The 57,435-nt window shown below is 68.7% G+C and carries 41 protein-coding genes (1 of these 41 only partly in view); 14 read left to right on the top strand and 27 right to left on the bottom strand.

Features of this window, described 5'->3' with window-relative positions; translation table 11 throughout:
• Positions 1 to 281: 281 nt before the first annotated feature.
• From AB8M46_RS18150 to AB8M46_RS18140, 3 genes are all read right to left on the bottom strand, one after another.
• Positions 282 to 1,844 (bottom strand): amidase, encoded by a 1,563-nt coding sequence (locus AB8M46_RS18150; RefSeq protein ID WP_394360822.1) that lies wholly within the window; start codon positions 1,842 to 1,844, stop codon positions 282 to 284.
• Between the two features lie 14 nt (positions 1,845 to 1,858).
• Complete coding sequence (glnA, locus tag AB8M46_RS18145) at positions 1,859 to 3,202, bottom strand: type I glutamate--ammonia ligase (RefSeq protein WP_016331613.1); 1,344 nt, start codon at positions 3,200 to 3,202, stop codon at positions 1,859 to 1,861.
• Positions 3,203 to 3,270: 68 nt separating this feature from the next.
• Positions 3,271 to 4,536 (bottom strand): MFS transporter, encoded by a 1,266-nt coding sequence (locus AB8M46_RS18140; RefSeq protein ID WP_394360821.1) that lies wholly within the window; start codon positions 4,534 to 4,536, stop codon positions 3,271 to 3,273.
• An 89-nt stretch (positions 4,537 to 4,625) separates the two neighbouring features.
• Between AB8M46_RS18140 and AB8M46_RS18135 the strand changes: the two genes are divergently transcribed.
• Positions 4,626 to 5,294: an LppX_LprAFG lipoprotein gene (locus AB8M46_RS18135; protein WP_394360820.1), complete on the top strand. Its 669-nt coding sequence runs from the start codon at positions 4,626 to 4,628 to the stop codon at positions 5,292 to 5,294.
• 79 nt (positions 5,295 to 5,373) lie between these two features.
• Here the strand turns inward: AB8M46_RS18135 and AB8M46_RS18130 are convergent, their stop codons facing one another.
• Both AB8M46_RS18130 and AB8M46_RS18125 read right to left on the bottom strand, forming a co-directional pair.
• Positions 5,374 to 6,924, bottom strand: coding sequence for an alpha/beta hydrolase (locus AB8M46_RS18130; protein WP_394360819.1), 1,551 nt, complete (start codon positions 6,922 to 6,924; stop codon positions 5,374 to 5,376).
• Positions 6,925 to 6,976: 52 nt separating this feature from the next.
• Positions 6,977 to 8,548, bottom strand: a complete 1,572-nt coding sequence (locus AB8M46_RS18125) for an alpha/beta hydrolase (protein ID WP_199754926.1) — start codon at positions 8,546 to 8,548, stop codon at positions 6,977 to 6,979.
• Between the two features lie 149 nt (positions 8,549 to 8,697).
• On the opposite strand from AB8M46_RS18125, the gene secA2 reads away from it, so the two are divergent.
• Both secA2 and AB8M46_RS18115 read left to right on the top strand, forming a co-directional pair.
• A complete protein-coding gene (secA2, locus tag AB8M46_RS18120; protein WP_037331922.1) occupies positions 8,698 to 11,025 on the top strand; it encodes an accessory Sec system translocase SecA2 in 2,328 nt (775 codons plus the stop codon).
• Positions 11,026 to 11,174: 149 nt separating this feature from the next.
• Positions 11,175 to 12,932, top strand: coding sequence for an NAD+ synthase (locus AB8M46_RS18115; protein WP_125732740.1), 1,758 nt, complete (start codon positions 11,175 to 11,177; stop codon positions 12,930 to 12,932).
• On the opposite strand, the gene AB8M46_RS18110 is transcribed toward AB8M46_RS18115, so the two are convergent.
• Positions 12,903 to 13,529: a VOC family protein gene (locus tag AB8M46_RS18110; RefSeq protein WP_394360818.1), complete on the bottom strand. Its 627-nt coding sequence runs from the start codon at positions 13,527 to 13,529 to the stop codon at positions 12,903 to 12,905. The two genes, AB8M46_RS18115 and AB8M46_RS18110, sit on opposite strands and share 30 nt — an antisense overlap.
• Positions 13,530 to 13,619: 90 nt before the next feature.
• Here AB8M46_RS18110 and AB8M46_RS18105 point away from each other — a divergent pair, with 90 nt between their 5' ends.
• Positions 13,620 to 14,156 carry a methylated-DNA--[protein]-cysteine S-methyltransferase gene (locus tag AB8M46_RS18105; RefSeq protein ID WP_125732738.1) on the top strand — a complete coding sequence of 179 codons (537 nt, stop codon included), beginning with the start codon at positions 13,620 to 13,622 and terminating at the stop codon, positions 14,154 to 14,156.
• Between the two features lie 3 nt (positions 14,157 to 14,159).
• On the opposite strand, the gene AB8M46_RS18100 is transcribed toward AB8M46_RS18105, so the two are convergent.
• From AB8M46_RS18100 to AB8M46_RS18065, 8 genes are all read right to left on the bottom strand, one after another.
• On the bottom strand, positions 14,160 to 14,747 hold the full coding sequence (locus AB8M46_RS18100; protein WP_394360817.1) for a DinB family protein: 588 nt from the start codon (positions 14,745 to 14,747) through the stop codon (positions 14,160 to 14,162).
• A 471-nt stretch (positions 14,748 to 15,218) separates the two neighbouring features.
• Positions 15,219 to 16,220 carry an aldo/keto reductase gene (locus AB8M46_RS18095; RefSeq protein WP_125732734.1) on the bottom strand — a complete coding sequence of 334 codons (1,002 nt, stop codon included), beginning with the start codon at positions 16,218 to 16,220 and terminating at the stop codon, positions 15,219 to 15,221.
• Between the two features lie 46 nt (positions 16,221 to 16,266).
• Positions 16,267 to 16,956, bottom strand: a complete 690-nt coding sequence (locus AB8M46_RS18090; protein ID WP_394360816.1) for a thioesterase II family protein — start codon at positions 16,954 to 16,956, stop codon at positions 16,267 to 16,269.
• Complete coding sequence (locus AB8M46_RS18085) at positions 16,953 to 18,209, bottom strand: cytochrome P450 (protein ID WP_378424257.1); 1,257 nt, start codon at positions 18,207 to 18,209, stop codon at positions 16,953 to 16,955. The genes AB8M46_RS18090 and AB8M46_RS18085 overlap by 4 nt, the downstream gene beginning before the upstream one ends.
• Positions 18,206 to 19,516 carry an MFS transporter gene (locus AB8M46_RS18080; RefSeq protein WP_394360815.1) on the bottom strand — a complete coding sequence of 437 codons (1,311 nt, stop codon included), beginning with the start codon at positions 19,514 to 19,516 and terminating at the stop codon, positions 18,206 to 18,208. Before AB8M46_RS18080 ends, AB8M46_RS18085 begins: the two co-directional genes overlap by 4 nt.
• On the bottom strand, positions 19,506 to 23,090 hold the full coding sequence (locus AB8M46_RS18075) for a type I polyketide synthase (protein WP_394360814.1): 3,585 nt from the start codon (positions 23,088 to 23,090) through the stop codon (positions 19,506 to 19,508). The genes AB8M46_RS18080 and AB8M46_RS18075 overlap by 11 nt, the downstream gene beginning before the upstream one ends.
• Entirely contained in the window at positions 23,087 to 26,437 is a 3,351-nt protein-coding gene (locus AB8M46_RS18070) for an amino acid adenylation domain-containing protein (RefSeq protein WP_394360813.1), read from the bottom strand. The genes AB8M46_RS18075 and AB8M46_RS18070 overlap by 4 nt, the downstream gene beginning before the upstream one ends.
• A 42-nt stretch (positions 26,438 to 26,479) precedes the next feature.
• Positions 26,480 to 28,126, bottom strand: a complete 1,647-nt coding sequence (locus AB8M46_RS18065) for a condensation domain-containing protein (RefSeq protein WP_394360812.1) — start codon at positions 28,124 to 28,126, stop codon at positions 26,480 to 26,482.
• Positions 28,127 to 28,580: 454 nt separating this feature from the next.
• On the opposite strand from AB8M46_RS18065, the gene AB8M46_RS18060 reads away from it, so the two are divergent.
• Complete coding sequence (locus AB8M46_RS18060; RefSeq protein ID WP_037335719.1) at positions 28,581 to 29,816, top strand: cytochrome P450; 1,236 nt, start codon at positions 28,581 to 28,583, stop codon at positions 29,814 to 29,816.
• Between the two features lie 60 nt (positions 29,817 to 29,876).
• On the opposite strand, the gene lysX is transcribed toward AB8M46_RS18060, so the two are convergent.
• Complete coding sequence (gene lysX, locus AB8M46_RS18055) at positions 29,877 to 33,194, bottom strand: bifunctional lysylphosphatidylglycerol synthetase/lysine--tRNA ligase LysX (protein WP_394360811.1); 3,318 nt, start codon at positions 33,192 to 33,194, stop codon at positions 29,877 to 29,879.
• A 243-nt stretch (positions 33,195 to 33,437) separates the two neighbouring features.
• Between lysX and panB the strand changes: the two genes are divergently transcribed.
• The 3 genes from panB to pip all read left to right on the top strand — a co-directional run bounded on the left by panB (position 33,438) and on the right by pip (position 36,676).
• Positions 33,438 to 34,313, top strand: coding sequence for a 3-methyl-2-oxobutanoate hydroxymethyltransferase (gene panB, locus AB8M46_RS18050; RefSeq protein ID WP_016331602.1), 876 nt, complete (start codon positions 33,438 to 33,440; stop codon positions 34,311 to 34,313).
• Positions 34,314 to 34,652: 339 nt separating this feature from the next.
• Positions 34,653 to 35,627, top strand: a complete 975-nt coding sequence (locus AB8M46_RS18045) for a hypothetical protein (protein ID WP_394360810.1) — start codon at positions 34,653 to 34,655, stop codon at positions 35,625 to 35,627.
• An 89-nt stretch (positions 35,628 to 35,716) separates the two neighbouring features.
• On the top strand, positions 35,717 to 36,676 hold the full coding sequence (gene pip, locus AB8M46_RS18040; protein ID WP_394360809.1) for a prolyl aminopeptidase: 960 nt from the start codon (positions 35,717 to 35,719) through the stop codon (positions 36,674 to 36,676).
• Between the two features lie 52 nt (positions 36,677 to 36,728).
• Here pip and AB8M46_RS18035 read toward each other — a convergent pair whose 3' ends face one another.
• Positions 36,729 to 37,016, bottom strand: coding sequence for a hypothetical protein (locus AB8M46_RS18035; RefSeq protein ID WP_394360808.1), 288 nt, complete (start codon positions 37,014 to 37,016; stop codon positions 36,729 to 36,731).
• Positions 37,017 to 37,432: 416 nt separating this feature from the next.
• Between AB8M46_RS18035 and AB8M46_RS18030 the strand changes: the two genes are divergently transcribed.
• Positions 37,433 to 40,390, top strand: a complete 2,958-nt coding sequence (locus AB8M46_RS18030) for a PQQ-dependent sugar dehydrogenase (protein WP_394360807.1) — start codon at positions 37,433 to 37,435, stop codon at positions 40,388 to 40,390.
• 42 nt (positions 40,391 to 40,432) lie between these two features.
• Here the strand turns inward: AB8M46_RS18030 and AB8M46_RS18025 are convergent, their stop codons facing one another.
• The 5 genes from AB8M46_RS18025 to AB8M46_RS18005 form a co-directional block, all read right to left on the bottom strand.
• Positions 40,433 to 41,239 carry an ABC transporter permease gene (locus tag AB8M46_RS18025; RefSeq protein ID WP_037331945.1) on the bottom strand — a complete coding sequence of 269 codons (807 nt, stop codon included), beginning with the start codon at positions 41,237 to 41,239 and terminating at the stop codon, positions 40,433 to 40,435.
• Between the two features lie 9 nt (positions 41,240 to 41,248).
• Complete coding sequence (locus AB8M46_RS18020) at positions 41,249 to 42,133, bottom strand: ABC transporter permease (RefSeq protein WP_394360806.1); 885 nt, start codon at positions 42,131 to 42,133, stop codon at positions 41,249 to 41,251.
• Positions 42,134 to 42,206: 73 nt separating this feature from the next.
• Positions 42,207 to 43,412 carry an ABC transporter substrate-binding protein gene (locus tag AB8M46_RS18015; protein ID WP_073847580.1) on the bottom strand — a complete coding sequence of 402 codons (1,206 nt, stop codon included), beginning with the start codon at positions 43,410 to 43,412 and terminating at the stop codon, positions 42,207 to 42,209.
• Between the two features lie 28 nt (positions 43,413 to 43,440).
• Positions 43,441 to 44,535 carry an ABC transporter ATP-binding protein gene (locus AB8M46_RS18010; protein ID WP_394360907.1) on the bottom strand — a complete coding sequence of 365 codons (1,095 nt, stop codon included), beginning with the start codon at positions 44,533 to 44,535 and terminating at the stop codon, positions 43,441 to 43,443.
• A gap of 20 nt (positions 44,536 to 44,555) precedes the next feature.
• A complete protein-coding gene (locus AB8M46_RS18005) occupies positions 44,556 to 45,977 on the bottom strand; it encodes a gamma-aminobutyraldehyde dehydrogenase (RefSeq protein WP_394360805.1) in 1,422 nt (473 codons plus the stop codon).
• Positions 45,978 to 46,135: 158 nt separating this feature from the next.
• On the opposite strand from AB8M46_RS18005, the gene AB8M46_RS18000 reads away from it, so the two are divergent.
• Together AB8M46_RS18000 and AB8M46_RS17995 are read left to right on the top strand one after the other, a co-directional pair.
• A complete protein-coding gene (locus AB8M46_RS18000) occupies positions 46,136 to 46,879 on the top strand; it encodes a FadR/GntR family transcriptional regulator (protein WP_037331950.1) in 744 nt (247 codons plus the stop codon).
• A 32-nt stretch (positions 46,880 to 46,911) separates the two neighbouring features.
• On the top strand, positions 46,912 to 47,646 hold the full coding sequence (locus AB8M46_RS17995; protein WP_394360804.1) for a cache domain-containing protein: 735 nt from the start codon (positions 46,912 to 46,914) through the stop codon (positions 47,644 to 47,646).
• Here the strand turns inward: AB8M46_RS17995 and AB8M46_RS17990 are convergent.
• On the bottom strand, positions 47,630 to 49,117 hold the full coding sequence (locus tag AB8M46_RS17990) for a PucR family transcriptional regulator (protein ID WP_394360803.1): 1,488 nt from the start codon (positions 49,115 to 49,117) through the stop codon (positions 47,630 to 47,632). The genes AB8M46_RS17995 and AB8M46_RS17990 overlap by 17 nt on opposite strands.
• A gap of 110 nt (positions 49,118 to 49,227) precedes the next feature.
• On the opposite strand from AB8M46_RS17990, the gene gabT reads away from it, so the two are divergent.
• Together gabT and AB8M46_RS17980 are read left to right on the top strand one after the other, a co-directional pair.
• A complete protein-coding gene (gabT, locus tag AB8M46_RS17985; RefSeq protein ID WP_394360802.1) occupies positions 49,228 to 50,559 on the top strand; it encodes a 4-aminobutyrate--2-oxoglutarate transaminase in 1,332 nt (443 codons plus the stop codon).
• Entirely contained in the window at positions 50,556 to 51,986 is a 1,431-nt protein-coding gene (locus AB8M46_RS17980; protein ID WP_394360801.1) for an aldehyde dehydrogenase family protein, read from the top strand. The genes gabT and AB8M46_RS17980 overlap by 4 nt, the downstream gene beginning before the upstream one ends.
• 39 nt (positions 51,987 to 52,025) lie before the next feature.
• Here AB8M46_RS17980 and AB8M46_RS17975 read toward each other — a convergent pair whose 3' ends face one another.
• Positions 52,026 to 52,787 carry a helical backbone metal receptor gene (locus AB8M46_RS17975; protein WP_394360800.1) on the bottom strand — a complete coding sequence of 254 codons (762 nt, stop codon included), beginning with the start codon at positions 52,785 to 52,787 and terminating at the stop codon, positions 52,026 to 52,028.
• The gene (locus tag AB8M46_RS17970) at positions 52,784 to 54,193 is read right to left on the bottom strand and encodes an RNB domain-containing ribonuclease (protein WP_350594568.1); all 1,410 of its coding nucleotides are present in this window, start codon (positions 54,191 to 54,193) and stop codon (positions 52,784 to 52,786) included. Before AB8M46_RS17970 ends, AB8M46_RS17975 begins: the two co-directional genes overlap by 4 nt.
• Before the next feature lie 134 nt (positions 54,194 to 54,327).
• Between AB8M46_RS17970 and AB8M46_RS17965 the strand changes: the two genes are divergently transcribed.
• Positions 54,328 to 55,293, top strand: coding sequence for an AAA family ATPase (locus AB8M46_RS17965; RefSeq protein WP_125695573.1), 966 nt, complete (start codon positions 54,328 to 54,330; stop codon positions 55,291 to 55,293).
• Between the two features lie 85 nt (positions 55,294 to 55,378).
• On the opposite strand, the gene AB8M46_RS17960 is transcribed toward AB8M46_RS17965, so the two are convergent.
• The 3 genes from AB8M46_RS17960 to AB8M46_RS17950 all read right to left on the bottom strand — a co-directional run.
• Positions 55,379 to 55,576 carry a hypothetical protein gene (locus tag AB8M46_RS17960; RefSeq protein ID WP_007035345.1) on the bottom strand — a complete coding sequence of 66 codons (198 nt, stop codon included), beginning with the start codon at positions 55,574 to 55,576 and terminating at the stop codon, positions 55,379 to 55,381.
• A gap of 34 nt (positions 55,577 to 55,610) precedes the next feature.
• Positions 55,611 to 56,774, bottom strand: coding sequence for a hypothetical protein (locus AB8M46_RS17955; RefSeq protein WP_394360799.1), 1,164 nt, complete (start codon positions 56,772 to 56,774; stop codon positions 55,611 to 55,613).
• A 93-nt stretch (positions 56,775 to 56,867) separates the two neighbouring features.
• Positions 56,868 to 57,435, bottom strand: partial view of a C40 family peptidase gene (locus AB8M46_RS17950; protein ID WP_037331962.1) — the 3' portion only. It continues 431 nt past the right edge of the window; only the last 568 of its 999 coding nucleotides appear in the window; its start codon lies beyond the right edge, outside the window; its stop codon occupies positions 56,868 to 56,870.

The raw sequence follows: 57,435 nt of genomic DNA, 5'->3' as shown, positions 1-57,435 counted from the left end.
GCTTTGTTTCAAAGCGATATTCACAAGCTTTTTGGTCGAGCATGCCGAATCCTACGGTCTTAGTCGTAGGGGGTCGGCGGCCGCTCGTGGGCCGACGCTGAACGTTACCTGGTCCGGTTCGCGGTGTCAACCCGCTCGGCCCTGGTTCCTGACCTCGGGGCTTTCGGCCCCGGCGGCCCGGTGTTCCTGGCGACGAAGAGAAGATTACATGCCCCGGAACCCCCCGAAAACAGGGGGGTCACTTAACGACATCGCCGCAGGTCAGCCGGTACAAACCCCCGTCATCCGACGGTCTTCAGGTAACGAGGCGGTTTGCGGGCGGGGACGACGCGTTCGAAGTCGGCCGCGTAGGCGAGCACTCGGGCGTCCGTCCACTGCCCCGCCATGAACGAAACCCCGACCGGGAGCTCGCCGACGAAACCGGCGGGCACGGTCACCGCGGGATAGCCGGAGACCGCGGCCGGCGTCGACGACGGGATCACGTCGTTGTCGCCGGTCTTGCAGTCGGTCTTCCAGGCGGGCGGGTTCGTGGGCGCGGCGATGACGTCGAGGCGGTACTTCGCGAGGGTCTCGTCGATGGAGCGTTTCGCCAGATCGGTCAGTTCGCGGCGGTTCGCCTGGTAGGTGGGGTCGGACGGGCCGGGCGCGGCGAGTGCCTGTTCGAAGAGTTCCTGTCCGGCGAAGCAGGTCTGCTCCAGCGGGTCGGACCGGTTGTAGGCGATCAGCGCGGCGAGGTCGCGCGGGCCTTCGGGCCGCGTGGCCAGGTAGCGATCGATGTCGCGGTGGAACTCGGTGAGCAGGGCCGGGAACTCCAGTTCGCCAAGCCTGGCCTGGTACGGCGGCGTCACCTCGACGACCTCGGCGCCCGCTTTGACCAGCGAGTTCTTGGTCCTCGTCATCACCGCTTCGACGTCCGGGCCGAGGACCGGCAGGCGCCAGAGCCCGATCCGGGAGCCCTTCAGCACGCCGGGCCGCAGGTGCGCGGCGTAGTCGGTCGGCTGGTTCGGCGGGTACGTGCCGGTGGCGGGGTCGCTCGGGTCGCGGCCTTGGAGCGCGGACAGGGTCAGCGCGACGTCGACGACGTGCCTGGCCATCGGGCCGGCGGTGTCCTGTTCGGCCGAGATCGGCACCACGCCGGTGCGGCTGACCAGGCCGAGGCTCGGTTTGTGGCCCACGGTCGAGGTCATCCCGGCCGGGCAGACGATCGAGCCGTCGGTCTCACTGCCGATCGCCACCTGGGCGAGTGACGCGGCCACACCCGCGGCGGATCCGGCGGACGACCCACACGGGTTGCGGTCGAGCACGTACGGGTTGTTCGTCTGCCCACCGACGCCCGACCACCCGGAAGTGGGTTTGGCGGCGCGGAAGTTCGCCCACTCGGACAGGTTCGCCTTGCCGAGGACGACCGCGCCCGCGTCGCGCAGGCGGCGGATCAGTGTCGCGTCCTTCGCGGGTTTGCTGCGCAGGGCGCGCGACCCCGCCGTCGTCTGCTGGGAGCGGGTGTCGACGTTGTCCTTCACCAGGACCGGGATGCCGTCCAGCGGTCCGCGTGTCTTGCCGGCGCGGCGCCGGACGTCGCTCTCCGCGGCTTGCGCGATCGCGGCCGGATTGACCGCGATGACCGCGTTCACCTTCCGGTCGACCTTGTGGATGCGGTCGAGATAGGCCGAGGTCAGGCCGACCGCGGTCAGCCGACCGGAGGACATCCGGGCCTGGAGCGCGGGGATGTCGGCGGCGTCGAGATCGAGTGCCGTTCCGGCGGCCGATGCCGCTGGTGCGGCACTCGCCGCGATGGTCGCGGCGACCAACGCCGTCAGAACTCCGAACACCGGCCGCCGCACCATCAGGTCTCCTTCGTCTAGAGAACCGGAAGCAGAGTCCGCAGCTCGTACGGGGTCACCGCGCTGCGGTAGTTATCCCATTCAACACGTTTGTTGCGAAGGAAGAAGTCGTAAACGTGCTCTCCGAGCGCTTCGGGCAGAAGTTCCGATTTTTCCATCTCCGCCAGTGCCTCCCCGAGGTTCTGGGGGAGCTGGGCGTATCCGGCCGCACGGCGCTCGGCGTCCGACAGCTGCCAGATGTTGTCCTCGGCGGGCGGCGGGAGCTCGTAGCCCTTCTCGATGCCCTTGAGACCGGCGGCCAGGATGACCGAGTACGCCAGATAGGGGTTGCACGCGGAGTCGAGCGTGCGGATCTCCACGCGGCGTGACGACGCCTTACCCGGCGAGTACATCGGCACCCTGACCAGCGCGGAACGGTTGGCGCGGCCCCACGAAACGGTGGTCGGGGCCTCGCTGCCGCTGATCAGCCGCTTGTAGGAGTTCACCCACTGGTTGGTGACCGCCGAGATCTCCTTCGCGTGGTGCAGCAGCCCCGCCACGAAGGCCTTGCCCGTCGCGGACAACTCGTACGGGTCTTCCGCGTCGTAGAAGGCGTTGCGATCGCCCTCGAACAGGCTCACGTGGGTGTGCATGCCGGAGCCCGGCTGGTCGGTGAAGGGTTTCGGCATGAAGGTCGCGCGGACCCCCTGGGTGAGCGCGACCTCCTTGACCACGTAACGGAAGGTCATCACGTTGTCGGCCATGGTCAGCGCGTCGGCGTACCGGAGGTCGATCTCCTGTTGGCCGGGCGCGCCCTCGTGGTGGCTGAACTCGACCGAGATCCCCATCGCTTCGAGTGTCTCGATGGCGTGGCGGCGGAAGTGTGTCGCGGTCGCGTGGCTGGCCTGGTCGAAGTAGCCGCCGTTGTCCGCGGGCTCGGGCTCGCTGCCGTCGTCCGGCAGGTTCGAGAGCAGGAAGAACTCGATTTCAGGGTGGACGTAGCAGGTGAAGCCTGCTTCGCCCGCCTTCGAGAGCTGCCTGCGCAGGACGTGCCGCGGGTCCGCCCAGGACGGGGAGCCGTCCGGCATCGCGATGTCGCAGAACATGCGCGCCGAGTACGGACCGCCGTCCGGGGTCTCCCAGGGAAGGACCTGGAACGTGGCGGGGTCGGGCTTCGCGACCATGTCCGACTCGTAGACGCGTGCGAATCCTTCGATGGCTGATCCGTCGAAGCCGATGCCTTCGCTGAAGGCGCCTTCGAGCTCGGCCGGCGCCACCGCGACGGACTTGAGAAACCCCAGCACATCCGTGAACCAGAGCCTGACGAAACGGATGTCGCGCTCTTCCAAGGTACGGAGCACGAACTCCTGCTGGCGATCCATGGCCGCACCCTAACGAGAACGTGTTAACGACATGTTTCGCGACGCGCCGATCGACCGGAAGTGGTGGATCACCCCACGAGGACCGGCTCGGGCTTGGCCGCCTTGGTGATCGACAGCGAAGCGACCGAAGCGAGCACGGCGAGGCTCGCGGCGATGTACCAAGCGAGCGCGTAGCTGCCCGACGCGTCGCGGATCGCGCCGGCGCCGAAGGCCGCGAGACCGGCTCCCAGCTGGTGGCTGGCGAAGACCCAGCCGAAGACGATCGGCCCGGCGGCGCCGTATTGCCGGACACAGAGCGCGACAGTGGGCGGAACCGTCGCCACCCAGTCGAGGCCGTAGAAGACGATGAACGCCCACATGCTCGGTTCCACCGTTCCGCTGAGCAGTTGCGGGAGCAGAGCGAGCGAAACGCCGCGAAGGGCGTAGTAGACGCCGAGCAGGATCCGGGGATCGACGCGGTCGGTGAGCCAGCCCGAGGCGATCGTGCCGACGACGTCGAAGATGCCGACGAGGGCGAGCAGACCGGCGGCGGTCGTCTGCGGCATGCCGTGGTCGTGCGCCGCGGGCACGAAGTGCGTGCTGACCAGGCCGTTCGTCGTGGCGCCGCAGATCGCGAAGCCGACGGCGAGCAGCCAGAACGTCCTCGTGCGTGCCGCCGAACCGAGGACCGACAGCGCGCGGCGGGCGGAACCACCCGTGCGGGCGACGGGAGCGACTTCGCCTGGCTCCGCTCCGTAGGCGGTCGTTCCGACGTCGGACGGGTGATCGCGGACCACCAGGAGAACGACGGGAACGACGGCCAGCGCGGCGATGGCGATGACGAGCGACGCCGTCCGCCAGCCCTCGTCGACGGCGAGGTTCGCCACGATCGGCAGGAAGATCAGCTGGCCGGTGGCGCCCGCCGCGGTGAGGACGCCGGTGACGACGCCGCGGCTGCGGACGAACCAGCGGGCGGCGACCGTGGCGGCGAAACTCATCGCCATCGAGCCGGTGCCGACGCCGACCAGGACGCCCCAGCAGAGGATGAGCTGCCAGCTCGCGTTCATGAACACCGTGCCGCCCGCTCCGATCGCGACGACGAACAACGCCGTCGAGGCGACGCGTCGCATGCCGAAGCGCTCCATGAGAGCCGCGGCGAAGGGCGAGAAGAGTCCGTAGAGGACGAGGTTCACGGAGACGGCTGACGCGATCGTCGCGCGTGACCAGCCGAATTCGCTGTGAAGCGGGTCGATGAGCACGCCGGGGGCCGCGCGGAAGCCGGCGGCGGCGAGCAGGGCGATGAACGCGGCGGCGGCGACGAACCACGCGCGGTGGAGACGGGTCTCGGTTTGCACGGATACAGCGTCATCGGCGGCGGCGTTCGGCGAAAGCGGCCGGAAGGACACTGTGCGCAAGATTCGGGCCATGGCCATAGGCTCTGGCCATGCGCTGCCGTCACCTCGTGCCGGCGCTGCTGCTCACGGTCGGGCTCATCGGCGGCTGCGCGGGGTCTCCCCCGCTGCCGCCTGCCCAGGACTACGTGAGCGCGGCGGCCGACTCCCTCGTCTCGTTGCGCAGCGTGCGGTTCACGCTCGGGGTGAACGGTGTCGTCACCGGGTTGCCGGTGCGCGGGCTCGACGGCGAAGTCAGTCTCGAGGGTGGTGCGGTCGGCAAGGCTGATCTGCAGGACGACTTCGAACGGGTGAAGGTCGACTACCGGTTGTCCGGCTCGGAGATCACGCTCAGCGGGCCCGGCGGGGAGCGGGTGATTGCCGCTTCGCCGCCGTACACGCCTGAAGCGATGCTCGGGCCTGAAGGTGGGCTTCGGCGGCTGCTGACCGGGGCGACCGAGTTGCGGGGCGAGCGGTGGGAGCGGGTGCAGGACACCGATTCGTTCCGGATCGCCGCGAAGGTGCCGTCCGCGGTGATCGGCGGGATCGTGCCGGAGATCAAGTCCGACGTGTTCGTGAAGCTGTGGATTTCGCGGGACGAGCCGCGGCGGCTGGTGCGGGTGTGGTTGCAGGTGCCGCCGACGAAGCCGGAGGAGTTCGCGGTGATGCTGGAGCTGGCGTTGACCAGGCATAACGCGGTGGTGGTCGGGGCCGGGCGGTAGCAAAGGTCCCCTGCTCCCTTTTGGGCGGGAAATGCCTGGTCAGCGGGGTCGGTGGTAGCAAAGGTCCCTTGCTCCCCCGCTAGGGGCACCGGGTGTCGGGGGCGGGCAGTTCGCCATCGATCAGGTAGGCGAGACCGGCGCTGTCGACGCACTCGTTGCCGTCGAGGAAGACGGTGTGCTGCGCGCCCTCGAACGTGAGCAAAGCTCCCTTGAGGTCCCTCGCCAGGTTCACCCCGGACGCATACGGGGTCGCCGGGTCGTCGGTGGTCGAGATGATCAGCGGCCTCGGCAGGCCGTCGACATCCGGCTTGTGCACCTCCGATGTCGCGGGCACCGGCCACACCGAGCAGATGTCCAGCTCGCTCATGTCCGGGGTGCCGCCGGTCAGGAACGGCGCGCCCTGAAGCATCCGCTGGTGAGCGTCGTCGATGACGCGTCTGTCGGCGATCCGCGCACTGTCGACGCAACGGACCGCGAAGTACACGTCGAGGATGCCGGTGTACCGGCCGTCCGGTTCGCGGCCGTAGTAGTTGTCGGCGAGCGCGACCAGTGTCTTGCCACTTCCCCGCTTGAGCTCGGTGAACCCGTCATTGAGGAATTTCCACGCGTCCTGCGAGTACAGCGCGGCACTGGTCCCGGTGATGGCGTCCTCGAACGAGAGCTTGCGGTTCCCCGCGGGCACCGGGTCGGCGATCAGCGGCTGGACCAGGTCCTGGAACGCCTTCGTCACCGCGTCCGCGTCACGGCCGAGCGCGCAATCCGGGCGAGCCGCGCACCATTTGCCGAATTCGGCGAACGTGTTCTGGAACCCCGCCATTTGCGTGACCAGCGATTCGGCGGTGTCGAGTTCGGGATCGACCGCGCCGTCGAGGAGCAGCGCCCGCACCTTGTCCGGATATGCCTCGGCATAGGCGGTCCCGATCTGCGTTCCGTACGAAAAGCCCAGGTAGGTGAGTTTTTCGTCGCCGAGGGCCGAGCGCAGGACGTCGAGATCGCGGACGACATCCCTGGTCCCGATGTTGGCGAGAAGCTCTGTGCCGTGCTTCGTGCGCTCGGCGCACTTCGCGGCGTACGCCCTGGCATCGGCGAGCTGCTTCGCGATCCCGGCGGGCGTCGAGTCGCTTTCCGAATCTTCCGCGCGGTCCGCGTCGCGTTCGGCATCGGTGAGGCAGACGAGCTTCGGCTCGCTGGTCCCGACCCCACGCGGATCGAATCCGACGATGTCGAAACGCTCGGCCAGCGCCGCCGCGGGCCGGGACTTCGCGATCCGCGCCGCGGCCGAGACGCCCGAGCCACCGGGGCCACCCGGATTGAGCACGAGGGAGCCGATCCGCTTGCCAGGACTCTTCGTCTTGTGCCGGAGGACGCCGATCGAGATCGTGTCGCCGTCCGGCTTCAGGTAGTCGAGCGGCACGGTGAGCTTCGAGCAGTCGAACGCCTTGTCCTTGAACGACGCGCACGCGCCCCACGCCAGCTCCTGCTTGCTGAACTTCTCGAGTGCCTTCGGGTCCGGAGTCGGCGACGCAGTGGTGGTCGGCGATGCCGACGGCGCGGGCTGTGGCTGCTGCGTCGTGCAGGAGGCGACCAGCACGGCGACGACGAGCACGGCCGGAACGCGGCGAAGGCTCATCTCGCGATCTTCGCAGCGTCCCGGCCGCTCAAGGCCCTTCGCGCCGAACTCGTTACTTGGCGGCGCAGCGCGTGCCCTCGTCCGGCAGGGTGCCGTTCACCAGGTAGTCGATGCCGATCCGGTCGACGCACGACACGCCCTGGAGGAACACCGTGTGCTGGTTCCCCTCGAACGTGAGCAAAGCTCCCTTGATCGCTTTCGCGAGGTTGACGCCCGCCTGATACGGGGTCGCCGGGTCGTTCGTGGTCGAGATGACCAGCGTCTTCGGCAAGCCCTCGACGTTCGGCTGATGCGGTTCCGAGGTGTTCGGAACGGGCCAGAAGGCGCAGGAGTCACGCGCGGCCCCGTCCGGCTTGCCGTCGTCGAGGAACGGCGCCGCCTGCGCGTACCGCTTCTGCGCGTCGAGGATCTTCGCCGGATCGGTGACCCGGGGGTCGTCGACACAGCGGATCGCGACGAAGGCGTCCTGCGTCGTCCCGTAGCGACCGTCGGCGCCGCGCTCGTTGTAGAGGTCGGCCAGTTTTTCCAGGCCGTCGCCGCGCTGGCGTTTCAGGTCGTTGAGCGCGGTGTTCAGCGGTTCCCAGAGATCTTCCTGGTAGAGGGCCTGTATCACGCCCGTCGTCGCGTCCTCGTACGACAGTTTCCGGCCGTCGCTGACCGGCACCGGGAAGTCGATCAGGGGGCGCACCAGGTCCTGGAACGCCTTCGTCGCGCCGGCGGCGTCGCGCCCCAGGGCGCAGTCCTCACGCGCGGCGCACCAGTTCGAGAACTCCCCGAACGCCTTGCCGAAACCCTGTCCCTGCGCGACCAGCGACTCCACCGCGTCCTGCTCCGGGTCGACGGCCCCGTCGAGCACCAGCGCGCGGACGTTCGCCGGGAACGCCTCGGCGTAGGCGGATCCGATCCGCGTCCCGTAGGAGTAGCCGAGGTAGTTCAGCTTCGGCTCGCCGAGGACCGATCGCAGGATGTCCATGTCCTTGACGACGTCACGCGTGCCGAGATTCGCGAGCATCGCGGGGCCGTGTTCGGTCCGCTCGGCGCACTTCGCCGCGAAGTCCTGCGACTCGGCCTCCTGCTTTTTCACCCCCTCGGGTGAGCCGTCGGTCTCGCTGTCGTCCGCGCGGTCCGCGTCGCGTTCGGCGTCGGTCAGGCAGCGGACCTGCGGCTGGCTCGCGCCGATGCCTCGCGGGTCGAAACCGACCATGTCGAAGCGCTTGCCCAGCTCGTTCGTCGCCGTCCGGGAGGCGAGACCGGCCGCGGCCTGCATCCCGGAGGCGCCGGGGCCGCCGGGGTTGACCACGAGCGCCCCAATCCTTTCGTCGGTATCCAGCGCCTTCCGGCGCAGCAGGCCGAGCGTGATCGAGTCGCCTTCGGGCTTCGCGTAGTCGAGCGGGACGGTGAGCCGGGCGCACTGTGCGTCCTTCACTCGAAACGCCGCTTTCGCGTCATCGGATGTCGCGTAGGGTGCACAGTCGGCCCAGGTCAGGCTCTGTCCGTAGAACTTCTCGAGTCCGGCGGGCACCGGTCCGGTCGGAGCGTGCGACTCGGTGGCCGGAGGCGGCGGCTGGGTTCTACCCTCTCCCGACGAGCACGCGGCGACGGTGACCGCGAGCAGGCCGGACAGCGTGATCGCGGCGAATCGGCGGGCACGGGACCTGGCGCTGACATGAGTGGACACGGTTGGATCGTGCCATCGGCCGTGGAACTCGGCCGCACCACCACTGCGTTGGTGATACGGGTGCGGACGGCAGAAGAGCAGACGGGAGCACAGGGGTGGCAGCACTGATCAGCCGGGTGGGCAAGAAGCTGCGCCGGATCATCCAGCGGCCGGGCAGCGTCGAGCTGACCCGCTACGAAGCGCTGCTGCCGGCAATCGAGAAGCTCGAGCCCGAGTTGGAGAAGCTCTCCGACGAGGAGCTGACAGAGCGGGCCGGCAAGCTTCGGGAAGCCGCTTCCTTCGGCAACGAACAGCTGATCGAGGTCTGCGCGCTCGGTCGCGAGGCCGCGCGGCGGGCGCTCGGCGAGCGCGCCTTCGATGTCCAGTTGCTGGGCACGATGGGCCTGCTCAGCGGGCATATCGTGCAGATGGAGACCGGTGAGGGCAAGACGCTGGCGGGTGCGCTGGCCGGTGCCGGGTACGCCCTGCGCGGGAAGCACGTCCACGTCGTCACGGTGAACGACTACCTCGCCCGTCGTGACGCGGAGTGGATGGGCCCGATCTACGCCCTGCTCGGCGTCTCCGTCGGCTGGGTCGAGCCCGCGCACTCCCGCGACGAGCGCCGCGAGGCGTACGCGAAGGAGGTCACGTACGGCGCCGTCAGCGAGATCGGCTTCGACGTGCTGCGCGACCGCCTGGTGACGCGCGAAGAAGACCTCGTCCAGCGCGAGCCGGAGGTGGCGATCGTCGACGAGGCGGACTCCGTGCTGGTCGACGAGGCCCGCGTGCCGCTGGTGATGGCCGGATCGATCGACCACACCGACGCCGACGAAGAGGTCGCGAACATCGTCCGGCGGCTGCGGCTCGGGCTCCACTACGAGACCGACGCCGACGGCCGCAACGCCTGGCTGACCAAGGCCGGCGCTTCGGTGGTCGAGAAGGCCCTCGGCGACGACATCAACCTCTACGACGAGACGGGCTCGGACAGGCTGCCCGCGGTGAACGTGGCGCTGCACGCGCACGCGCTGCTCACCCGCGACGTCGACTACCTCGTGCGCGACGGCAAGGTGCAGCTGATCAACGCCGCGCGCGGCCGCGTCGCCGAACTCCAGCGCTGGCCGGACGGTCTCCAGGCCGCCGTCGAAGCGAAGGAGCAGGTCAAGGCGACCGACCGGGGCGAGATCCTCGACTCGATCACCGTGCAGGCGCTGCTGGCGCGCTACCCCGAGGTCGCGGGTATGACCGGTACCGCGGTCGCGGTCGCCGAGCAGCTGCGCGAGTTCTACAAGCTCGAGGTCGCGGTCATCCCGCCGAACACGCCGAACATCCGTGAAGACCAGGAAGACCGGATCTTCGGGTCGCCGTCGCAGAAGCTGCGCGCGATCGAGGAGGAGATCCGGCGGGTGCACGAGACCGGGCGGCCGATCCTCGTCGGCACCCAGGACGTCGCCGAATCCGAAGAGCTGGCCGAGAAGCTGGCGAAGGTCGACCTCGAATGCGTCGTGCTCAACGCGCGCAACGACGCCGAGGAGGCCGCGATCATCGCCGACGCCGGCAAGAAGGGCGCGGTCACCGTCTCGACCCAGATGGCCGGTCGAGGCACCGACATCCGGCTGGGCGGCAAGGACGGCGAAGGCCGCGACGAGGTCGTGGAGCTGGGTGGCCTGCACGTGATCGGCACCGCCCGTTACCCGTCGAGCAGGCTGGACGGCCAGCTGCGCGGCCGGTCCGGGCGGCAGGGTGACCCGGGCAGCGCGGTGTTCTTCGCCAGCCTGAACGACGAGCTCGTGCTGTCGAACGCGCCGGACATCCCCGAGGGCATCAGCTCGGACGTGGGCAGCGGTGAGATCGTCGACCCGGCGGCGTTGCGGCAGATCAACCACGCGCAGCGCGTCGCCGAGGGTGTCGACCTGGAGATCCACCGGAACACCTGGCGCTACACGCGACTGATCGAGCGGCAGCGCGGTGAGCTGCTGGAGCACCGGGACAAGGTGCTGCGGACGGCGCACGCGGCGGAGATCCTGGAGAAGGCGCACCCGGAGAAGTTCAAGGAGCTTTCGGAGAAGGTCGACGACGAGGCCCGCGTCGAGCAGCTGTGCCGTGAGGTGCTGCTGTTCCACATCGACCAGCTGTGGTCGGACCACCTGGCGTTCCTGACCGACGTGCGGGAGAGCATCCACCTGCGGGCGCTGGCGCGGGAGACGCCGATCGACGAGTTCCACCGCGCGGCGATCCCCGAGTTCCACAAGATCATCCCGGAGGCGGCCGAGCGGGCGGCGAAGACGCTCGAGGAGGCCGAGATCACCGACAACGGGATCGACCTCGGCGACGCGGGGGTGCGGCGGGCGAACACGACGTGGACGTACCTGGTGCACGACAACCCGTTCGACTCCGACTTCGAGCAGACCATCAAGAAGGTTCGGAGCATGATCAAGCGCAAGTAGCGCGCGGGGAGCGGGGGACCTTTGCTGTCACTCTCTTTTGGAGAGCGGTAGCAAAGGTCCCCCGCTCTCTTTTCGCGCCGGCCGCACCCGGGTGGGCGATTCGGCACATCCGGTCGTCCCCGCGGACGCCGGTGGGTGAGAATGTCGGCATGCCGCAACTGCGCATCGCACTGGCCCAGGTCAACACCACCGTCGGCGACCTCGAAGGCAACGCCGAGCTCACCGTCGAGTGGACTCGCAAGGCCGCCGAAGCAGGCGCCCACATCGTCGTCTTCCCGGAGATGTCCCTCACCGGTTACCCCGTCGAGGATCTCTCCCTCCGCCCGACCTTCGCCTCCGCCTCGAAGCAGATGGTCGAAGCGCTCGCCCGGCGGCTCGATGAAGCCGGCTGTGGCGAGGTGCTCACCTACATCGGCTACCTCGACCTGGACGAGACCGGCCCGCGCGACGCGGCCGCCGCGCTGTACCGCGGCGAAGTGGTCGCACGCCAGTTCAAGCACCACCTGCCCAACTACGGCGTCTTCGACGAGCACCGCTGGTTCAAGCCGGGCCAGGAGCTCGAGATCGTCCGCTTCCACGGCGTCGACGTCGGCATGGTGATCTGCGAGGACGTCTGGCAGGACGGCGGCCCGATCTCCGCGCTGGGCAAGGCCGGGGTGGACCTCGTGGTCGCGCCCAACGCTTCGCCCTACGAGCGCGCGAAGGACGACATCCGGCTGCCGCTCATCGCCCGCCGCGCGGCCGAGGCCGGGGCGCCGCTGGTGTACACGAACCAGATCGGCGGTCAGGACGACCTCGTCTTCGACGGCGACTCGATCGTGGTCGGCGCGGACGGCAGGCTGCTGGCGCGCGCGCCGCAGTTCGTCGAGCACCTGCTCGTCGTCGACACGGACCTCGTCGCCGGTGGTCACACCGCCGAAGGCGAGTTCGAGGGCCTGCGGGTCAAGCGCCGCGTGCTCAGCGAAGACCCGGTCCCGGCGTACACCCCGAGCACCGAGTCCGCGATCAGCGAGCCGCTGTCGGACGAAGCCGAAGTGTGGCACGCGCTCGTCGTCGGTCTGCGCGACTACGTGCACAAGAACGGCTTCTCGTCGGTGACGTTCGGGTTCTCGGGCGGCATCGACTCGGCGGTCGTGGCGGCGCTGGCCGCCGACGCGCTGGGCGGCGACAACGTCTACGGCGTTTCGATGCCTTCGGAGTACTCCTCGGAGCACTCGAAGGGCGACGCCGAAGACCTCGCCCGCCGGATCGGCGCGCACTATCGCGTCGAACCGATCGCGGACATGGTCAAGGTCTACGTCGAGCAGCTGCAGCTGACCGGGCTCGCCGAGGAGAACATCCAGGCCCGCGTCCGCGGCATGCTGCTGATGGCGCTGTCCAATCAGGACGGTCACCTGGTGCTCGCCACCGGCAACAAGACCGAACTCGCCGTCGGCTACTCGACGATCTACGGCGACGCCGTCGGGGCCTTCGCGCCGATCAAGGACCTGTTCAAGACGCACGTCTGGCACTTGGCCAAATGGCGCAACAAGGAAGCCGAGAAGAACGGCGAAACCCCGCCGATCCCGGAGAACTCGATCACCAAACCGCCGTCCGCCGAGCTGCGCCCTGGCCAGCTGGACAGCGACTCGCTGCCCGACTACCTGATGCTCGACGACATCCTCGACGACTACATCGAGGGAGACCGCGGCTACGTCGACCTGGTCGACGCGGGCTTCGAGCCGGAGACCATCGACCGCGTGGTGCGGATGGTCGACAAGGCCGAATACAAGCGCCGCCAGTACCCGCCGGGCACCAAGATCACGTTCAAGGCGTTCGGCCGGGACCGGCGGCTGCCGATGACCAACGGCTGGCGGGAGGGCACCGTCGTGACCCGCTCAGCTCAGCGCGACCTGCTTCCCGGCTGAGTTCGTCAGCACGGCCACCAGGCCGGGCTTCTCGTCGCGCCGGACGAGCATGTCCATCCCGAGCGCGCGGACCGCGGCTTCGACCGCGGCCGGCTCGGGGTGGACGCCGGTGACCATGAGCAGCGGGATCGACGGGAGCCCCCGCGTCGTCGGATGCGGGGTGCTCCCCCAGTCGATGAGGAAGGGCGCGAGCCCGTCGAGCCCGCCCGCACCGGTGAGGCGCCAGGTCAGCAGTTCGCCGTCGTCGGTGGTCCGCGACATCTCGGACGCTTCGCCCGGGTCGTAACCGCGTTGGCGTGCCTCAGCGATCGCCTCGTCGATGCCGTCCACCCGCGCCGCCCAGGTGATCAGGGCGGGAGCGGTCAGCTCGTCGATGCCGAACGGACGCGGCCCGGTGTGCTCGGGCTGATCCGGATCTGGCCCGACCACCTCGAGGTAGGCACCGGCGCCCAGATCGGCCAGGTAGTTGGCCGTACCGAAACCGACATGCCTTCCGCCGCGTACCGGCGTGACGCCGGTCAGCTCGGCGACGCGCTCGACGGCCTCTTCGAGGTCCGGCCCGGCGTAGACGAGGTGATCAAGCACGAGGTCGCTCATGTCCATACTCCTACCGCAGCGACGGCTCCGGCGGCACCGCGGCCTGGCGATCGATCCGAAACTGTCGGACCGCTCTCGTACCCTGGGCTCATGACGGCACCGGGCTACTCCGTGTTCGGCACCGCGATCGGCGACTGCGGCATCGCGTGGAGCGAACGCGGGGTCATCGCGGTCCAGCTCCCCGAGGGCAGTGAAGAAAAGACGAGGGCGCGACTGACCGCGCGCCTTCCCCAGGCGATCGAATCCACCCCGCCGGACGAGATCCAGCGCGCGATCGACGGGATCGTCTCGTTGATGGACGGCAAGCGCACGGACCTCACCGGTGTCGAACTCGATTACGAAGGAGTACCGGACTTCCACCACCGCGTGTACGAATTCATCCGCACGATCCCCGCGGGCAAGACGCTGACCTACGGCGACATCGCGAACATCCTCGGCATGCCCGGCGGCGCGCAGGCCGTGGGGCAGGCGATGGGTCGCAACCCGGTCCCGATCATCGTGCCGTGCCATCGCGTCCTCGCCGCCGGCGGCAAGGACGGCGGCTTCTCCGCGCGCGGAGGGGTCGCCACCAAGCGCCGGATGCTGGTCATCGAAGGCGCTTTGGCGGACGAACCGACCTTGTTCTAAGTTCTAGTCGCTCTGACCCGGTGACCAGGGCTTGAGCCAAGGCGTCTCCGGCCAGCCTTCCGCGGCGGCCATCAACGGGATCGCCGTCGCGCCGTCGATGTGCTCGCGGATGATGTCGGCGTGCCCGGCGTGCCGCGCGGTCTCCTCGATGAGGTGGAGCAGCACCCAGCGGACCGACCACGCGTCAACGTCCTTCGGGTACCAAGGCACGCCCTTGGGCACCGGGACAGGCTGGCCGAGGTCGGCGATACCCGCGATGACGTCCGCGGTGCGGCGGGCGACTTCGTCGTAGCGCGCGAAAACGTCTTCGAGTGTCTCGCCGTCAGCCATCACGTAGCCGGCTTCGTACTCCTTCATCGCCTCGTCCATCGGCTTCGAGGGCTTCTGAAGGAGGATGTCGATCCAGCCGTCTTCGGTGAGCGCGGTGTGTTTGATCAGACCGCCGACGCTCAGCGAGCTTCTGGTCGGGACGGCTCTGGCCTGTTCTTCGGTGAGGCCGTGCGCGGCGATGCGCAGGACGTAGCGCTGCTGCTCGAGGTACGCGAGGAGTCCTTCGCGCTCGTCGGCGACCGGGGGAACGTTTCCAGCCATGATGGCTCCTTCCGTTGGAAGGCGATCATGGCACCCGGCAGGCGCTTGCTGGGGCGATTCGGCCCGGAAGGGAGCAAGGGACCTTTGCTACCACTTGAGTAGCCCGGGATGTCGCGAAAGCCACTTTCACGACATCTGACGTCCCGAAAGTGGCTTTCGCGACGTCCTCGGCCGAGGCCCCGAAGCCCCGGGCGACAGCAAGGGACCTTTGCTACCGCCCAGGCGGGACCGGGCGGACGGCGAGGAGGCTGTGGGGAAATAGAGACGTTGAGTGTCCCTATTTCCACACACCCCTCACTCCGCGTAGCGAAACCGGGCCCACCGTGTGGATTTCAGTGCGTTGAATGACCCGAAACCCACACGGTTATCCCAGGCCGAAGTCCGAAAAGAGAGCAGGGGACCTTTGCTACCGCTCTCTCGACGTTGAGACAAGTGGTAGCAAAGGTCCCCTGCTCCCTCAGGTGTGGAGGGTCAGGCGGCGGCGTCCAGCTTCGCCCGCTGCTCGGCGGTCAGCGTGATGTCGACGGCTTCGAGACTCTCGTTCAGCTGGGCGACCGAAGAAGCGCCGACGAGAGGGATCACCGGAACGTCGCCACCGATCAGCCACGCGAGCACGACCTGGTTCAGCGTCGCGTCGATCTCCTTCGCGACCTCGCGCAGCGCGGCGAGCCGGTTCGGGGTGCCGGGGTGGTCGTAGTCGAACTCCAGCGGTTTGTCCTCGCGGACGTACGCGCCGGCCAGCAGCGGCGAGTAGGCGACGAGCCAGAGACCGGGGTTCTCGGTCAGATAGGTGAGCAGTTCACCGGAGACGAACCCGTTGGCACCTTCCGGCGAACGCCGGGCGGGCCGGTCGGTGCGGGGACGCAGGTAGGTGTGCTGGTACTGCAGCACGTCGTACCCCGGCAGCCCCTTCGCCGCGGCGTGGGCACGGCTGCGTTCGACCTTCCACGCGAAGTGGTTGCACACCCCCAGCAGGCCCACCGAACCGTCGGCGACGACCTGCGCGAAACCCTCGACGGTCTCTTCCAGCGGAACCGACCGGTCTTCGACGTGCGCGTACAGCAGGTCGAGCTTGTCGACGCCGAGGTTCTCCCGGCTGCGGTCGACGGCTTCCTTGATCGCCTTCGGGGAAAGGCCTTCGATGTTCTCGAACTTGCCGGTGTCGGCGAAGCTCATGCCCGGCGCTTTCGCCCGCGCGCCCATTTTGGTGGCGATGGTGACCTCACCGCCGATGCCGCGGTCGGCGCGCCACCGGCCGAGCAGTGCCTCACTCTCGCCACCCTGCGTTCCGTTGTGCCAGAAGGCGTAGTTGTTCGCGGTGTCGACGAACGAACCGCCCGCCTCGACGAACCGGTCGAGGATCGCGAACGACGTCTCCTCGTCGACGCCGGTGCCGAACGGCATCGCACCCAGCGCCAGCGCGCTCACTTCGCGCCGCGAATCCGGGTTCAGGCCGATCGTGCGAAATTTCATGGGTCCCATCACTTCCTGCGGTCACGGTTGGCGAGCGATCAGGTACTCACACAACGCTATCGGAACGAATCGCGCTCTGGATCAGATTCATCACGGCTTCCCCGGAATCGACCACGTACATGTGCGCGCCGGGGAGTTCGACCGTCTCGAAGCCAGCGGTGGTGAACTCGGCCCACTCGCGGATGCCGTCGGCGGAGACCAGTTCGTCGCCGGTGCCGCGCAAGGCCGTGATCGGCACCGTGAGCGGCTCGGTGGTGCTGGGGACGTAGTTTTCGTGCATCGTCACGTCCGCGCGCAACGCCGGAAGGAGCAGTTCCCGCAGATCCGGGTGATACAGCGCCTGATCGACATGCCCGGACAGGACCTGGACCTGCGCCAGGAAAGCGTCGTCGTCCTCGTGGACGGACGCGCGGATCTCGAGCGGCCGTTCCGTGCGCGGACCGGGCGACCCGCTGACGAACAGATGACGCACGGACGGCAGCCGGTGCGCGAGTTCGTAGGCCAGCACGGCGCCGACGCTGTGCCCGAACAACACGACGTCCGACGCCTCACCCAGGTCGCCGACGAAAGCGTCGACGGCGTCGTGCACCGACCGGTACGGCTCTTCGTCGATCAGCCGTTCCCTGCCGGGCAACCGCATCGGCACGATTTCGAGACCGTCGGCGGCGAAGGCCGACCACGGGTGGAAGAAGGCGGCCCCGCTCCCACCGAAAGGCAGGCACACCAAGGAAGTCATCGCGGCAGTTTCCGGTCGTAGCGGATCGGCAGTCGTTCGAGGCCCCGGCTGGCCGAGTTGTCGAAGCGCCACGGCAGGTCCTCCGGCGCCACGGCCAGGCTCAACCCGGGCAGCCGCCGCAGCAGCGTGGTGAACGCGACGGCGCCTTCGATCCGGGACAGCGGAGCGCCGGGGCAGAAGTGCACGTTGCCCCCGAACGAAAGATGCCGGTTCGGTTTGCGGGTGATGTCCAGTTTTTCGGGGTCTTCGAACACTTCGGGGTCGTGGTTGGCCGAGTTGATCAGCAGGTGGACGACGCTCTCCTTGCCGATCCGCTGGCCGCACAGCTCCAGATCCTCGGCTGCGAACCGTTGCGGCGCACGGTAAACCGGTCCCTCGAAGCGCAGGAACTCCTCGATCGCCGTCGCCACGAGTTCCGGTTCGCTCTTGAGGAGCTCGAACTGGTCCGGATGCCGCAGCAACGCCTGCATACCGTTCCCGACGAGGTTCGCGGTCGTCTTGTGGCCCGCGATGATCAGCAGGATCAACGTGGAGACGATCTCCTCGTCGCTGTACGCCTCGTCGGCGTCGGCCGTCTCGAGAATGACGCTGACCAAGTCCTCGCGCCGATCCGCGCGCCGCTCGGCCATCAGGTTCAGCAGATATTTCTCGACGTCGTCGCTGACCTGCTTGAGCCGCCGGTTGCCCTCTTCGTCCAGGTACGGCGCGTTGCTGAGCACCATGCCCCAGTCGTGCAGCAGCGGCCAGTCCTCGATCCGGACACCGAGGAACTCGCAGATCACCCGCATCGGCAGCTGCAACGCGAAGTCGTTGTAGAGATCGGCGACGCCTTCGCCGGGCAATGCGTCGATCAGGTCGTCGGTGATCTCCTGGATCCGCGGCCGCAGTTCGTTCATACGCCGTGGGACGAAGGCGTTTCCGACCAGTTTGCGCAGGCGGGTGTGCTTCGGCGGGTCCGCGGTGAGCATGTTCTTGATCAGGATCGGGCTGCTCTGTTCGAGTGCCTCGCGGAACCAGCCGGGCGCGTTGTCGACGCTCTTCGACAGCCGGCGGTCGGCGAAACCCTTGCTCACCGTTTCGTAGTCGGCGATGACGTAGGCCTCGGAATTCGGCGGGTACTCGATCGGCCGCACCGGGCAGGTGGCCCGCACTTCGGCGTAGCCCGCGTACGGATCCGGGCCGGGGTGGGTGCAGAACTCGGCGGGAAGCGGCTCCGGGGACGCGGTGGTCTGCTCAGGGGTTTCCAGGCTCATTTTCCATCCTCCGAAGTCGTTTGCTTGGCGAGCTCTTCAGGGGCGGGCAGCGTGCGGATGCGTTTGCTGAGGGTCGGCAGCGCGAAGAGGGTCCCGGCGACGGCCATGAAGACGAAGACCCACGTCGGGCCGGCGAGGTCGAAGATCGCGCCGACGGCGAAGATGCCGATCGGCTGGGCGATCATGCCGACGAACATCACCGCGCCGATGACCCGGCCCTGCAGGTTGTCCGGCACCAGTGCGGCGATGTAGCCGTAGATCAGCGCCCCGACGACACCGGCGCGCAGGAAGATGCAGGCGACGATGATGCCGAGCGGCAGCGTGCCGGGCACGAAGGTCAGCAGCACCGCCGCGACCGGGCCGATCCAGATGGCGTAGGCCATGATCACCGGCGGCCGCACGTACTTCAGCACGATGCCCGCGAGCAGCGCGCCGGTCAGGCCGCCGCCGCCCGCGATGGCGAGTGTCGTGCCGATCAGGGCTTCCGACGCGCCACGGTCCTGCGCGGTGGCGATCAGGGCGAGGAACATCCCGGAGTGGTTGAAGGCCATGTTCGAGCCCATCGCCCACAGCACCAGGGTCAGGATGATCGGCTGCTTCACGATGAACTTGAAGCCGTCGAGCATGCTCCCCTTGGGCGCGGCCTTGGTTTCGACGGTCCGCGGCGCCTGGGTCGGCTTCTTGACCAGCAGCAGGATCACCGCGGACACCAGGAACGAGAGCGCGGCGGCGAAGAACGGCAGCGCCCTGGCGAGGGCGAACAGCGCGCCGCCGGCGGGCGGGCCGGCGACGGTGGCGCCGAAGAACCGGATCTGGTTCTGCGCGGTCGCCTGGGTCAGCTGGGAGGCGGGCACGAGCTGTTTGATCGCCGCCATCCCGGCCGGGTTGGACACGCCGAGACAGGTCGCGGACAGGATCACGATGGCGAAGGTGAACCAGACGTTGACACCGTCACTCATCACCAGCACGGCGAACAACGCCAGCAGCACCAGCCGCGCCAGATCGCAGAAGATCATGATCAGCTTGCGGTTGAAGCGGTCGGTCAGGCTGCCGCCGGGCAGGGACATCACCCCGGCCACCACCAGTTGCACCGCGCCGACGGCACCGGCGTAGGTCGCCGATCCGGTGGTCGCGAGGATCAGCAGCGGATACGCGATCTCCGCCGCTTCCTTGCCGAAGGCGGCGAAGAACTGGCTGATCCACATGGCCTGGAAATCACGGTTACGGAAGAGCGGCTTCTCCTGGACCGGGGGTTCCGGCGCCGCCGTGACGGTGGGTTGACTCGTCGCTGTGGATTCAGCCGACATGATCCATCCTCTCGGCGCCCGCGAGAGCACCGTTCAGTTCGCGGGCGAGGGCGCCCACATGGGGTTGCTTGAGCAGTGACCAGTGATCGCCGGGAGTGGTGAACACCTGGACACCGCCGCCGTACAGCGGGGCGAGACGGGCGCGGAGCCGGGCGGCCCCTCGCCGGTCCGAACCCGCCCGGAACACCAAGGCCCTGGCGGGAACGAAAGGAGGCCGGTACGGCACCAGCGCGCGTGCCTTGCCCAGCAATTGCGTGCGCAGCGCCGGATTGCGCCGCGTCTCACGGCCGATCGCGCCGAACCCGAAGGCCGCGTCGACGAGGGTTCGCCCGTGGCTCGCCAAGAAGCCGGGATCGACGGCCATCGGCAAGTCGCGGCGTCCCTGCACGAAGCCGTCGAGGCCGACCACCGTGTCCACGTCCGCGCCGCGGCGGGTCAGCTGCCGCGCGACCTCGTGCGCCAGTACGGCCCCGAACGACCAGCCGCCCAGGAGGTACGGGCCGTCGGGCCGTGTCCGCAGCACCGCGGCGACGTAGTGGGCCGCGATCGCGTCGATGCCTTTTTCCCGGCCGGAAACGATTTCGAAGCCGTGGACCGGGCGCGCACCGATCAGTTCGTCCGCCAGCGCGCGATAGCTGAGCGCGCTGCCCGCGGAATCCGCGATGAGCAGCAAGGGCGTGCCGGGGCCGTCTTCGTGGAAGGTCACGACATCGACCGTGTGCCGCGGCCCCGGTGCGGCGGACCGCTCCGCGACCAGTCGTGACAACCGGCCGAAGGTGGCTTCCTGGTCGAACTCCGCCACCGGTACGGAAGCGCCGGTTCGTTCGCGGATCTTCGACATCAGGTTCACCGCCATCAGCGATTCGCCACCGAGCGCGTAGAAATCGTCCGCCGCTTCGGCCGAGGGGACGCCGAGCGCCGCGCACCACAGTCGTTCCACTGTGGACCCAACTGGACCATCCACAGTGGACTTGACCGAAGGTGGCCGCCTGACGGCGAAATCCGGCTCCTCGTCACTGAAGGGGTAAGTCGGGAGCGAGCAGACGGCCGGCCGTTCACCGGGCTCTTCCAGCAATCCGGCGACGGCGTCCGCGCCACGTTCCCAGAGCGAGCCGAGCGCGCGGAGGACACCGCGATCGCCGTCCTCGGCCCGGCCCAGCAGCGGCACGGTCACGTTGCCTGCCTTCCAGGCCTCGTGACGGCGAAGTGTCGCGAGCATGGACGTGCCGGGCCCCAGCTCGAGGAAGGTGTCGCAGCCGGATTCGAGCAGGGTGCCCGCGCACTCCTCCAGCAGCACCGGTTCGCGGAGCTGCCCCGCCCAGTAACCGGGTCCGCGCAACGAGTCCGGTTCCGCCCATCCGCCGGAAGTGTTGGACACCAGCCGGATTCGCGGCGCCGCGTTCGGCTTGGCGGCCACCGCCTCGGCGAGTTCGTCGGCGGCGGGATTCATCAGCGTGCTGTGGAAGGCTCGCGGGATGTCGAGTACCCGGACGTCGAGACCGGCCAGGACGTCTCCGTCGAGCAGCCGGGTCATCACCGCTTCCGGCCCCGAGACGACGACTCGGCCCGGCCCGCGCACGGCGAGGGAGAGTTCACCGAAACCCTTGTCCGCCAAGCGATCCGCGAGTTCGTCCGCGGCGACGCCGACGGCGGCCATCCGGCCGGGCCGGGTGGCCAGCATTGCCGAAGCCCGCAGGTGGACCAGATCCACCGCGTCCGGCAGGGTCCAGAGCCCGGCCAGCGTGGCTGGCGCGTACTCGCCGATGCTGTTGCCGAGCATCGCGACCGGCCGGATTCCGAGCTCCAGGAGTTGCCTGCCCAGGGCGTAACCGAGCGCGAACAACCCGACCTGGTGAGGGACGAGTCGCGAGAACCACGCCGGTTCGGCGTTCTCGGTGACGATCGGTGAGAGGTCGAGCCCGTGCCGCTCGCGGACGAGGTCCCGGACTTCGTCGAACGCGGTCCGGAAGCCGGGAAGCAGCCGGTGCGCGGCCACCCCCGCGGGATGGGTCAGCAAACCGTGCCCTGGGAAGACGAACGCGACCTTGTCGAGTGTGCCCGGCACGGACGCCCCCGGCGCCGCGAGCAGCGTCGCGGCTTCGGCGGTGTCCTCCGCGACGACGGTCTGCCGGTGCTGATGCACGCGGCGGGACGCCAACGTCGCGCTGACTTCGGACAGGTGCAGGTCCGGTGTGGCGCGCAGGTGCTCGGCCAGGTTCGCGCGGAGGCGGCCGAGGGCTTCCGGCGCGGCCGCGGACAACGTCAGCACTCGGCGCCCGCCACGCACGGGCGGCGCCGTCCGGACCGGCGCCTCTTCGAGGATGACGTGCGCGTTGGTGCCGCCGACGCCGAACGAACTGACGCCGGCGAGCCTGCCGTCCCGGCCGGTCCACGGTTCGGTGCGGGTGCTCACCACGAACGGGGTGGTTTCCAGTTCCAGCAACGGATTCGGCCGGGTGAAGTGCACCGACGGCACCAGTTCCCGGTGCCGCAGCATCAGCACGGCCTTGATCAGGCCCGCCACCCCCGCCGCGGAACCGGTGTGCCCGATATTGCTCTTGACCGCGCCGAGCCGGCACCAGCCGGTGGCGCCGGTGTCCGCCTGGAAGACGTCGGTGAGTGCCTGGACCTCGATCGGATCGCCGATCCGGGTGCCCGTGCCATGCGCCTCCACGTATCCGATGTCGCGCGGATCGACGCCGGCCAGCCGCTGCGCGTAGGCGATGAGTTCGCTCTGCCCCTCGACCGACGGAGCGGTGTAGCCCATCTTTTCCGCGCCGTCGTTGTTGATCGCCGAACCGCGGATCACCGCGAGGACGCGATCGCCGTCGCGCCGCGCGTCGGCCAGTCGCTTGAGCACGACCACGCCGACGCCCTCGCTGGGCACGGTGCCCCCGGCTCGTTCGTCGAACGTGCGGCAATGGCCGTCGGGGGAAAGGATTCCACCGGGTTCGTAGAGGTAGCCGCGTTCGCCGCCGTCGATGACCGCGACCCCACCGGCGAGCGCGACGTCGCATTCGCCGCCGCGCAGGCTCGCGGCCGCCATGTGCACCGCCGTCAACGAAGTCGAACACGCCGTCTGCACGGTGACGGCCGGACCGCGGAGGCCGAGTTTGTAGGCCACCCGCGTCGCCAGGAAGTCGGGGCCGAGCCCGATGTAGCGGGCCAGTTCGCCGAGTTCGCCGTCCGGCTCGGCGGTGACCTGGTCCGCCCCGCCGTACACCCCGATCCAGCCGGGGAAGCGGGCCGGGTCGAGCGCGGCGTCGTCGAGGGCGGCCACCACACATTCCAGGAACACCCGCTGCTGCGGATCGATACTCGCCGCCTCGGCACGGCTGTAGCCGAAGTACGTCCAGTCGAAGCCGCGGGCGCCGGTCAGCAACCCCATCGCCGGGACGAAATCGGGACGCCGGGTCAGCTCGGGGTCGCCACCGGCCGCGAGGACCTCCTCGGCGCCCAGCCTGCTGATGCCTTCGGCGCCCGCGCGCAACAACGACCAGAACCGGCCGACGTCCGGCGCGCCCGGGTACCGGCAGGCCATCCCGATGACGGCGACCGGCTCCTGCCTGGTCATGAAGCGCTCGCGAGGAGCCTGCCCAGGCCTTCCGGCGTCGGGTCGCGCAGGAAGTCGCGCACCTTGAGGATCGCTCCGGTGCGTTCCTTGGCCAGCGTCACCAACCGGATGGCCGCCATCGAATTCCCGCCGACGGTGAAGAAGTCCGTCCGCGCGGTGATTTCCACGGCGGGCTCGCCGATCGCCTCGGTGAACATCGCGAGCGCCGGGCCGAGGTCGTCCTGAGGTTCCTGGGCCGCGGTCGCCGGGGCCGCCACCGCGGCCAGCGCGCGGCGGTCGATCTTCCCGTTGCCGGTCACCGGGATCCGCTCGACCAGCGCCCACAGCGTCGGGACCATGTACGCCGGCAAGCGTCCGTTCAGGGCGTCGCGCAGGTCCGCCGTGCCGAACGCGGCACCGGGTGCCGGGACGACGGCGGCCATCAACCGCTTCTCCGCGCTGTCGCCGTCGCTGACCGCGACGACGGCGTCCTGCACCCGCGGGTCGGCGGTGAGCGCGTCGCTGATCGCCGACAGTTCGACGCGGTAGCCGCGCAGTTTGACCTGATCGTCGCGTCTGCCGAGGTACCGGACCCGGCCCTTCGTGTCGATGCGCACCAGATCCCCGGTGCGGTACAGGCGTTCCGGGACGTCCGGGGAGAACTCGCCGAACACGCGGGCCGTCTCCGCCTCGTCGCCGAGGTACCCGTCGGCGAGGCCGAGACCGCCGGTGTACAGCTCGCCGACCGCGCCCGGCGGCACGAGCCGATGCCGGGCGTCCAACACGTACACCCGGGTTCCGGGCAACGGCGTGCCGATCGGCAGCGGGCCGTCGACGTCGTCCGCGTCGGTCACCGAATACGTGGTGGTGAACGTGGTGTTCTCGGTCGGCCCGTAGCCGTTGGTGACGACCAGGCCGGGATGGCGCCGCAGGACCCGGGCGACGTGCTCGTGCGGGACGACGTCGCCGCCGGTGAGCAGTTGCCGCAGCCCGGCGAACGCGTCGGGCGCGAACTCCTCCACCAGCCGGAACAGTCCGGCGGTGAGCCAGGCGACGGTGACTTCGTTGTCCAGCAGGAAGTCGCCGAGTTCGGTGGGCGTCGGCAGGCCCGCCGGGTACACCTCGAGCGTGGCACCGGTCAGGAGCGCGCCCCAAAGCTCCAAAGTGGACGCGTCGAAGGCGAGCGGGGACAACCGCAGCACCCGTTCCTCCGGGCCGAGGTGGACGTAGTCCGCCTCGTGCACCAGCCGGACGATGGCGCGGTGCGGGACGCAGACCCCCTTCGGTTCACCGGTCGAGCCGGAGGTGAAGGCGACATAGGCCGGACGCGTCGTGTCCGGATCCACCGGCGCTTCGACGACCTCCCGCACTTCCCAGGACCGATCCCACGCCGCCACCACGGGAATCCCGAGTTGGCGGAAGCGTTCCGCCGAGGCCGTGGGCACGAGGGCGGCGACCGGAGCGGCGGACCGCACGATCTTGCCGGAATGCTCGATGGGGACGGCGAGATCGACGCCGACGTACGCGGCGCCCGCCCAGACGATGCCGAGCACCGCGACGGCTTCCGCGATCGATCGGTCCAGCCCGACGAGCACGCGGTCGCCGGGGCGGACACCGGCTTCGCGCAGCAGCCGCGCCTGGTGGGAGGCCGCGGCGGCGAGTTCGCGGTAGCTCAGCTGGACTTCGTGTTCGCGGACGGCGATCGCGTCCGGGTCCCGGAGCACCGTTTCGCGGAAGAGCGCGTCGATCGACGTGGCCGGGAAATCCTCCCGGGTCCGGTTGATGCCGTCGAGCAAGGCCCGCCGTTCCGTTGACAGGCAACGGATCTCCTCGACCGCGACGTCGCCGGCCGTCGCCAGCTGGTCCGCGGCGGCGAGGAAGTCCGCGATGAACCCTTCGGCGTCGGCCGGACCGAAGACCGCGGACGCGTATTCCAGGTGGCCACCGAATGACGGCTCGGCCCGGCCGATCAGCAGGGAAAGGTCGAACTGCGCGCCGCCACCGTGGCCCTCTTCGATCCGCAGCCGCGCGCCCGAGGTCTCGATCCGTTGCGGGACAAGCTGATCGTGCATGCCGAACGAGACCTGGACCAAGGGATGACAGCCGAGCGTGCGTTCGATGCCGAGCCGGGTGACCAGCTCCTCGAACGGCAGGTCGCCCGCGTCGATGCTCTGCCCGAGCGACTGGTGCACCGAGCGCAGGTACGTCGCCACGGCGGCGTCTTCGGCGATGTCGATCCGGACCGGGACCAGGTTCCCGGCGACGGCGACGAGTTCTTCGAGTTCGGTGCTCCCCCGGCCGGTGAGCGGAACCCCGACCAGTAGATGCCGTGTGCCGGTCCAGCGGCTCAACGTCAAGCCGAAGGCGCCGAGCAGGAAGGCGAACGGCGTGATTCCCAGCGCCTTGGCGCGTTCGGCGACCGCCGCGCCGGCGGGCACGCCGAAGTCGATCGGCAGCCGCGCGCCCGCGGCGTCCTGGATCGGAGGACGCTGCCGATCGGACGGGAGTTCCAGTACCGACGGCACGCCGTCGAGGTGCTTCGTCCAGAACTCGGCCTGCCGGTCCCATTCCCCGGAGGCGCGGGCCTCCTCTTGATGGCGCAGGAGAACCCGGGGCGAGACACCGGGCTCCCCCACGGTCTCGGGCCCGCCGCCCGCCAGGTTCGCGTAGCGGGCGAACAATTCGTTCAGCAGCAGGCCGACCGACCAGCCGTCGAGCACCATGTGGTGCGCCACCAGCACGACGGCCTGACCGCCCATGCCGCCTTGGGCCAGGAGGAACCGATACGCCGGTGCCTCCGCGAGGTCGAACGGCCGCCGTCCGTGCCGGGCCGCGAGGGACCGGACCCGCTCCTCGAACTCGCCCGCTTCGCCTTCCCAGGTGTGTGTCTCGACGGCCGGGATGTACGACTCGAGGACCTCGGGCACGACATCGCCGGTGTCACCGCGGTAGACCGTGCGGAGTCCGGGATGTCTCGCCACGGTCCGCGCGACCGCCCGCTCGAACAACTCCGGCACCAGCGTCCCGGTCTCCACGAAACAGGTGAAGACCAGGTTGTAGGGAGATCCGCCGGTGACCCGCTCGATCAGCCACATCCCGCGCTGGGCATGGGAAATCGCTTCGGCGGCCGGTTCTCCCCCGCCGGCCGGTTTCCCGGCGGGGACCGCGCCGGCGAACACCTCGGCGACCGGAGTGTCACCGAGCAACGCGGCCACGGGGACTCGCAGGCCGAGCTTCTCCTGCGTGATCGCGACGAGCCGCAGTGCGCGCAGTGAATCCCCGCCGAGGCCGACGAAACTGGTGGTGGCGAACGCGCCGGCCTCGATGTCCTGGCCGAGGACGGCACTGGCGTACTCGTGGAACGACATGGCTTTTCTCCGGTCGGGACGAGGGGCTGGCGTAGGCGAGGGTCAGGCCTGGGTTTCGGCCGCGCGCCGTTCGCGGGCGGCGCCGAGCAGCCGCTCACGGCTGCCGCGCGCTCCCCCCGTCTGCTTCTTCTCCGCGCCGACCAGCAGATCGGCGTGGCCGCGGACGGTGCCGGCGCGGAACAGGTCGACCGTCTTCACCATCCGGCCGGACACTTCGCGCAGCTTCTCCACCAGCACCACCAGGCGCAGCGAATCGCCTCCCGCGTCGAAGAAACTGATGTCGTCGCCGAATTCCTTGTTGTCGAGCACCTCGCTCCACACACCGCGGACGAGGTCCAGGCGCACGGCCGGATCGTCGAGGTCGAGGGCTTCGGTGGCGGGCTTGAGCACGGCATCCTCCGGGGATCGGGCGAGATCCGCGACACCGCGTCGCAGATCGAGAAGCAGACCGTCGATCGTTTCGTCGGTGAAGAGATCGGCGGGGTAGTCGAGGGTGAGCTCCAGGCGGGATCCGTCCGTCACATGCACGAAAAGCGCGAGATCCCACTTGCTGTACTGGGGTTCCAGTGGCCGGAACCGGCCGGTGACGCCGGGCGCGAGGTCGAACGGGGCGGGCACCTCGGCGAGGTTCACCAGCACCGGGGTCAACGGCAGCCTGCCGACGTCGCGCTCGTCGTCCAGTTCGGCGGCGAGCGCGTCCAACGGGACATCCGCGTCGATGAACGTCTCCATGCCGGAATTCCGCGCTTCGAGCAGGAGTTCGCGCCACGTCGTCGTTTCGTCGAGGCGGATCCGCAGGACGAGGGTGGACATGAACATCCCGACGACACCGGCGGAGACCGGGTCGTCGCGACCGGGCCAGACCACCGAGAACAGGAAGTCGCGTTGCCCGCCGCGGCGGGCGAGGGTCGCGGCGAGGATCGCGACCCCGGTCATGAACGCGGTGCAGCCCGCTTCGGCCGACGTCGCCAGGACCCGCGCGGTGACCTGTTCGTCGAAGGCGGTGTGGGCCTCGGCGCCGATCATGGACAGGTCCGGGTCCGGCCGCCGGTCATAGGGCAGGTCGACCGTGGTCGGCGCGCCCCGCAGTCGCTCGACGGCGTCCGCGATCCTGGGCGCCAGCTCGGTTTCCGGGATCGGAACCTGGACCTGCGCGGGATGGATCGGTTCGGGCAGAACGACTTCTTCACCGCTCAGCGCGCCGCGGTAGAACCGGCCGATCTCGTCGAGCAGCAGTTTCCGTGACGTGGCGTCGAAGACGATGTGGTGCACGGTCAGGACGAACAACGTGGTGTCCGGGCCGACGCGAATGAGCTCAGCTCGCGCCGGCGGTTCGTCGCCGAGGTCGAAGGGCGTGTAGCAGAGAACCTCGACGAGCCGCTTCACCTCGTCAGTGGTCCAGTCCTCTTCGACGGCGTCGAGGAAGCCGGCCTCCGCGGGCTCGCCGTCGGTCCGGTACTCGACGCGACGGTGCGTGGTTTCGAGGCGGAATCGCGATCGCAGCGCGGGATGCCGCGCCAGCGCGCGGCTGACGGCGTCCGCCAGCGCGACGTGGTCGATCGGTCCGGTGAACTCGATGACCGACGGGATCAGGTACGTCGGGCGCAGCCGATCGATGCGGTCGACGATCCAAATGCCCTGCTGAGTGGGCGTGGCGACATGCCAGACACTGGCCGATTCAGATGGCATACCTCTGCCGCTTCCCCCGGTCGGTGGACAGCCTGAATGGAAAGAAGAAATGCACGGCGAAAAGCCGTAATCAAATCAACGCGGTGGCTGAATTCCCCAGAAATCGAACCCCCAATTGCCATCCAGACGCTACGAGGACACCGCCGCGACTGTCAACTCGTCCATTCGTGGACATCTCACCACTGAGCTACGAAAGCAGTGATTCGGACACCCTTGACACTGCTCGAACACGCGTGCTTGACTCGGCCGACATCTGGGGAAGAAGCAACGAACCTGCCCACACGGGCGTGGATGCGTTGTGCTGCAAGGAAAGTTGATACGGCGAGCAGTGCCGCCGCCGTATTCACTGGTCCATTGGACGCAGTGGCCACTGGGGTGTTCAGCGCATACGGCCACTATGCCATTCGGGTGCGGATAAATCATGGCGGTCCGCCGCGAAATGAAGGGAACGCGCATGACGCTCGAGGACACCACCAGGGGTTGTCCGGTGCATTTCAGCGGCGCCGACCTGGTCGACCCTTTCCTGTACGCCGACGGTGACGCGCATTCGATATGGCGTGAACTCCGCGCGCAGGACGGGCTGACCTGGCACCAGGTCGACGCCGAGCGCGGCTTCTGGTCGGTGGTGAAGTTCGCCGACACCGACTTCGTCATGCGCACCACGGAACTGTTCACCTCCGAACGCGGCACCATGCTCGAACTGCTGGGCATGGACGATCCGGCCGGCGGCAAGCAGCTCGTCGTCACCGACCCGCCACGGCATACGATCATGCAGGCGCGGCTGAAGAAGGCGCTCGCGGTCCGCGCGGTGGACAAGCAGCGCGACATGGTCCGGGAACTGGTGCTGGGCCTCATCGCCCCGCTGGGCGACGGCGGTGTCTTCGATTTCGCGGAAGCCATGATGACCATGCCGATGGCGGTCACCGGCCGGATGATCGGCCTGCCCGAAGAGGACTGGCCATGGCTGACGAAGCTCACCAGCGCCTGCGTCGCCGCCGACGATCCGGAGTTCCAGATCGCGGACGGAAAGGACGCGACGCTGGCCAGCGCGCACCGGGAACTGTTCGTCTACTTCCAGGATCTGGTCTCGTACCGGCGCGACCACCTCAGCGACGACCTGCTCAGCGTGCTGATCTCGACCGAGTTCGAGGGCAGGCACATGTCACCCAGCGAGATCGTGGCCAACTGCTACAGCCTCCTGCTCGGTGCGAACGTCACGACGCCGCACGCGCCGAACTTCGTGTTCGCGGAATTCATCGAGACCGGTGTGCTCGAGGACTGGACGCGGCATCCGGAGACCGGGCAGACCGCCGTCGAAGAGGCCTTGCGCTGGTCTTCGCCGGTCAACCACATGCTGCGGTACGCCACCCAGGACGTCGTGCTGCGCGATACGAAGATCTCCGCCGGCGACGCGGTGGTGGTCTGGCTCGGTTCGGCCAACCGCGACGAGGAACAGTTCCCGGACGCGGACACCTTCGACATCCGGCGCAAACCGAACAAGCACCTCGCGTTCGGGATCGGGCCGCACTACTGCGTCGGGCACAGTGTGGCGCGGATGAGCATCCGGATCCTGTTCGAGGAGCTGCTGAGCCGGTTCCACGATTTCGCCCCGGCGGGGAAGCCGGAGCGGATCACGTCGAACTTCGTGTCCGGGTACAAGCGGGTGCCGATCACCGCGGCCCGGCGGTAGCAAAGGTCCCTTGCTCTCTTTTCGCAGGTCAGCGGGCCGAGTGGGAGCAAAGGTCCCTTGCTACCCCTGCGGGCGCACGAACGGGAACAGCACCGTCTGCCGGATCGACGCCCCGGTCAGCATCATCAGCAGCCGGTCGACACCGATGCCGAGCCCGCCGGTCGGCGGCATGCCGTGTTCGAGCGCGAGCAGGAAGTCCTCGTCCAGCTCCATCGCCTCGACGTCCCCGCTCGCCGCGCGCAGCGACTGGGCCTCCAGCCGCCGTCGTTGCTCGAGCGGGTCGGTCAGCTCGGTGTACGCCGTGCCGACCTCGGAGCCGAACGCGATCAGATCCCAGCGCTCGGCCAGCCGCGGGTCCACGCGATGCTGCCGGGTCAGCGGCGAGACGTCGGTCGGATAGTCGGTGTAGAAGGTCGGCAGCACGGTCGCGCCTTCGACCAGATGCTCGTGCGCCTTCAGCACGAGATCGCCGTGCCCGGCGTCCTCGTTCACCGGCACCCCGGCCGCGCGGCACAGCCGCTGGAGTTCGGCGACGGAGGTACCCGCGTCGATCTTCTCCCCGAGCGCGGCCGAGACGGCTTCGTGGACCGGGATCACCGGCCAGTCACCGGAGATGTCGTACTCGACGACCTTCCCGTCCGGCCCCGGTCGGCGAACCACCTGCGCGCCGTACGCGGCCTCCGCGGCGCACTGCACGAGTTCGCGCGTCAAGGTGCGCATAGTGTTGTAGTCGGCATACGCCTGGTATGCCTCCAACATGGTGAATTCGGGGTTGTGCGTCGCGTCGACGCCCTCGTTGCGGAAGTTCCGGTTCAGTTCGAAAACGCGCTCGACACCCGCCACGCAAAGCCGCTTCAGGTAGAGCTCGGGCGCGATCCGCAGGTACATCCGCATGTCGTAGGCGTTGATATGCGTGATGAACGGCCGCGCGTTGGCGCCGCCGTGCACGGTCTGCAGCATCGGCGTCTCGACTTCGAGGTAATCGCCCTGGTGCAGCCGCTCCCGCACCGCGCGCACGACGGTCGAGCGCATCCGCAGCATCGCCGTCGAGTCCGGGTTCACCGCGAGGTCCAGGTACCGCTGCCGCACCCGCGTCTCCGGATCGGTGAGACCTTTTCGCTTGTCCGGCAACGGATGCAGGCTCTTCGCCGTCACGGTCCATTCGTCGACGAGCACGGAAAGCTCACCGCGCCGCGAAGTCACGACCTGCCCGCTCACGCCGACATGGTCACCGAGGTCGACGCCTCGCCGCCAGCCGCCGAGGTCGAGCACGGAGGCGTCGAGCATCAGCTGGATCTCGCCGCTGAAATCCTTGACCCGCGCGAAACAGAGCCCGCCGAGGTTGCGCATCGCGAGCACCCGGCCCGCGACGCGGACCCGATGACCGGTGTGGGTGTCCGGGCTCAGGTCCCCGAATTTCGAGACGACGTCGCCGAGCAGATCGTCCCGCGCGAAACCGACCGGGTACGGGTCGATCCCGGCTTCCCGCAAGCGATCCAGCTTCGCCATCCGCACGCGGACCTGGTCGGGGCGTCGCACCTCCTTGGGTGCGGGAGTGGCCGCGTTCGCTTCGATACGGTGGACTTCGGCGACGAAATCGTCGGTGACCGTCTCCAGTTTCAGCGCCCGCGCAGATCGCCCGGTCGGGACGAATCCTTCGAGCGCGCCGGCGACGATGCCGACCCGCGGCAACCGTCGAGCCGAGGAATAGCACAGGAAACGCGGCTCCCAGTCGGGCCCGTACTTGGCGTTGGACCGGTAGAGCGATTCCAGCTGGAAGAACCGCGACGCCATGCTGAGCACGCCGCGCCAGGCGCGCAGCACCGGGCCCGCGCCGATCCGCTCCCCCTCGGAGAAGACCGCGCGGAACATCGCGAAGTTCAGCGAAATCCGTTGCGCGCCAAGGTGTGAGCTCGCCGCGACGACCTCGGCGACCATGTACTCGTTGAGCCCGTTTTCGGCGTCGCGATCGCGCCGCATCAGGTCGAGCGACAGGCCGCGACGGCCCCACGGCACGAACGACAGCATGCCGCGAAGCTCGCCCTTGGCGTCGTACGCCTCCACCATCACGCTGCGTCCGTCGCTCGGATCACCGAGCCTGCCGAGCGCCATCGAGAACCCGCGTTCGGTCTCCGCGCCACGCCACTGCTGCGCCTGCAGCAGCAGCCTGGCCATCTCGTCCGCCGGGATTTCGCTGTGCCGCCGGACTTTCGTGCTGTATCCGGCCCGTTCGATCCGTTTGACCGCTTGCCGGACCGAGCGGCGTTCCGGCCCGGCGAGGCTGAAGTCACGGACGTCGAGGACGGCTTCGTCGCCGATCTCCAGCGCGCGCAGACCCGCGTCGGCGTAGACCTTCGCGCCGCGTTCGCTCGCGCCGAGCACGCCGGGCGTCCAGCCGTAGGTGCGTGCCTCGCTCAGCCAGGCGCGGACCGCGTCGGGCCACGCGTCGGGATCGCCGATGGGATCCGCGCTCGCGACGCTGGTGCCCGCGAGCACGCGGTACGCCACGGCGGCGCGGCCGTTCGGCGAGAAGACGACACTCTTCTCGCGCCTGGTGGCGAAATAGCCGAGAGAGTCGTCTTCGCCGTGTTCGGCCAGAAGGCGGCGTACGCGAAGTTCTTCCTCGTCTGTCCTCAAGCGACGGCTGCGCACACCTCGGAAGAGCGTGTACAGCGCGGCCGTCGCGACCGCCGTGGCGCTGAGGTCGAGCACGAGGTCGAGCCAGGCGGGTCCTTCGCCGATACCGACCCGGCGCAGCTGGATGTTCTCCCCGGTCGTGTGGTTGACCACCCACGCGAACCGCGCCCAGGTGTCGGCGAGACGGCCGGGGAAGGCTTCGCTCAGGCCCCAGCCGACCAGGATGACCGCGGCCAAGCCGCCGAACAGCACCGTGAAGCCGTCACGCCAGGCCCCGGGCGCGAGCCGGGCGGGGAACGCGGGACGCAGGACCCAGAGGAACGCGATCATCCCGATCGAGATCAGGTCGGCGATGGCCAGCACCCACAACTGGTGCGGGATGTGCCGGACCTGCCACGGACCCAGTTTCAGCAGCTCGGGCGACCACAGCAGGGCGGCCTGGAAGGCCAGCGTCACCGCCAGGCCGCCGACCTGGAACAGCAGGAGCGTGTAGAGCGCCGCTCGTTTGCGGCGGCGGAGCGCGGCACCGAGGACCACGAGCAGCAGGACGATCACGAGGCTCGCGTTCGTCGGGATGCTCAAGGCCGAGAAGGCGATGTCACCCGTCCTGAGCACCGGCCCCTTCACACCGCCGGCGAGCAGGAGGATCACCGAGAACACGGCCGCGAGCTGCACGAGGGTGGCGACGATCCCGCCGGCCCTCGCCTTCCACGGCGCGACTCGGCTCACTGGGTTTGCCATTCTGGTCCTTCGCGTACACACAGGGGATCGACAGCTGTACTTACTTGACGTCACACAACCCTGTGTGGTTGTCAACGATCATCATCCTCTGGTCTGAATTTCCTCATCCACAGGCGTGACGCCGCGGTGTGAAGCTGGTCGCAGGGCCTTGGGAGCGGTATCCGGGCATGTCAGGCTTTGTCCTGTTCAGCTCCACTACCCGGGGACCTCTTCGAGGCCTCGAGGGAAGGACGGTCGACAAGGATGTCTGCCACCGAAAAGGATTCCGGCGAGCTCACCGCTCCGTACGGGACCGGCGCGGCGCCCCAGGCCACATCTGGGAAGAAGGTCCGCGTACATCACCTTCGCGACATGAAGGAGCGCGGCGAAGCCTGGCCGATGCTCACCGCCTACGACATGTACACCGCCGCACTGTTCGACGAGGTGGGCATTCCCGTGCTGCTCGTCGGGGATTCCGCGTCGAACAACGTGTTCGGTTACGACACTTCGCTTCCGGTGACCGTGGAGGAACTGCTTCCGCTGGTCCGCGCGGTCACCCGATCGGTGAAGCGGGCCCTGGTCGTGGCCGATCTGCCGTTCGGTTCGTATCAGCTTTCACCGCAGCAGGCGCTGGAGACGTCGGTGCGGTTCATGAAGGAGGGCCGCGCGCACGCGGTGAAACTCGAAGGCGGGCGGAAATTCGCTCCGCACGTCGAGGCGCTGACGTCGGCCGGCGTCCCCGTGATGGGACATATCGGATTCACGCCGCAGAGTGAACACAATCTGGGCGGCTACCGGGTCCAGGGGCGCGGCGAAGCGGCCGAAGCGCTGCTCGCCGACGCGCTCGCCCTGGAGGAGGCCGGCGCCTTCGCGGTCGTCATGGAGATGGTGCCCGCCGAAGCGGCGAAGCGGATCACGCACGAACTGAAGATCCCGACCGTCGGCATCGGCGCCGGACCGGACTGCGACGCGCAGGTGCTCGTCTGGCAGGACATGGCCGGGCTTCGGCGCGGTAAGACCCCTCGCTTCGTGAAGAAGTACGCCGATCTCGCCGGTGTACTGGCCGGGGCCGCGTCCGCGTTCGCGGAGGACGTGCGGCGAGGCGAATTCCCAGCGCCGGAGCACTCTTTCCACGACTGACCCGCCTCTGACCTGCGAAAAGAGAGCAAGGGACCTTTGCTACCACTCCCCGGCTGAGGAGCGCGGTAGCAAAGGTCCCTTGCTCTCCCGCGCCGTGGTGACCGTGTGGATTTCTGGTCATCTAACGCCCCAAAATCCACACACCCCCTACCCGCCGGGGAGCGCGGTAGCAAAGGTCCCTTGCTCCCTTTCCAGGCGGTCCTTGCCGGACCACCCTCCTTTAGTTGTTCACGTATATGAACTTCAATCATGTCCTTGACTCTCATTCGTAAAGAGGCTTAACGTCTAGCCCGTCGCCGCCACGACCGAATTTCGATCCCTCGACGAGGAGGACCACGGATGCGTGTTCGTGAGCGGGCTCTGGCCGTTGCGGCCGGTGCAGCCCTGCTGTCGACGCTGGCGGCGTACCCGGCACAGGCCGCGACGGTCCGCGTAGGGACTTCGGAGCAGCTCACGGCGGCGCTCGCTTCGGTCACTCCAGGCACCGTCATCGAGCTCGCGGCCGACACGACTTTCACGGGCAACTTCAAGGCGGCGAAGAGCGGCACGTCCAGCAGCCGCATCACACTGAAGGGTCCGCGAAGCGCGGTCATCAAGGCCTCGACCGGGCGCACGCTCGAACTGACCGGCAGCTACTGGAACCTGACCGGCTTCACCCTCACCGGTGGTCAGAAGGGCCTGATGGCGACCGGCGTCAAGAACACCGTCGTCGACGGCATCAAGGTCGCCGGTGTCGGCCACGAGGGCATCCATTTCCAGTACACGAGCACCGACAACGTCGTGAAGAACTCAGAGGTGACCGACACCGGCCGCGAGTACGCGGGCTATGGCGAAGGCATCTACTTCGGTTCCGCGAAGGGCAACTGGCCCGGCGGCACGCCCGACCGGAGCGACCGCAACAAGGCGCTGAACAACAAGATCGGCCCGAACGTACGAGCCGAGTCGATCGACATCAAGGAAGGCACCACCGGCGGCGAACTGCGCGGCAACGTCTTCGACGGAACCGGGCAGAGCGGCGAGCACTTCGCCGACAGCTGGGTGGACATGAAGGGCAACAACTACGTGGTCGCGGACAACCGGGGCAGCAAGGTCTTCGTGCACGACGCGACCTACGGCGGCTTCGAGGTCCATGTCCAGCTCGACGGCTGGGGCCGCGGCAACACCTTCTCCGGCAACACCGCGGACGTGCAGTCCAGCTACGCGCACGGCTTCTATCTCGTGAAGGCCGCGACGGGCAACAGGGTCTGCGCGAGCAACAAGGTGACCGGTGCCGGGAAGGGATTCGCGAACGTGGCCGCCACGGCGGGCTGCTGACGCGACCGAAGACCGGGGGCCCGCTCAGCCCGGCGGCGGGGGCGGGCCCCCACCCTTCGAACATTCGCCGATTCGGGCAGAGTGTTCTTATGGATGACCTGTACCCGCCGATCCAGGTACGCGCCGAGGGCATGCTCGACGTCGGCGACGGGCACCGGATCTACTGCCAGGAAGCCGGGAACCCGGACGGCAAACCCGTGGTCGTGCTGCACGGAGGCCCTGGTAGCGGCATCTCCCCCATGGCCAGGCGGCATTTCGACCCCGAGGCCTACCGGATCATCCTGTTCGACCAGCGCGGCGCCGGCCGCAGCACTCCGCATATCGGCACGCCGGACGTCGACCTGTCGGCCAACACCCTCTGGCACCTCGTCGCGGACATGGAAAAGCTGCGCGAACGGCTGAATCTCGACCAGTGGCAGCTCTTCGGCGGCTCATGGGGCGCGACCCTCGCCCTCGCCTACGCCGAAACCCACCCGAGCCGCGTCAGCGAGATCATCCTGCGCGGCGTGTTCACCGTCCGCCGCGGCGAACTCGACTGGATCTACAACGGCGGCGCCGCGAACCTCTTCCCCCGCGAGTGGGAAGACTTCCTCGCGCCGATCCCCGAAGACCGCCGCGACGACCCACTTTCGGCGTACCGCGAGCTCGTCTATCACCCCGATCGGGCGATCCGGGAACGTGCGGCCATCGCTTGGAGCACCTGGGAAGGCGCGATCGTCTGCCTGCGCCCGGATCCCGCTTTCCACAACCAGTACGCGTCACCGGACTTCGCGGTCACGTTCGCTCGGCTGGCGCTGCACTACTTCTGCCATGGAGCATGGCTTGAGGAAGGACAGTTGATCCGGGAGGCCGGGAAGCTGGCGGGAATTTCTGGCGTGATCGTGCAGGGTCGGTACGACGCGGTGTGCCCGCCGGCGACGGCTTACGAACTGCACCGGGCTTGGCCGGACTCGAAGCTGGAACTCGTTGAAGCGGCCGGGCACGCGGTGACGGATCCGGGGATGCTGGCGGCGCTGCGGGAAGCGACGGATTCGTTCCGGCCGATTTGACCAAGACGCGTCAGCCGAGGTTGGACCTCCTACATGCCTCCCTTCGCCCTCGTTATCTAGGTAATCGAGACAACATCTGCACGAGTTCGTCCGGGAACTCCGCCATGTGCGGTTCGACGCAAAACCTCACAGTGCAAGCAGCCGATACGAACTCGATCGCCGAGTACTCCCCGACCGACAGCATCTTCGAAGACATCCCCAAAGGGACCACAAAGTTCGCTTGAGCCTCATCTGTCAGCGACTCGAGGAAGTCGGTTTCTTCCGAAAAGACGAATTCCACGATCAACTCCAAGACCCTCGCCAGCTCGGAGATGTTCAGTCCGCGGGAGAGCTCGATCATGTCTTCGTATTCGGCGAATCCGAATCGATTTATGCCCACTACCGCGAACGCACCTCCTAGACTCCCCTGGCCTTGACGAGACACAAGGTCTCAGTCATCCCGCATGATACGAGGAACCTCCCTGTGTCCTCGTGAAGATTTGATCGCCTCGCGGAACCGCCGCCGCGGCGGGCGGCAGGATGCATCGGCACTTCGGACCGGCCGGCTCCCTCCGACGAGTTCCACGTTGACATGCGAATGGCCGATGACAAGCAGGGTTCAGACCAATAGCGTTCCCTGTGATCATCGTCCTTGGGGGGATCCGGGTGTCTTGATCGTCGCGTGGCACCATGCCGTGGCCGCGACGTACCTTCGCTTCGGCCTGCGCGCGATCTCACGCCGACGGGAGCCCTCTTCGTCCGAAGAAGGCAGGTCCCATGCGTATTCGAAGATCCATCGCCGCCGCGGCGGCCGGCTTGACCGCACTCGGCGTCACGGTCGTCACGGCGCCGGTCGCCTCAGCGGCACCGGCGTTACCGGACGGGTTCGTGGTGCTCGATCTGCCGTCCGGGCAGCAGCCTGGTGAACTCACCGACGCGGCGTACCTCCCCGACGGCAGCGTCTTGACCACTGGCAAGAGCGGCTCCGTACGGTGGACGTCCGCAGGCGGGCAGTCGAACGAAGTCGCTTCGATTCCCGTCTACACCGGGGGTTCACTCGGTTTGACGAGTATCGCGGTGGCCCCGGACTACGCCACGAGCCGGACGCTCTACACCGCACGAGCACTGACCGTCGGCAGCGGCGACCGCGTGTTTCGGGTCAGCAAATGGCAAGCACAAGGGGCCGATTCGCCCACCGCGCTCATCGACGAGTCGGTGGTCCTCGAGTTCTCCGCGAACTCCGACACCAGGGGAATCCAAGACCTCGCGGTGGATCCGACGGGCAAGGCCATCTGGATCGCGGTCGGCGACAACGCCACTGACGGCACCGTCGACACGTTCGCCCTGCGTGCGCTGGATCCGAACCAGCCCACCGGGAAGATCCTGCGCGTGGACCCGAGCGGACTCGGCGTCGCGGACAACCCCTTCTACGACCCCACCGAGCGCGCCTCCTGGCGAAGCCGTAACTACTTGAGCGGCCTGCGGGATCCGCGCGTCGCGCTCGACCCGCGTGGCGGTGTCGTGGTCACGGACACCGGCCGGACCGCACCTCACGAGGTGAACATCGCGTTCCCCGGGCAGAGCGCGAAATGGCCGTGCTGGGAAGGGAACTCCCAAACACCCGGCTATCAAGCCCTTCCCGGGTGCGCCGGCATCACGAACACCGCGCCGCGGTTCGAGATCGGCCAGAGCGCCGGCGGCACGGTCAGCGGCGCCATCCGTTACAGCGGTGAGTCGTACCCCGAGACATACCGCGAACGCCACTTCGTGGCCGATAAGGGCGCGGGAACCCTGTCGACGTTCAGATTCAACAGTTCGGCGGAATCCGTGAACTCGCCCGCCGTCTTCGCCTCCGCGCTGGGGAGTCCCGTCTCGATCACGACAGCTCCCAACGGCGACATCGTGCTGGCTGACGCGGACAGCTCGGCTCTCCGTCGGCTGAGCTACCGCCCAGGCAACAAGGCGCCGCTGGCGGACTTCACCACCACGATCGATCCCGCCACGCGCACGGTCTCGTTCGACGCGAGTCTGTCCACGGACCCGGACTTCGACCACCTCACCTATCAGTGGGACTTCGGTGACGGCGGGACCGGCAGCGGACGCACCGTGCGCCACGCCTACGACACAGCGGACGTGACCACCGCCACCCTGACCGTGAAGGACCTCCACGGCGTCGTGTCGAGTTCGAGCCAGACGATCACCCCCGGTATGGCCGGTCCGACGGTCACACTCATCCCTCCGCCGGAAGGCACCGTGTTCTCGTCGCAAGAAACGGTCGCCTTGACCGCGGAATCGGACGATCCCGTCGACGGTCCGATCACCGTCAGCTGGACGGCGGAGAAACGTCGTTGCCCCGCGGACAGCAGCTGCACCGTCACTTTGGTCCGGACCGGCACCGGATCGCCGTTCAAGTTCGATTTCCCGGAGGAGACCGACAGCAGCGTCGTGATCACCGGAACCGTGACGAACGGCCGAAACGTCGTGGCCAAGGCACGCTATGTGGCTCAGCCTCGCCTCGTGCGGCTGACGGTCGTCGGTAACCACCCGGCCCAGATCACCGTCGAACCGGGCCGGAGTGCGAACCGCCTGGTGACCGCCGGCGCTCCGCTGAAGCTCTCAGCTCCGCACACCGCACTCGACGGGGCGGGGTTCCGGCGGTGGGCGGACAGCTTCGGCACCAATACCCACCGGGAGATCCGGATGCCGGCCGGGGAACTCACACTCCGGGCGGACTACCTGTCTCCCATCGAAAAGCGTTACTCGGAGGATTCCGCCCTGCGCACGACATTGGGCGCCGTCGTCGGTCGGGAGGTCATCGAAAGCCCCGGAAGCTGGCAGGCCTATGCCAACGGTCGGCTCTACCGGACCTGGCAAACCGGGGTGACCGCCGTCTACGGCCGGATCCACGACAAGTACATCGCTTTGGGCGCGCATGCCTTTCTCGGCGCTCCGACCGTGGACGAATTCCCGGGCAAAGTGGGGAACGGGCGCTTCAGCCACTTCGCGGGCGGACCGACGACCGGTGCCGGGACGATCTACTGGACACCCGATTCCGGGGCGGCCGTGATCTACGGCCCCATCCGCGAGAAGTGGGTCGAGACCGGATCCGAAGCAGGCGTTCTCGGCCACCCGACCACCGACCAGGCGGCGACCCCGGACGGTGTCGGCCGGTACAGCCACTTCGTCAATTCGTCGATCTATTGGACGGCGGAGACCGGGGCGCACTTCGTGCTGGGCGCGATCCGGGAGAAGTGGAAGGCACTCGGGTGGGAACGGTACTTCGGCTACCCGACCACCGACGAGTCCGTGACCCCGGACGGTGTGGGCAGGTACAACCACTTCAGCCAGGTCGGTTCGATCTATTGGACGCCGTCGACGGGCGCCTATGAGGTCCACGGCTGGATCCGCGAACGGTGGGCGGCCGTCGGCTGGGAAAACGGGCTCGGCTATCCGACCACCGACGAGACCTGGACGCCGAACGGCGCCGGGAAGTACAACCACTTCCGCAAGGGGAACGAGGAACACTCGATCTACTGGCGGTTCGGCACCAGCACCGCGTTCGACGTCCGTGGCGCGATCCGCAACCGCTGGCGGCAGCTTGGCTGGGAGACCTCGTACCTCGGCTTCCCGACCAGTGGTGAGTACGACGTTCCCGGTGGCAAGCGCAGTGACTTCCAGAACGGCTACATCGTCTTCACCGCCGCGACCGGCGCGGTGGTGGACCGTCGGTACTGAGTGAAAACGCCGGTGCGGCTTTCGAGCCGCACCGGCGTTTTCTCACAGCCGTCCGCCCGACGTCGTGTCGCCGGAAAGCCGTTGCGCCAGATAGACCGGCACCGTCGAGGCCAGGATCAGCACCGCCGCCACGACGTTGACGATCGGGGCCTGGTTCGGCCGGAACAGGTTGTTCAGGATCCAGATCGGCAGGGTCTCCAGCCCGGTCCCGAGGGTGAACGTCGTGACGATGATTTCGTCGAACGACAGGGCGAAGGCGAGCAGACCGCCGGCCAGCAGGGCCGAACGCAGCATCGGGAAGGTCACCAGCCGGAACGTCGTGAGCCCGTCGGCGCCGAGGTCCATCGACGCCTCTTCGAGGTTGCCGCCCATCCGCCGCAGGCGGGCGACGACGTTGTTGAACACCACCACGATGCAGAACGTCGCGTGCGCGACGATCGCGGTGAACAGGCCGAGGTCGATGCCGAGGATCGTGCGGAAGGCGTTGTTCAGCGCGATACCGGTGACGATACCGGGCAGCGCGATCGGCAGGATGATCAGCAGCGACACCTGGTTGCGGCCGAAGAAACGGTACTTCTGCAGCGCGAAGGCCGCCATCGTGCCGAGTACCAGGGCGATCGCGGTCGCCGCGAGTCCTGCTTGGACACTCGTGCCGAGCGCGTTGAGCGCGCCTTCGTTCTCCGCGGCCCGGCTCCACCATTCGAGGGTGAAGCTCGACGGCGGCCAGCCGAAGGTGGTGTCCGCGTTGAAGGAGTTGAGCAGGACCACGAGCAGTGGGAAGTAGATGACGCCGAGGCCGAGCACGAGCGCGGCGAGCAGCAGGTATTTGGTCGTCCGGGAAAGCCGCATCGCACGCTCCTACAGGTTGTCCAGCGCGCCCGTGCGGCGCACGGCGGCGAGGTAGGCGAGCATGATCACCACGGGCACGGTCGCGACGGTCGCCGCGAACGGCAGGTTGTTGGCCGCGCCGATGTTGTCGTAGACGACATTGCCCAGCATCTGCGACGTGCCGCCGACGATCTTCACCGCGATGTAGTCGCCCAGCGACAACGAGAACGTGAAGATCGAGCCGGCGACGACGGCCGGGAAGGTCACCGGCAGCACCACCGAGCGGAACGTGCGGAACGGCCGGGCGCCGAGGTCGCTCGCGGCGTCCACCAACGAATTCGGCAGCCGCTCCAGGCCCGCGCAGATCGGCAGGATCATGTACGGCAGCCAGAGGTACGACAGCGTGATCACGGTCGCGAGCACGCCGTAGCCGGGGGTGTCGAGGCCGAACGGGTTGAGCAGCCAGTGCAGAACCCCGTTGCCGGACAACATGGTCCGCCACGCGTAGGCCTTCACCAGGTAGCTCGCCCACAGCGGGGTCATGACGGCGATCACCAGCAGCCGCCGTGCCCTGGGTGAGGCGAATTTGGCCATGTAGAACGCCATCGGGAAGGCGATGATCGCGGTGACCACCGTGACCAGCGCGGCGATCCCGACCGTCCGGAGGGTGATCGTGCGATACACCGCGTCGCTGAACAGGGTGACGAAGTTGTTCAGCGACCACTCGGTCACGACCTGGCCGGTGAAGACGTCGGTGCTCCAGAACGCGGTCACGAACAACGCGGCCAGCGCGCCGAGGTAGGCCAGGCCGAGCCACAGCATCGGCGCGGAGAGCAGGATTCCCAGGCGCAGCTTGGGTTTGCGGTACAGGTAGGCGGAGGCTTTCCGCCGTGGCGAGTCAAGGGTGGTCGTCATCTTCTTCCGCCTTGAGATGGGACCGGGAGCGGCCGGCGTGGGGGGCCCACCGGCCGCTCCCGGAGTCGGGAGGTCAGCCCTTGATCTCGGTCCAGGCGCGGGTCCACTCGCCGTAGTCCTTGCACTTGACGTCGGTGCGGCCGTCGAGGCACTGCGTGATCGGCGTCGTCCAGTACTGGATCTTCGAGGCGTACGCGGCGTCACCGGCGTGGTAGGTCTCGCAGTGCTTCTTGTCCTTGGTTTCGGCGCACGCCTTCGGGTTCGACGGCGATTCACCGAAGTACTCGGCGACCTGGGCGTTCGCCTTCGGGCTGACGATGTGGTTCAGCCACTTGTAGGAGCACGTCTTGTGCGGCGACTTCGCGCCCACCATCCAGGTGTCCGACCAGCCGGTCGCGCCTTCGGACGGCAGCACGGACTCGACCGGCGCGCCCTCGCTCTTGGTCAGGTTCACCGTCACCTGCCAGGCGGTGCCGACGACGGCGTCGCCGCTCTTGAGCGCCTGGCTTTCCTTCAGGTAGTCCGACCAGTACTCCCCCACCATCGGGCGCTGCTGCTTGAGCAGATCGACGGCGGCCTGGAACTGCTTGTCGTCCAAGGCGTACGGGTTCTTGATCCCGAGTTCGGGCTTGTGCGTCTGCAGGTACAGCGCGGCGTCGGCGATGTAGATCGGCGAGTCGTAGGCCGAGATCTTGCCCTTGTACGGGCTGTTCGCGTCGAACATGACCGACCACGACGTCGGCGCCGGGGTCACCTTGTCGGTGCGCCAGGTGAGCAGGTTCGCGCCCCAGCCATGCGGCACGCCGTAGGAGACATTGTTGACGCTGTTCCACGGGCGGTTCTTGAGGAAGTCGAAGACGTCGGCGTAGTTCGGGACGAGCGCCGTGTTCACCGGTTCGACGTCGCCGGACGCGATGAGCCGCAGCGAAGCGTCACCGGAGGCGGAGATGACGTCGTACTGTCCGGTCTTCATCAGGCTCACGGCCTCGTCGGAGGTGCCGAACGCCTTGACGTTGACCTTGCAGCCGGTCTCCTTCTCGAAGCCGGTGACCCAGTCGACGGCCGGGTCGTTGGAGCCGTTCTCCGCGTAACCGGGCCAGGCCAGCACGTTGACCTGGCCTTCCGGCTGGCCGAGCTGCGCGAGCGCGTCGAGCTTCGGCGGGGTGAACCCCTGTCCGCCGGGCGCGGCGGCGGTCGAACTGGATCCGGACGTTCCGCAGGCGGCCACGAGCAGGCCGGCGCCGAGCAGGCCGGCGAGCGCGAGTTTCCTGTTCTTCATTGAACAACCTTTCGGTACAGGGGGAGAACTAACCGGCTTCGGGGACGCGGAAGCTGTGTTCGTGCCGCCAGCTCAGGCGGACGCGGCCGCCTTCGAAGTCCGCGGGTTCGGCGGTGTTCTGCCGGACCACGGAGAGCTGGCCACCGGCGTCGAGCGTGACCTCGTAGCGCACGGTCGCGCCGGCGTAGACGGTGTCGGTGACGGTGCCGGTGGCGCTGGTCTCGCCGACCTCGGCGGATTTCGAGAGATCGGCGTCGATGCGGATCTTCTCGGGGCGGATGCTGAATACACCGGGTTTGCCGATGATGTTCTCGGCGCCCCCGCCGCTGAGCAGGTTCGAGGTGCCGACGAAGCCGGCGACGAACGCCGTCGCGGGCCGCTCGTAGACCTCGACCGGTGAGCCGACCTGTTCGATGCGGCCGGCGTTGAACACCGCGATGCGGTCGCTCATCGTCAACGCCTCGTCCTGGTCGTGGGTGACGAAGATGAAGGTGATGCCGACCTCGCGCTGGATCTGCTTCAGCTCGGTCTGCATGGTGTGGCGCAGTTTCAGGTCGAGCGCGCCGAGCGGTTCGTCGAGCAGCAGCACCTTGGGCCGGTTGACCAGTGCCCTGGCGAGCGCGACCCGCTGCCGCTGGCCGCCGGAGAGCTGGTCGGGTTTGCGCTCCCCGAACTCGCCGAGCCGGACGGTGTCGAGAGCCTCCTTCGCGCGCTGACGGCGCTCCGCGCGAGGGACGCGTTTCACCCGGAGGCCGTACTCGACGTTCTGCTGCACGGTCATGTGCGGGAAGAGCGCGTAGTCCTGGAAGACGGTGTTGACGTCGCGGTCGAAGGGCGCGAGGCGGCTGACGTCGCGGCCGTGGAGTTCGATCGTGCCCGACGTCGGGAGTTCGAAACCGGCGATCATGCGGAGCACGGTCGTCTTGCCGGAACCGGACGGGCCGAGCATCGAGAAGAACTCGCCGGGCGGGATGTCGAGGTCGACGCCGTCGACCGCGTGGACCTGGCCGAACTCCTTGCGCAGGCCGCGCAGCCGGATGGCCGGATTGTCGCCTCCACCTGCGGAAGTGGTAGCAAAGGTCCCTTGCTCCCCCGCGGCGGCGGTGGGCGCTTGATGAGGCATGGCGTGCCTTTCGGTGGTCGTCACAGCGCGCTCATCACGTGCTTGACGCGGGTGTAGTCCTCGAGGCCGTAGAGCGAGAGGTCCTTGCCGTAGCCGGACTTCTTGAAGCCGCCGTGCGGCATTTCGGCGACCAGCGGGATATGCGTGTTGATCCACACGCAGCCGAAATCGAGCTTCCCGGCCAGCCGCATCGCCCGCTGGTGGTCGGTGGTCCACACCGACGACCCGAGCGCGTACTCGACGCCGTTGGCCGCGGCGAGCGCTTCGGCTTCGGTCTCGAAGCGCTGCACGGTGATGACCGGGCCGAAGATCTCCGTCTGGCTGATCTCGTCGTCCTGGCGGACGCCGGAGATCACCGTCGGTTCGTAGAAGTAACCCTCGTCCCCATACCGCTTACCTCCACAGTGGACTATCGCGTGCGCGGGCAGCCGGTCGACGAAACCGGCGACGCGGTCGAGCTGGGCGACGTTGTTGAGCGGCCCGTAGCTGACCGACGTGTCGTCGGGCTTGCCGGTGGTGGTCGCCCGCGCCTGCCTGGTGAGAGCCGCGACGAAGGTGTCGTGGACTTCGTCGGCGACCAGGACGCGCGTCGCCGCCGTGCAGTCCTGGCCCGCGTTGAAGTAGCCAGCGGCCGCGATACCTTCTGCGGCCGCTTCGATGTCGGCGTCCGCGAAGACGACTACGGGCGCTTTACCGCCGAGTTCGAGGTGTACGCGCTTAACGTCCTTCGCGGCCGAAGCGGCGACTTCGATCCCGGCTCGCACGGAACCGGTGATGGACACCATCGCGGGGATCTCGTGCTCGACGAGCACCCGCCCGGTCTCGCGATCGCCGCAGATCACGTTGAGCACGCCAGGGGGCAGGAATCCGGCGCAGATCTCGGCGAAGAGAAGCGTCGACGCGGGCGTCGTGTCGGCCGGTTTGAGCACCACGGTGTTCCCCGCGGCGAGCGCGGGCGCGATCTTCCAGACCGCCATGAGGAGCGGATAGTTCCACGGCGTAACCTGCGCGCACACGCCGATCGGTTCTCGGCGGACGAAAGAGGTATGTCCTTCCATGTACTCGCCCGCCGACCGTCCTTCGAGGACACGCGCGGCCCCCGCGAAGAACCGCAACTGGTCGACGATCATCGGCAGTTCTTCGGCCGCGGTGAGCGCGACCGGCTTGCCGGTGTTCGCCGATTCGACGAGGACGAGGTCGTCCGCGCGGGCTTCGACGGCGTCCGCGATCTTCAGCAGCGCGAGCTGCCGCTGCGCGGGTGTGGTCTCGCGCCAGGTTTCGAAGGCGGCTGCCGCGACCTTGAGCGCGCGATCGACGTCTTCGGGGCCGGCGACGGCGGCGGTGCAATACGGGCGGCCGGTGACGGGATCGACGACGTCGGCGACCTTGCCCGACGCGGATCCGGTGTACTCACCGCCGATGAAGTGCTTCAACTGCTGCACGAGACCTCCAGGGGCCTGGTGGCGTGAGGTGGTAGCAAAGGTCCCCTGCTCCCTTGTGGGGCGGCGCGGGAGCTAAAACATATAAGTCCATAGGTTAAATGACAAGACGATGGTGCAAGATTGGTTCCATCGGGTAGCGGTACGGGCGAAGGGCCACCATGCGTAAGGGGATGTCGCACAGCGCGCGATCAGCGATGTTCGCTCCGCTCGACCAGATCGGCCGGGCGGAAGCGGTCACCTCGCGGCTGGTCGACGCCATCACGCTCGGGCTGCTGGCCGATTCGGAACAGCTGCCGAGCGAAGCCGAGCTGGCCGCCCAGTTCGGCGTCTCCACCGTGACGGTCCGCGAAGCGCTCGTGGCCTTGCGACAGCAGGGTCTTGTCGAGACGCGACGCGGCCGAGGCGGCGGAAGCTTCGTGAAGACGCCTGCCAACCCTTCGGCCGCTTCGTGGCGAGAGCGCCTTCGCACGGTCTCGCTGTCCGAGCTTCGCGACGTCGGCGATCACTACCTCGCCATCGCGGGCTCGGCGGCCAAACTCGCCGCCGAGCGGAGTTCGCCCGAAGACATCGAGCGGCTCGAACTGGCGACCGAGGACATCCGCACCGCCACCGGCGCGGAAGCGTCGCGTGCCGAGCGCCAGTTCCATCTCGAAGTCGCCGCGGCCGCCCAATCGCCGCGGTTGACCAGGGAAGAAGTGCAGTTGCAGAGCGAACGTGGTGGTTTGCTGTGGCTTCCGCTCGAGCCGCACGGCACCCGCGAGAACGCCTACGCCGAACACCGCGCGATCGCCGCCGCCATCGCACAGGGCGACGGCGAGCTGGCCAGGAAGCTCACCGAGGAGCACATCCTCGAAGCGATAGACCGGCTGGCGGACGTGCATTTAGACCTTCTGGCCCCTTAAGCTGCGACATCCGCGCATCCGAGGTGAGCATCGTGAACGACACACCGTCCGCCGGTTCCGAGGTCGTCGAACAGGTATCCGCCCTGGTCGAAGACGTCTTCGGCCGGCTGAAGCCGGTACTGGCCGGCGCCGAGGGGCTCCTGGCCGCATCCGCCGATGCCACCGCGGAAGACCTGACCCGTCTCCGGCCGCAGGTCTTCGAGGTCCTCGGCGGCCTGGTCGTCGGCGCCGGGTTCATCAGCGCGCCGAACGCACTGGCCGATCAGGAATTCGGCTTCGAATGGTGGACCGAGACCGGCGACGCCGAGCCGGCGCAACTGGTCATCAGCCTCGATCCGGACAGCGAGAACTTCCTGGACTACACCCGGCAGTCGTGGTTCACCGTCCCGCGTGACACGGGCCGCCGCCACATCAACGGCCCGTACGTCGATTACCTCTGCACCGACGAATACACGCTGACCTTCACCGCGCCCGTCCAGCGCGACGGGGCCTTCGCGGGCGTCGTCGGCGCGGACATCTACGTGCGCGAGGTCGAGCGCCTGCTGCAGCCGAAGCTGCGCGCCCTCGGCGGCCGCGCGGCGCTGGTCAACGCGCAGGGCAGGGTGATCGTGTCGAACAACGCGCGGCAGGCGACGGGCTCGCTGGTCCGCGAGGTCGACGTCCCGGCGTGGTGGTCCGCCGGCGCGGAGCCGGTCACGACGGAGACCGGCGCTCAGCTGCGCCGCTGCGGGGACTCGCCGATCGCCTTGGTCAGGTCCGAGCGCTGACCTGCAGCGCGAGCCAGAATTCGGCGCGCACGCCAGGGGAATCGAGGTCGCGGCCGGTGAGTTCGGCGACCTTGCGCATGCGGTTGCGCAGGGTGTGCCGGTGGACGCCGAGCCGCGCGGACGCCAGATCCCAGTGACCGTGGTGTTCGAGCCAGCAGGTCAGTGAGGCGACCAGTTCGCCTCGGCCGGTTTCGTCGTGGTGCCGTAGCGGCGCCAGCAAGCTGTCCGAAAAGGCTTGCGCCGCTTGGGAATCGACCAGGCTGAGAAAGCCGCGTCCGGCATGGTCGGCATAAGGGACGAACTCCACTCCCCTGGCTTTCGCCACACCTGCCGCCTGTTCGGCTTGGCGGGCACCGAACGCGAACTCGGCGATGGCGACGACTTCCGAGGAGCCGCCGTGCATTCCACCGACCCGTCCCGCGAGCCGCACCACTTTCTCCGAGACGCGGGGATCCGCGATCGTCACGGCGATCACCGCGGAACCCGAGTGCGCGAAGAACACCTCGTTCGACTCGGTTTCCGCCTCCAGCAGAGCGTGAAACGCCTGCCTCGTCCCTGGCGGCCCCACGAAGGCGTGGACTCGCCAAGGCGCGTCCGGCGCACCGCCCCAGACGGTGGAAAGGACACTCATCACGAGCTCGTCCTGACCGCCCACCAAGAGGTCGAACAGACCTGTGCGCAAGTACCGAAGAGCGGCCACGTGCTCACGATTCCGTTCCAGCGCTAGAGAAAGTAGCGAGACCGCGGTGTTGACGATGTGCTGACCCGCGGCATCCAGCGAGCCGGCTGTCCCGACCACGAGTACGCCACGCGCCCGAGTGTCGAGCGTCTGCAGCACCACCTCGTCCTCCCCCACCGCCGTCACGAGCGTGCCCGCACGCAGTCGCGCGAGCTCTTCGCGGACCTCGTCGGCAAAAGGACGCGCCGACGATGGCGAGGCTTCGGTGACCCGGCCCGCCGAATCGAGCAGGAGCACCCAGCCATCGACCAGCTTCGCCAGTTTCCGCACCACCCCGCCAGGGCCACCTTTGCCGACGGCGGTCCTCGTCAGTTCCTGCTGCCCCTTGCCGGTGCGCACGAGCGACGCGTACTCGTCCGCGGCGACCGCACGGGATACCGCGCGCGTGATCGCGATGAACGGCGTCTTCTTCGGCACTTCCAGAACCGGGAGCCCGACCTCGTCCGCAGTGTCCACAAGGGACTGAGGAATGCTCTCGTGACTGAGGCCGACCCCGAATCCGAGCCCCGCCACGCCCGCGTCGACCAGTCGCCGGATGTACCCGGGTGACGTGGTCTCATCGAGGGCGAGACCGGTGGTCAGCAGCAGCTCACCCCCTTCGAGGAAGGCCTGCGGATCGGTCAGTTCGGTGGGATGGACCCAGCCGATCGGCCGGTCGAGCGCCGCCTCGGCCGCGCGCACCCGCAGGCCGAGCGAACGTTCGGCCACGAGCGCGGCGAGGGTCAGTGCCATGTTGTCCAACTCTACGCCTCGATATCGACAAGATGTCGAGCTGACGGCGCCGGGCGCGGCTCCCATCCTGGAGGGCGACCCCCGTCCCTCGCGTCCGCAGGAGTTTGGCCGTGACCGCCACCACCGCAACGCAGCGCAGGCTGCGCACCGAGATCCCCGGCCCCGCCTCGCGCGCCCTGCAGGAACGACGCGCGGCCGTCGTCGCCGCCGGCGTGAGCTCGGTGCTGCCCGTCTACGTCACCTCGGCCGAAGGCGGCTTGCTCACCGACGCCGACGGCAACGTCCTGATCGACCTCGGTTCCGGTATCGCGGTGACCAACGTCGGCCACGCCGCCCCCGCCGTCGTGGACCGCGTCCGCGAGCAGGCCGGTCGGTTCACGCACACGTGTTTCATGGTCACGCCGTACGAGGGCTACGTCGAGGTGTGCGAAGCGCTCGACAAGCTGACGCCGGGCACGCACGAGAAGCGTTCGGTGCTGTTCAACTCCGGCGCCGAAGCCGTCGAGAACGCGGTGAAGATCGCCCGCGCCGCGACCGGCCGCCAGGCGGTCGTCGTGTTCGACCACGCCTACCACGGCCGCACCAACCTAACGATGGCGCTGACCGCGAAGTCCATCCCCTACAAGCACGGTTTCGGCCCGTTCGCGCCCGAGGTCTACCGGGTGCCGGGGTCGTACCCGTACCGCGACGGCCTGTCCGGTCCCGAGGCCGCGCGGATCGCCATCGACCGGATCGAGAAGCAGATCGGCGGCGACCAGGTCGCGGCGGTCGTGCTGGAGCCGGTGCAGGGTGAAGGCGGTTTCATCGAGCCCGCCCCCGGTTTCCTTCCCGCGCTTTCCCGCTGGTGCACCGAAAACGGTGTCGTGTTCGTCGCCGACGAGGTGCAGACCGGCTTCTGCCGCACGGGCGAGTGGTTCGCGTCCACCCACGAAGAGGTCGTGCCCGACCTGATCGCCACCGCCAAGGGCATCGCGGGCGGGCTGCCGCTCGCCGCGGTCACCGGCCGCGCGGAACTGCTCGACGCCGTCCCGCCGGGCGGCCTCGGCGGCACCTACGGCGGTAACCCGATCGCGTGTGCCGCGGCGCTCGGCTCGATCGAGATCATGCGGCAGGAGAACCTCGCGGCGTCGGCGAAGCGCATCGAGGACACGGTGCTGCCGCGGCTGCGCGCGCTGGCCGAGGAGACCGGCGTGATCGGCGACGTCCGCGGCCGCGGTGCGATGCTGGCCGCCGAGTTCGTGAAGCCGGGCACCACCGAACCCGACGCCGACCTGACCAAACGCGTCGCGCAGGCCTGCCACCAGGCGGGCGTCGTCGCCCTCACCTGCGGCACCTACGGCAACGTCGTCCGTCTGCTGCCGCCGCTGTCCCTGTCCACCGAACTGCTCGAAGAGGGCCTGTCCGTCCTCGAGCACGCTGTCCGCACGGAGGCTTCCAAGTGACCACCTTCCCTTACTGGGTAGCCGGAAAGCCGGTCACCAGCGACGAGACCGTCGTCGTCCGCCACTCCTTCGACGGAAGCGAGGCCGGGTCGCACCACGTTCCGTCCACTTCGGACATCGAAGCCGCGGTCCAGGCCGCGCACGACGTCCAGGACGAGCTCGCGACGCTGCCCGCGCACGTCCGGGCGGGCGCGTTGGACCACGTGTCCCGAGTTTTGGGTGAGCGGTCCGAAGAGATCGCGCAGCTGATCACCGCCGAGTCCGGTAAGCCGTTGAAGTGGGCTCGCGGCGAGATCGGGCGCGCGGCGTCGACGTTCCGCTGGGCCGCCGAGGAGGCCCGCCGGTTCTCCGGCGACCTGCAGCGGCTCGACACCGACCCCGGCGGCACCGGACGGCTCGCGCTGGTGCGCCGCGTGCCGAAGGGCCCCGTGCTGGGCATCACGCCGTTCAACTTCCCGCTGAACCTGGTGGCGCACAAGGTCGCGCCGGCGATCGCGGTCGGCGCGCCGATCGTGCTCAAGCCGGCGCCCGCGACGCCGCTGACCGCGTTGCTGCTCGGCGAGATCCTCGCCGAGACCCAGCTGCCCGCCGGCAGCTGGTCGATCCTCCCGGTGAGCAACGAGGAATCGGCCAAGCTGGTGGCCGACCCGCGCCTGCCGGTCGTGTCGTTCACCGGTTCCGTGCCGGTGGGCTGGGGGATCCGGGACAGCGTGCCGCGCAAGCACGTCGCGCTCGAACTCGGCGGCAACGCCGCGGTGCTCGTCTGTCCTGATTGGACGGACCTGGACTTCGCGGCGCAGCGGATCGCGACGTTCGCGATGTACCAGGCCGGTCAGTCGTGCATTTCGGTGCAGCGCGTGTACGCGCACGCCGACGTCTACGAGGAACTTCAGGCCAAGGTATTGGAGCAGGTGCGCGCGCTCGGGACCGGCAACCCGCGCACCGACGGCGTGGACGTCGGGCCGCTGATCAACACCGCCGCCGCTTCCCGGGTGGAATCGTGGATCACGGCGGCGGTCGAAGCGGGCGGCGAGCTGCTGACCGGCGGCAAGCGTGACGGCGCCACCGTCGAGCCGACAGTGCTCACGAACGTGCCGGAGGACGCGTCGGTGATGGCCGACGAGGTCTTCGGGCCGGTCGTGTCGATCACCCGGGTGGACTCGGTGGAAGACGGCGTGCGCCGGATCAACGACTCGCGTTTCGGTCTGCAGGCGGGCGTGTTCACGCGTGACCTACCGACGGCGTTCGACGTGTCCGCGAAGCTGCGGGTCGGCGGCGTGCTCGTCGGCGACGTGCCCAGCTTCCGCGCCGACCAGATGCCCTACGGCGGCGTGAAGGACTCCGGTGTCGGCCGCGAAGGCCCGGCGTCGGCGATGGCGGACTTCACCGAAGAGCGCGTCACCGTCCTGACCGGCCTTACCCTCTGACACCCCGCATTTAGTCCTCTGGATGCGCTATGACCGCATTCAGAGGACTAAATGCGTGAGGTGGGCGTGGGCTTCGACGAGCGAAGGGCCGTACCAGGTCAGATAGCGGCCGGAGACCAGGACGTGCTTCGCGCCGGGGAACGCTTCGGGACCGTCGTCGGCAGTGAACTCGTAGGGCTCGTCGGGCAACACGAGCAGGTTCGCCTCTTCGGCCGCGAAGCGCGCTTGGAGCTCGTCGAGCTTCGGACGCGGGTAACGCTCTTCGTGGTCCGCGTAGACGTTGCCGATTCCGACGCGACGCAGCACGTCACCGCCGAAGGTGTCCCGGCCGAGCACGATCCACGGCTTCCGCCAGACCGGCACGACCGCGCGGAAGCGCTCCGGCGACGTCTCCCGCCAGATCTCCTCCGCCTCGACCAGCCACTCCGGCTCGGCGAGGTCGTAGGCCTGCGTCAGGATCCGCCGGATCGAGGCGAGCGCGCTGGGCACGGTCGCCGACGCCTCCATCACCCAGACCGGGATTCCGTTGGCGCGTAAGCGTTCCACATCCTCCGGCCGGTTCTCCTCGGAGTTGGCCAGCACCAGATCCGGTTCGAGTTCGAGCACCTTGTCGACGTTCGGGTACTTCGAGCCGCCGACCCTCGGGACGTCCAGATCGACCGGATGGGTGCAGTAGTCCGTCGCGCCCGCGAGCCGTCCCGGCGCGCTCACCTCGACGGCCTCGGTCAGCGACGGCACGAGCGAGACCACCCGCGACGCCGGTTCGCGCAGCGGGACCACTTCGCCGAGGTCGTCGATCATGCCCGCTCGAACGACAGTTTCCGCTTGTCGACGTCCACCGCGGTGAGCCGGACGCGGATCCGCTCACCTTCCGGCAGCTTCTCGCCCGTGCACTTGGACATCACCGGCGGATCCTCGACCAGGATCTCGGCCTTGGTCTCCTCCGCGCGCAGCACGATCGCGCTGAACTCGCCGCCGATGTGCTCGGCCATCACCCAGACCTCGACCTGGTCGATGGTGGCGCGTTCGACCTTGGCCGCCAGCGTGTCGGACGCCGACATCTGTTCGGGCACCTCCGAAAGCGCCGCGCGAACCCATTCGGGCACTTCGCGGCCGGCGCTCACCGCGAGACAGATCTCGGTGGCGAACCGGTCGACCAGCCGCCGGATCGGCGCGGTGACGTGGGCGTACGCGCCGCCGATCCCGGCGTGGGTCGTCAGCTCCGGCAGTTCGCCGTCGAACGCGGTGTACCCGGCGCCGCGCAAAAGCCTTGTGGTGTCGGCGAAAAGCGCCATGGACGCGGGCTGCCCGGGGTCGAGCGCGGCCAGGAACTCCGACACGCTCTTGCCCTCCGGCCAGTCGATGTTCAAGGCCTGCGCGGACCGGCCGAGCCATTCGACCGCCTCGGGATCGGGCTGCGGCAGCGTGCGCAGGACACCGATCTTCGCGTCGATCATGATCTTGGCCGCGGCCATGCCGGTGAGCAGCGAGATCTCGGCGTTCCACGCGTCGACGTCGTTGCGCGGCCGCTGGATCAGCGCCCAGCCGCCGTCGGGATCGCCGCTGATCTCCTGCTCCGGCAGCTGCAGTTCGACCGCGCCGCGCCGGATCGCGAGCTCGCGCCGCAGGCGGCCCAGCTCCGGCAGCGCGGCGACCGAGGGATGCGGGTCGCCCGCGTCGATCGCGGCCTGGACGGTCTCGTAGTCGAACTGCGCGGTGGACCGGACCAGTGCCCGGCGGACCTTGGTCGCCGTCGGCTCGCCGTGCGCGTCGACGTCGATGGTCCACAGCACGGCGGGCCGGGTCTCCCCCGGCAGCAGGCTCGCCGCGCCCTCGGACAGCACCGGCGGGTGCAGCGGCACGTTCCCGTCGGGCAGGTAGAGCGTCTGCCCGCGGCGGCGTGCCTCCTTGTCGAGCGCACCACCCGGCGGGATGAACGCGGCCAGATCGGCGATCGCGTAGTGGACCCGGAAGCCGCCGCCGTCGACGCGTTCGATCAGCACCGCCTGGTCGAGGTCCTTGGCGCCGGGCGGGTCGATGGTGACGAAGGGCAGGCCGGTGGCGTCCTCGCGTTCCCCGGCCGACTCGAGCGGGTCGACGACCGCCGCCTCCGCCTCGGCGAGCACGTCGGGCCCGAACGACTCCGGCAGCGCGAACTCGGCGCGCAGGTGACCGAAGTCCCCTCCCGCCGCATGTGTCCTGATCACGAGTGGAGGCACCACCCAACCCTATCCCGATCCGGCGCCGTTGATCGCCCGTTCGGGTGCGGGCCGGTCGGGTGTACGTTACGGACCGAAATGAAAACCGATACCCTTTTCAAAACGACAGGAAGGGCCGTGGCGTGAAGATCGCGTTCGTCGGGAAGGGCGGCAGCGGCAAGACCACGCTGGCGTCGCTGTTCACCGCGTACCTGGCAGGCGACGGGAAACCGGTACTGGCGATCGACGCGGACATCAACCAGCACCTCGCCGTCGCACTCGGCGCGAGCGAGGAAGAGGCCATCGCGTGGCCGACGCTGGGCGACAACATGGGCCTGATCAAGGAGTACCTGCGCGGCGACAACCCGCGGATCGCCGACGCGGCCTCGATGATCAAGACGACGCCGCCGGGGCGCGGGTCACGGCTGGTCCGGCCGTTCGAGGACAACCCGATCTTCGAGGCGTGCTTCCGCGACTTCGGCGGCGTGCGGCTCGGCGTCACCGGGCAGTTCGACGAGGACGACCTCGGCGTCGCCTGCTACCACTCCAAGGTCGGCGCGGCGGAACTGCTGCTGAACCACATGATCGACGACGCGGGCGAGTACGTGGTCATGGACATGACCGCGGGCGCCGACGCGTTCGCGTCCGGGCTGTTCACGCGGTTCGACGTGACGTTCCTGGTGTGCGAGCCGACCGTGCGCAGTGTCGGCGTGTACCGGCAGTACGCCGACTACGCGCGGGACTTCGGGGTGCGGCTGGTCGTCGTGGGCAACAAGGTGACCGAGGACGAGGACATCGAGTTCCTGCGCGAAGAGGTCGGCGACGCCCTGCTGGGCTGGATGGAGAACTCGCGGCACGTCCGCGCCGCCGAACGCGGCCGCGCGCGCCCGATCGGCGAACTCGAGGCGCACAACCTCGGGACGCTGGGCTCGATGCTCGCGACCGTCGACGGCGAGCGGCGCGACTGGGCCCGCTATCAGCGGCAGGGCGTCGAGTTCCACCTGCGCAACGCGCGGGCGTGGGGCAGTGGGCGGGCCGGCGAAGACCTCACGGCCCAGGTGGACCCGGAGTTCGTGCTGGGACCGGCCCTCGCCGGTCAGGACGCCTGATTCGATCACGTGAGCGCGGCCGATCGGTCCAGGTGGTCGTGAGTGGCGTTTCGGGTTAGAACCCGAAACGCCACTCACGAGCGGGTCAGTCGCCGTTCCACTTGGCGTCTTCGGCGTCGGCCTGCTTCGTGCGTTCCTTGGCGATTTCCAAGGCGCGCCTGGCCGTCGCCTCGTCCGGGTACGGGCCGAGGAGGTCGATGCTCCGGCCGCGTTCCAGGTGCTCGACCTGGTTCGTCTTGGTGTTGAAGTACCAGCCCTGATCCGGGTTCGGGTCGCTCGACATACGCCAAGCCTGACATCACCGGGACGTCCTGTCATCACTTGCGATAGCGGTAGGGGATCTCCGTGGGATCGCCGGTCGGGCCGAACTCGCCACCCTCGGGCTGATCCACCTTCGAACTTTCCGGCACGTTCTCGGCGAGCTCGTCGAACCAGCCCCGGTGCATCGGCACACCACGCGGCGGAGTCACCGGTTCCGGCGCGACGGGAATCCCCTGCGGGGGTGACGCCGGCATCGCGGCCGACGGCGGCGCCGTGACCGGCGGGTCGGGTGGGCTCACGGGCGGCTCCGGCTCTGCCTGGCTCGCCGCGGCGGGTGGCACCTCCGGAGTGGCCGGAGGGGCACTGACCGGCGGCGGCTGCATCCGGCTGGGCTGGGGCAGCGGAGGCGGCGCCTGGGACACCGGCGGCTGGGTCGGGGGTGCCTGGGACACCGGCGGCTGAGGCGCGGGCGCCTGCTGAGAAGCGGGCGCCTGGGGCGCGGGAGTCTGAGGCGCGGGCGCCTGGGGCGCAGGGGCTTGCGGTGCGGGCGCTTGAGGCGCGGCAGCCTGCGGAGCCCCGTGATTGCCCGGCAACGGCGGAGCGGGCGGCCCGGCAGGCGGCGCGACCGTTCGCCACACCGGCGCGGGTCCGATGTTCATCGGCGCCGGAGCGCGCGGCGGCTGCCCGGTCGCGGGCGGCGCGGCCTGCGAAGGCGGCGGAGGCGCCTGGCGCTGCGAAGGCTTCGGGATCGGGTCCAGGCACGAGACGAGCACAGTGGTGTTCGCCGGATCTTCGACCTTTCGCCCACTGCGCTCTCGGTAGATCATCTCGCCTTCGGTGTCCATCTCGACCAGGTAGCCGGCCTCCGCCAGCTGCTCTTCGTCGAGGTCGACGAGCTTTTCGTAGCGCGACGGGACGACCCGGTAGATCGGCCAGGCGAGCCTGCCGTTCTCCTGGTGGAACTGCGCCAGCAACGCGGCCATCTGCTGCTGCCAGGGCAGCGACATCCCCTCGGCCAGCGAACGCGGCAACACGACGTAACCGGGGTCGACACCCGGCCAGCCCTGGTTCAGCTGATCGGCCAGCGGCGTGCTCGACGCCGGCCGCGCCGCCTGCCGTGCGGACTGGGCGGTGCCGAAGAGATCGCGGGGATCGACCTCCGGGCCGTTCCCCGCCGCGGGCTTGCCTCGCCTTCCGAATTTCCGTGCCACGTTCTTCATCCTCTGCCAGTGTGCGGCCGCTCGCCGGTGGACAGGCCGCCACTTCGGGTGAATCGGATGGTCCCGCGATCGCGATACCACGCTTTCACCATGCTAAACGCCAGGACGGACCGCCTGCGCGACCACTTCGGCCTCGTCGAAGGAGAAGTCGCGGATGTGCACCGGCACCCCGGTCTGCTGCGCTTCGACGATCTTGCCGTCACCCAGGTACATCATCACGTGGTGGATGGTCGCCGGGTTCGACGGCACGGTGGCGAGGAACAGCAGGTCACCCGGCTGCGCCTGACGCACCGGCAGCATCGCGCCCGCCTTGTACTGGTCGCGGGAAACACGCGGCAGGATGATCCCGGCCGATTCGTAGGCCCGCAGCATCAGCCCGGAGCAGTCGTAGCTGTTCGGACCGGTCGCGCCCCAGATGTACGGCTTGCCCTGCTCGGCGAGGGCGAACTTGATGGCCTGCGCGGCCGCCTGGCTCGGCGGCACGACACTGCCGACGCTCGTCCCGCAGCCGACGACGTCGACGATCTGGCCCTCGTTCTGCACGAGGAGCGCCGCCATCGGCTCCCAGTTGTGGTACCGGTCGGGGAACCCGGACCGCTCGACGCGCTGGGCGGCGTCGCCGGGCCGCATGTTCTCCCAGTCCGGCACCGCGAGCAGCACG

It is taken from the genome of Amycolatopsis sp. SB7-3 (assembly GCF_041021335.1).
GTDB lineage: Bacteria > Actinomycetota > Actinomycetes > Mycobacteriales > Pseudonocardiaceae > Amycolatopsis > Amycolatopsis japonica.
The sequence above is the reverse complement of the archived record's forward strand: the minus strand, read 5'-3'. Positions and strand labels throughout refer to the sequence as shown.

Coding starts and splice junctions, on each gene's coding strand:
- AB8M46_RS18110 (WP_394360818.1), bottom strand. CDS start 13,529: ATGAGCGACCTCGTGCTTGATCACCTCGTCTACGCCGGGCCGGACCTC.
- AB8M46_RS18045 (WP_394360810.1), top strand. CDS start 34,653: ATGCGTGTTCGTGAGCGGGCTCTGGCCGTTGCGGCCGGTGCAGCCCTG.
- AB8M46_RS18010 (WP_394360907.1), bottom strand. CDS start 44,535: ATGCCTCATCAAGCGCCCACCGCCGCCGCGGGGGAGCAAGGGACCTTT.
- AB8M46_RS17955 (WP_394360799.1), bottom strand. CDS start 56,774: ATGAAGAACGTGGCACGGAAATTCGGAAGGCGAGGCAAGCCCGCGGCG.
- panB (WP_016331602.1), top strand. CDS start 33,438: ATGTCTGCCACCGAAAAGGATTCCGGCGAGCTCACCGCTCCGTACGGG.
- AB8M46_RS18030 (WP_394360807.1), top strand. CDS start 37,433: ATGCGTATTCGAAGATCCATCGCCGCCGCGGCGGCCGGCTTGACCGCA.
- AB8M46_RS18105 (WP_125732738.1), top strand. CDS start 13,620: ATGACGGCACCGGGCTACTCCGTGTTCGGCACCGCGATCGGCGACTGC.
- AB8M46_RS17990 (WP_394360803.1), bottom strand. CDS start 49,117: ATGGCACTGACCCTCGCCGCGCTCGTGGCCGAACGTTCGCTCGGCCTG.
- AB8M46_RS18025 (WP_037331945.1), bottom strand. CDS start 41,239: ATGCGGCTTTCCCGGACGACCAAATACCTGCTGCTCGCCGCGCTCGTG.
- AB8M46_RS18020 (WP_394360806.1), bottom strand. CDS start 42,133: ATGACGACCACCCTTGACTCGCCACGGCGGAAAGCCTCCGCCTACCTG.
- AB8M46_RS18135 (WP_394360820.1), top strand. CDS start 4,626: ATGCGCTGCCGTCACCTCGTGCCGGCGCTGCTGCTCACGGTCGGGCTC.
- glnA (WP_016331613.1), bottom strand. CDS start 3,202: ATGGATCGCCAGCAGGAGTTCGTGCTCCGTACCTTGGAAGAGCGCGAC.
- AB8M46_RS18130 (WP_394360819.1), bottom strand. CDS start 6,924: ATGAGCCTTCGCCGCGTTCCGGCCGTGCTCGTCGTCGCCGTGCTGGTC.
- AB8M46_RS18080 (WP_394360815.1), bottom strand. CDS start 19,516: ATGTCGGCTGAATCCACAGCGACGAGTCAACCCACCGTCACGGCGGCG.
- AB8M46_RS18095 (WP_125732734.1), bottom strand. CDS start 16,220: ATGAAATTTCGCACGATCGGCCTGAACCCGGATTCGCGGCGCGAAGTG.
- AB8M46_RS18075 (WP_394360814.1), bottom strand. CDS start 23,090: ATGACCAGGCAGGAGCCGGTCGCCGTCATCGGGATGGCCTGCCGGTAC.
- AB8M46_RS18000 (WP_037331950.1), top strand. CDS start 46,136: ATGCGTAAGGGGATGTCGCACAGCGCGCGATCAGCGATGTTCGCTCCG.
- AB8M46_RS18035 (WP_394360808.1), bottom strand. CDS start 37,016: ATGATCGAGCTCTCCCGCGGACTGAACATCTCCGAGCTGGCGAGGGTC.
- lysX (WP_394360811.1), bottom strand. CDS start 33,194: ATGGCAAACCCAGTGAGCCGAGTCGCGCCGTGGAAGGCGAGGGCCGGC.
- AB8M46_RS18150 (WP_394360822.1), bottom strand. CDS start 1,844: ATGGTGCGGCGGCCGGTGTTCGGAGTTCTGACGGCGTTGGTCGCCGCG.
- AB8M46_RS18060 (WP_037335719.1), top strand. CDS start 28,581: ATGACGCTCGAGGACACCACCAGGGGTTGTCCGGTGCATTTCAGCGGC.
- AB8M46_RS18015 (WP_073847580.1), bottom strand. CDS start 43,412: ATGAAGAACAGGAAACTCGCGCTCGCCGGCCTGCTCGGCGCCGGCCTG.
- AB8M46_RS18085 (WP_378424257.1), bottom strand. CDS start 18,209: ATGAGCCTGGAAACCCCTGAGCAGACCACCGCGTCCCCGGAGCCGCTT.
- AB8M46_RS17960 (WP_007035345.1), bottom strand. CDS start 55,576: ATGTCGAGCGACCCGAACCCGGATCAGGGCTGGTACTTCAACACCAAG.
- AB8M46_RS18065 (WP_394360812.1), bottom strand. CDS start 28,126: ATGCCATCTGAATCGGCCAGTGTCTGGCATGTCGCCACGCCCACTCAG.
- pip (WP_394360809.1), top strand. CDS start 35,717: ATGGATGACCTGTACCCGCCGATCCAGGTACGCGCCGAGGGCATGCTC.
- AB8M46_RS18070 (WP_394360813.1), bottom strand. CDS start 26,437: ATGTCGTTCCACGAGTACGCCAGTGCCGTCCTCGGCCAGGACATCGAG.
- AB8M46_RS18100 (WP_394360817.1), bottom strand. CDS start 14,747: ATGGCTGGAAACGTTCCCCCGGTCGCCGACGAGCGCGAAGGACTCCTC.
- AB8M46_RS18090 (WP_394360816.1), bottom strand. CDS start 16,956: ATGACTTCCTTGGTGTGCCTGCCTTTCGGTGGGAGCGGGGCCGCCTTC.
- AB8M46_RS18115 (WP_125732740.1), top strand. CDS start 11,175: ATGCCGCAACTGCGCATCGCACTGGCCCAGGTCAACACCACCGTCGGC.
- AB8M46_RS17975 (WP_394360800.1), bottom strand. CDS start 52,787: ATGATCGACGACCTCGGCGAAGTGGTCCCGCTGCGCGAACCGGCGTCG.